Source organism: Rathayibacter sp. AY2B7, assembly GCF_002931635.1.
Taxonomy (GTDB): domain Bacteria; phylum Actinomycetota; class Actinomycetes; order Actinomycetales; family Microbacteriaceae; genus Rathayibacter.
Map to the genome: position 1 here is coordinate 1 of NZ_PSUC01000015.1, position 42,199 is coordinate 42,199.

Sequence of the window (42,199 nt, forward strand, 5' to 3'; positions counted from 1 at the left end):
TGCGGACCTGCTCGCGGGTCAGGCGGGGAGGACGCGCCGACTCCTCCGCATCGAGGGGGTCGTCGCTCATCAGGCCTCCGGCGCCGGAATGCACGGAGGAAGTCTCCGACATCTGCTGTCCAGCCGAGCGTACCCGGAGGGAGCGCGGAACGTGAGAGGAGATCGGAGACGGGCGCGGCCCGCGCATGCGGCTCGGGTGCCGCGCGGGCCGCGCTGCCTGTCCCCCAGGCGGCCTCCCCATGGGCCGGTCCGACCGTATGCTTCCCGACAGACGTCCGTCAACTGACGCGACATGGTGTCTCCTCGGCGGTGTCCGCTGACCGGTCACGAGGACCGCCTCCGGGACTCCTCCGCCGCCGGGAGCGCCCTCGCCGCGGTCTGCGCTCGAGAGGCGTGCGGAGCGGACAGCTCGCCCGCGACGACGTCCGACACGACGCCGGTGGCGTGCTCGACGAGGTCGATGTTCCGGGTCAACCGCGCGTGATGGCACGGGCTCGCGTCGACGTCGACCACGAGCTTCGCGAAGCGCAGAGCATCGCCGAGCCGCGCGAACGGCGAGAGCTCGGCGACGAGGGACGGCACGTCCGCTGCGGCGAGGTAGGTGTAGCGGCAGGTCGAGACCACGTAGTCGTCGACCCCGGCCGTCGCCGATCCGGTCGCGACCATGATGTCGCCGAGGTCGACCGGGGCGCTGGCCAGGCCGAGCGCCACCGCGGCGGTCACCTGGATGTCACCCACCAGCGCCGTCACGTGCACGCCGGCGGGCCAGGGCGGCAGGGAGCCGAGCTCGGTGGATCCCGTCCGCAGGCCCTTGCCGGCCGCCGAGGCGAGGGCGTCGATCATCGGCACTCCCGTGCACTCACCCGCGTGCTCCGCGTCCTCCGAGACGGCGTCCCCGCAGGAGGCGAGCATCGCCGAGACGCTCAGCCGGCTCTGCGGGTCCAGTCCTGCGATCACCGCGGGGCTGACCTGACCGGAGTCGTCGACCATCCGTCCGAGGCGCTCCGCGACGTCGGATCCCGTGTTCGGGGTGCCGAAGGTGAGGACGGACGAGACCATCGAGGCGACGGCGGTCCCGTCGACCGAGCCGCTCAGCGCCTGGCGGGCGGCGAGCCCTCCCATCGAGTGCGCGACGACGACGGCTCGGTGCCCGGTTGCGGAGACGAGGCAGGCGATCGAGGAGGCGAGCGCGTCGCTGATCCCCGGGTCGGTGACCCAGCGCGCGGCGAGCCGGCGGTAGTCGAAGGTGTAGACCGCGGCGCCGTCGATCTGCTGCAGCCGGCCGAGGAGGGACGGCTCGGGAGCGTCGAGCGGAGCGGTCGCCGACTCCGACGACACCATGTCGACGAGATGGGAGAAGGCCCCTGTGCGGTCGGCGTCGTGCGTCGCTGTGCCCAGCCAGCCGTGCAGCATCACGATGGGGACCAGGGCGGCGGCGGAGCGCGGTCGGACGTCGTCGCCCGTGAGCACGGGCGCCAGCTCCGCGACGCCGCAGGACGAGGGTGCAACCGCCTCGGCCGCCTCCGCCCGCCCCGCGGGCACCACGACGACGCCGACCACCACGAGCAGTGCGGCCAGCACGACGATCACGAGTCTCATCCGCGCGTTTCCTCACGTGCCGCGACCAGGACGGGGAACGGGTACGGGCTCGACCCGACGAGCACGCATCGAGTCAATCACCCCGCTCCTGCGGGGAAGGCCGCTCGTCGCGAACGGGCGGCCCCCCGTGCGGGTGACCGCGGGCCGCGGACGACGAAGGCCCCGCCGGTGTCCCGACGGGGCCTTCGATCGTTCAGCTCACCTGGATCAGCTGTAGTTGCCCGGCTCGTAGCCGTCGCTCGAGAACGAGTCGAAGTCGACGAACGAGAGGTCGGCGTCGCTGAACGCGGCGTCGTCGGCGAAGATCCGGTTGGGGTACCGCTCGGCCTTCGCCTCCTCGGTCGCCTCGACCGACACGTTCCGGTACTTGGGCAGACCGGTTCCCGCCGGGATCAGCTTTCCGATGATCACGTTCTCCTTCAGGCCCATCAGCGGGTCGCGCTTGCCCTCCATGGCCGCCTGCGTCAGGACGCGGGTGGTCTCCTGGAAGGACGCGGCCGACAGCCACGACTCGGTCGCGAGCGAGGCCTTGGTGATGCCCATGACCTCCTGGCGGGCGGACGCGGTCCGCTTGCCCTCGGTCAGAGCCGCACGGTTGACCTCGCTGTAGCGCGAGCGGTCGACGAGCTCGCCCGGCAGCAGCTCCGTGTCGCCGTGGTCGACCACGGTGACCTTGCGGAGCATCTGACGCACGATGACCTCGATGTGCTTGTCGTGGATCGGCACACCCTGCGAGCGGTAGACGCCCTGGACGCCGCCCACCAGGTGCTTCTGGACCTCGCGGACGCCCAGCACGCGCAGGACCTCCTTGGGGTCGACCGTTCCGACGTGCAGCTGCTGCCCGAGCTCGACGTGCTGGCCGTCCTCGATGAGGAGCTGCGAGCGCTTGAGCACCGGGTAGATGACCGCCTCGTCGCCGTTGTCCGGCTGGAGGATGACGCGGCGGGCACGGTCGGTGTCCTCGATGGTGATCCGGCCGGCGGCCTCCGCGATCGGCGACGCGCCCTTGGGGGTGCGGGCCTCGAAGAGCTCCTGCACGCGGGGAAGACCCTGCGTGATGTCGTCGGCCGAGGCCGATCCACCGGTGTGGAAGGTGCGCATCGTGAGCTGCGTGCCGGGCTCGCCGATCGACTGGGCCGCGATGATGCCGACGGCCTCTCCGATGTCGACGAGCTTGCCGGTGGCGAGCGAGCGGCCGTAGCAGGCCGCGCAGACGCCGACGGCGGACTCGCAGGTCAGGACGGAGCGCACCTTGATGTGGCGCACGCCCGCTCCGACCAGCTTCTCGATGAGCACGTCGCCCACGTCCTCGCCGGCCTCGGCTACGAGCTCGCCGGCCTCGTTCGACGCCGGGGTGGCGAGCGAACGGGCGTAGACGGAGTTCTCGACGTTGGAGTCCTTGATCCAGGCGCCGGTGGCGTCCTGGAGCATGATCGGCAGGTCGAGGCCCTTCGAGGTGCCGCAGTCCTCCTCGCGGATGATGACGTCCTGCGAGACGTCGACGAGTCGACGCGTCAGGTAGCCCGAGTCCGCGGTGCGGAGCGCGGTGTCGGCCAGGCCCTTGCGGGCACCGTGCGTGGCGATGAAGTACTCGGCGACCGACAGGCCCTCGCGGTACGAGGAGATGATCGGTCGGGCGATGATCTCGCCCTTCGGGTTGTTCACCAGGCCTCGCATGCCGGCGATGTTGCGCACCTGCAGCCAGTTGCCGCGGGCACCGGAGGTGACCATGCGGTTGATGGTGTTGTCCGTCGGGAAGTTCGCGCGCATGGCCTTGGCGACCTCGTCGGTCGCCTCGGTCCAGATCTTCACGAGCTCCTGGCGGCGCTCGGCCTGAGTGGTCAGACCCTTGTCGTACTCGGACTCGACCTTCGCGGCCTTCTTCTCGTAGCCCGCGATGATCTCGGGCTTCGACGGAGGCGTGAGGATGTCGGACAGCGCCACGGTGACACCCGAGCGGGTGGCCCAGTAGAAGCCGGCGTCCTTGATCCGGTCGAGGGAGGCGGCGACCTCCACCTTCGGGTAGCGCTCTGCGAGGTCGTTGACGATCCCGGAGATGGTCGTCTTGTCGGCGACCTGCTCGAAGTAGGGGTAGTCGACCGGCAGCGCCTCGTTGAAGAGGGCGCGGCCGAGCGTGGTCTCGAGGAGGACCGGCGCGGTGACCTTGCCGTCCTCGTCGATCTCGACGCCCTCGGGTGCCTGACCCTGCGCGAAGTACACGTCCGACATGCGGATCCTGACCTTCGAGTTCAGGTGCAGCGAGCCCTGGTCCTTCGCGAGGATCGCCTCCGAGACGGAGGAGAACGCGCGGCCCTCGCCGGCGGCGCCCTCGCGGATCGTCGTCAGGTGATGGAGGCCGATGATCATGTCCTGCGTGGGCAGGGTGACCGGACGGCCGTCCGAGGGCTTGAGGATGTTGTTCGACGCGAGCATCAGGATGCGCGCCTCGGCCTGGGCCTCGACGGACAGCGGCAGGTGGACGGCCATCTGGTCGCCGTCGAAGTCCGCGTTGAACGCGGCGCAGACGAGCGGGTGCAGCTGGATCGCCTTGCCCTCGACCAGCTGGGGCTCGAAGGCCTGGATGCCGAGACGGTGCAGCGTGGGCGCGCGGTTCAGCAGGACGGGGCGCTCGCGGATGATCTCCTCGAGCACGTCCCACACCTGCGGGCGCGAGCGCTCCACCATGCGCTTGGCGGCCTTGATGTTCTGCGCGTGCGACAGGTCGATCAGGCGCTTGATCACGAACGGCTTGAACAGCTCCAGCGCCATCTGCTTGGGCAGACCGCACTGGTGCAGCTTGAGCTGCGGGCCGACGATGATGACCGAGCGGCCCGAGTAGTCGACGCGCTTGCCCAGCAGGTTCTGGCGGAAGCGACCCTGCTTTCCCTTGAGCATGTCGCTCAGGGACTTCAGGGCGCGGTTGCCGGTTCCGGTGACGGGGCGGCCGCGGCGGCCGTTGTCGAAGAGGGCGTCGACCGCCTCCTGGAGCATGCGCTTCTCGTTGTTCACGATGATCTCGGGGGCACCGAGGTCGAGCAGGCGGCGGAGTCGGTTGTTGCGGTTGATCACGCGACGGTAGAGGTCGTTCAGGTCGCTGGTCGCGAACCGGCCTCCGTCGAGCTGCACCATCGGGCGCAGCTCCGGCGGGATGACCGGGACGACGTCGAGGACCATCGCGGCCGGCGAGTTGCCGGTGGCGAGGAACGAGTTGACGACGCGCAGGCGCTTGATGGCGCGGATCTTCTTCTGACCCTTGCCCTCGGCGATCTGCAGGTGCAGCGTCTCGGCCTCGGCCTGGAGGTCGAACTGCTCGAGGCGCTTCTTGATCGCCTCGGCGCCCATGTAGGCCTCGAAGTAGACGCCGTACCGGTCGACGAGCTCGTTGAAGACCGCGTCCTCGGGCTTGAGGTCGCCGACCTTGAGGGTGCGGAACTGCTCCCACACGCTCTCGAGCCGCGCGATGTCCTCGTCGAAGGACTTGCGGATCTGGCCCATCTCCTTCTCGGCGCCGTCCTTGGTGCGGCGCTTCTGGTCGCTCTTGGCGCCCTCCGCCTCCAGGGCGGCGAGGTCGGTCTCCAGGCGCGCCAGGCGGTCCGCGATGCGGGAGTCGCGCTGGTCCGAGAGGGTCTTGATCTCGAGCCGGAGCTCGTTCTCGAGGCCGGGCATGTCGGCGTGACGGCCGTCGTCGTCCACGTCGATGATCATGTACGCCGCGAAGTAGATGACCTTCTCGAGGTCCTTCGGCGCCATGTCCAGCAGGTATCCGAGGCGCGAGGGGACGCCCTTGAAGTACCAGATGTGGGTGACGGGGGCGGCGAGCTCGATGTGGCCCATCCGCTCGCGGCGGACCGAGGACTTGGTGACCTCGACGCCGCAGCGCTCGCAGACGATGCCTTTGAAGCGGACTCGCTTGTACTTGCCGCAGGAGCACTCCCAGTCGCGAGAGGGTCCGAAGATCTGCTCGCCGAACAGGCCGTCCTTCTCGGGCTTCAGGGTGCGGTAGTTGATGGTCTCGGGCTTCTTCACTTCACCGTGCGACCAGCGACGGATGTCATCGGCCGTTGCGAGGCCGATGCGCAGCTCATCGAAAGTGGTTACGTCGAGCAATGTTTTCTCCTTGTCGGAAAACAGGGTGTCTCGTCAGAGACGGGAGGTCGTCAGATGCTGGCGCGGATCAGATGTCGTCGACGGAGGACGACTCGAACCGGGAGGAGATGTTGATGCCGAGCTCTTCCGCGGCGCGGTAGACCTCGTCATCGGTGTCGCGCAGGCTGACCGCGGTGCCGTCGGCCGAGAGGACCTCGACATTCAGGCACAGGGACTGCATCTCCTTGATGAGGACCTTGAAGGACTCCGGGATGCCGGGCTCCTGGATGTTCTCGCCCTTGACGATGGCCTCGTACACCTTCACGCGGCCGAGGATGTCGTCCGACTTGATGGTGAGGAGCTCCTGGAGGGCGTAGGCGGCGCCGTAGGCCTCGAGGGCCCACACCTCCATCTCGCCGAAGCGCTGTCCGCCGAACTGCGCCTTACCACCGAGCGGCTGCTGGGTGATCATCGAGTACGGGCCCGTCGAGCGCGCGTGGATCTTGTCGTCGACGAGGTGGTGCAGCTTCAGGATGTACATGTAGCCGACCGAGACCGGGTCCGGGAAGGGCTCCCCGGAGCGGCCGTCGAACAGCTGCGTCTTGCCGGACGAGCCGATCAGGCGCTCTCCGTCGCGCGTCGGGGTGGTGGAGTCGAGGAGCCCTGCGAGCTCCTCCTCCGCCGCACCGTCGAAGACGGGGGTCGCGACCTTGGTGCCGGGCGCCGCCTCGCGGGCGTGCTCGGGCAGGCGCGCGGCCCACTCCGGCTGGCCCTCGACCTTCCAGCCCTGCTTCGCGATCCACCCGAGGTGGATCTCGAGGACCTGGCCGAAGTTCATGCGGCCGGGGACGCCGAGCGGGTTGAGGACGATGTCGACCGGGGTGCCGTCGGCGAGGAACGGCATGTCCTCGACCGGCAGGATCTTCGAGATGACGCCCTTGTTGCCGTGGCGGCCGGCGAGCTTGTCGCCCTCGGTGATCTTGCGCTTCTGGGCGATGTAGACGACCACGCGCTGGTTGACGCCCGAGCCGAGCTCGTCGTCGCCGTCCTGCGCGTCGAACACCTTGACGCCGATGATCGTGCCCTGCTCGCCGTGGGGCACCTTCAGCGACGTGTCGCGGACCTCGCGGCTCTTCTCGTTGAAGATCGCGCGGAGCAGGCGCTCCTCGGCCGAGAGCTCGGTCTCGCCCTTGGGCGTGACCTTGCCGACGAGGATGTCGCCGGGGCGGACCTCGGCGCCGATGCGGATGATGCCGCGCTCGTCCAGGTCGGCCAGGAGCTCCGGGCTGACGTTGGGGAGGTCGCGGGTGATCTCCTCCTTGCCGAGCTTGGTGTCGCGGGCGTCGACCTCGTACTCCTCGATGTGGATCGAGGAGAGGACGTCGTCCTTCACCAGGTTCTGGCTGAGGATGATCGCGTCCTCGAAGTTGTGGCCCTCCCACGGCATGAACGCGACGAGCAGGTTCTTGCCCAGCGCGAGCTCGCCGTTCTCGGTGGCGGGGCCGTCGGCGACGACCTCGCCGACCTCGATGCGCTCGCCGGCCGAGACGACCACGCGGTTGTTGTACGAGGTGCCCTGGTTGGAGCGGTCGAACTTGCGGAGGAAGTAGGTCTGCGTGCCGCCCTCGTCCAGCTGGACGGTGACGGAGTCGGCGGAGACCTCCTGGACGACACCGGCCTTGTCGGCGGTGATGACGTCGCCGGCGTCGATGGCCGCGAAGCCCTCCATGCCGGTTCCGACGACGGGCGACTCGCTGCGCAGCAGCGGGACGGCCTGACGCTGCATGTTCGCGCCCATGAGCGCGCGGTTCGCGTCGTCGTGCTCGAGGAACGGGATCAGCGAGGTCGCGACCGAGACCATCTGGCGCGGCGAGACGTCCATGTAGTGGACGCGCTCGGCGTCGACGAGCTCGACCTCTCCGCCCTTGGGGCGGACCAGGACCTTGCCCTCCGCGAAGCGGAATTCCTTCGTGAGGGGGGCGTTCGCCTGGGCGACCAGGTACTCGTCCTCCTCGGACGCGGTGAGGTAGTCGATCTGCGAGGTGACGGTGCCGTCGACGACCTTGCGGTACGGGGTCTCGATGAATCCGAAGGAGTTGATGCGCGCGAAGGACGCGAGCGATCCGATCAGGCCGATGTTCGGGCCTTCCGGGGTCTCGATCGGGCACATGCGGCCGTAGTGCGAGGGGTGCACGTCGCGGACCTCGACGCCGGCGCGCTCACGGGAGAGTCCGCCGGGGCCGAGCGCCGACAGGCGGCGCTTGTGGGTCAGACCCGCGAGCGGGTTGTTCTGGTCCATGAACTGCGACAGCTGGCTGGTTCCGAAGAACTCCTTGATCGCGGCGACGACGGGGCGCACGTTGATCAGGGTCTGCGGGGTGATCGCCTCGATGTCCTGCGTGGTCATGCGCTCGCGGACGACGCGCTCCATGCGGGACAGTCCGGTGCGGACCTGGTTCTGGATCAGCTCGCCGACCGCGCGGATGCGGCGGTTGCCGAAGTGGTCGATGTCGTCGACGTCGAGACGCAGCTCGACCGGCTCGCCGTCGCGCACGCCGGGGAGGGCGGTGCGGCCGTCGTGCAGGGCGACCAGGTACTTGATGGTCGCGATGATGTCCTCGACCGTGAGCACCGAGTCGGACAGCGCCTTGTCGATGCCGAGCTTGCGGTTGATCTTGTAGCGGCCGACCTTCGCGAGGTCGTAGCGCTTGGAGTTGAAGTAGAAGTTGTCCAGCAGCGCGCGGGCGGCCTCGGCGGCGACCTGCTCGCCCGGACGGAGCTTGCGGTAGATGTCGCGGAGGGCGTCCTCCTTGGTGAGGATGTTGTCCTTCTCGAGGGTCAGCTCGATCGACTCGTAGCCGGCGAACTGCTCGAGGATCTCCTCGCTCGTCAGGCCGAGGGCCTTGAGGAACACGGTGACCGACTGCTTGCGCTTGCGGTCGATGCGCACGCCGACCTGGTCGCGCTTGTCGATCTCGAACTCGAGCCAGGCGCCGCGGCTCGGGATCACGCGGGCAGAGTAGATGTCCTTGTCGGACGTCTTCTCCTGCTGGCGCTCGAAGTAGACGCCGGGGCTGCGCACGAGCTGGGACACGACGACACGCTCGGTGCCGTTGATGATGAACGTGCCCTTCTCGGTCATCAGCGGGAAGTCGCCCATGAAGACCGTCTGGGTCTTGATCTCACCCGTGAGGTGGTTCATGAACTCGGCCTCGACGTACAGCGGAGCGGCGTAGGTCTTGCCGCGCTCCTTGCACTCCTCGATCGTGTACTTCTCGGGCTCGAGGTACGGGTTCGTGAAGCTCAGCTGCATCGTCTCGCTGAGGTCCTCGATCGGGGAGATCTCCTCGAAGATCTCGTCGAGGCCGGAGTTGGCGGGGAGGTCCTCCCGGCCGGCGGCCTTCGCCTCGGCGACGCGGGTCTTCCACGCCTCCGAGCCGACGAGCCAGTCGAAGCTCTCGGTCTGCAGCGCGAGCAGATCCGGAACGGTCAGGGTGTCGCTGATCTTGGCGAACGAGAGACGCGAAGCTCCGCGTCCGTTCTTGGGTGAGGTGGTGGTCGCGGTGGACGCAGCAGCCAAGGAAGGAACCTCCGTAGACCCTCGCGGGTCTCAATCTGTGGGATGTGTGGAGTGGGCTCCCGCCGGACGGGCCGCCACCCCTGCCCGCACGCCGTGCGGACCGAGGCGACTCGGTCTTGGGGGCGGGGCTAGAGTGTGGCAACGGCATCCACCATCTGATGCCGGGTTCCGGTGACCTGCCGACCGCGATATGAGGGCATGGGTACTCGGGAGCGCAAAGTACGAATATAGCCGCATCGCGCCACGCCGCGCAAGTGCGGATGCTTGCGCCGCCCCGCGGGGTCCGGTATACGAGGCCACGGCCTCCCGGATCGATCCGACCGGGCCGGGCGCGGAGCCCCGCCGTCCCGCCGCCGCGGCAGACTGGTCGGATGCAGGAACGCACCGGCCGCCGACGCGGAGACGACTCCGAGCACCCCCGCGCCGTGCTCGCCAGCGGGTACACCGCGCGGATCGAGCCCGACCGCCACTCGCCCGACGCGGCGACCCTGGTCGTCGACGGCACTCCGCAGTCGCACGTCGACCTCGCGGATCCGACGCACCTCTCGTTCGAGTACGTCCGCCGGATCGGCCACGCGATCGACCTCGTCGCCCCCGAGGGCGACAGCGTCACGGCGCTCCACCTGGGCGCCGGAGCGCTGACCCTCCCCCGCTACGTCGCCGCGACCCGGCCGGGCTCGCGCCAGCAGGTCGTCGAGATCGAGGGCGCTCTGGTCGAGCTGGTGCGCGAGGCGCTCCCGCTCCCCCGCGGGGCGCAGATCCGCATCCGCCAGGGCGACGCCCGCGAGGTGCTCGGCAAGCTGCCGCCCGGGCTGCGGGGCACGGTCGACGTGGTCGTCGTCGACATCTTCTCGGGCGCGCGCACTCCCGCGCACGTGACCAGCGCCGAGTTCTACGGGGCGATCGCGCCGCTGCTCGCCCCCGGCGGCCTGGTCGCGGTGAACGTGGCCGACGGCGGCGCGCTCGCCTTCGCCCGCGCCCAGGCCGCGACGCTCGCCTCCGTCTTCGCGCACACCGCGATCATGACCGACACCCAGATGCTCAAGGCCAAGCGCTTCGGGAACGTGGTGATGCTCGCCTCCGCCGATCCGCTGCCGCTCGACGGCCTGCCGCGGCGCCTCGCCTCCGATCCCGCGCCCTCCAAGCTGGTGCAGGGGCGGGAGCTCGAGAACTTCATCGCCGGCGCCCTCGTCGTCACGGACGAGACCGCCACCCCGTCGCCGCTGCCGGCGCGGAGCGTCTTCCAGGTGCGACGGGGCTGACCCGGGCCGCGCGTCGGGGCGCCGTCCGGGGACCCGCCGGTACACTCGACGCCGGGGTCAGCGACCCCGACCGTCCTCTCGTCCGCCGCGCGCGACGATCCGGATCCGCACTCCACGAGGAAGCATCGCCCTGAGCATCATCATCCGCCACGACCCCGCGACCCTCCACGAGGAGATCGACGTCGACGCCGCCCAGGAGCGCCTGGAGGAGATCGGCGCGCTGCGCAGCCTCGCCGCGCTCACCGAGAAGGCGGAGCTGCTGCGCCTGCTCGGGCGCGTCGACGAGGCGTGGGACCTCGCGAACGAGGCCGTCCGACGCACCCGCTTCTCCGGCGACCGCGCCGAGCTGCTCACCGCCCGCGTCCGCCGCGCCCGCCTCATGCAGCTGCGGGGCCGCACCGACGAGGCCCTCTCGGAGCTCGCGCTCTGCGTCGAGGAGGCGCGCACGCACGAGTGGCACCTCGAGCACTCCTTCGCGCTCAAGCACCGCGGCCTCACCTTCTTCGAGCTGGGCGAGTACGGCCGGGCGATGCGCGACTTCGACGCCGCGACCGCCCTCGGCGAGCGCGTCGGGGTCCCCGAGGAGGAGCTGGAGGTCGCACGCCTGGGCTACGCCGCCGCCTCCGAGTTCCAGGACGGGACCGACCGCGAGGCCCGCACCGACGGCACCGCCCGCGGCCGCCGCCGCGCCGACGGCGACGAGTCCTAGGCAGCGCCACCGGTGGCCGACCTCGAGGACGTGGCCCGCTGGGCCGACGCGCTGATCGAGGAGCACCTCGACCCCTCCTGGTCCTTCGCGCTCGACCACGCGCGCACCCGCGGCGGCGCCTGCCACTGGACGCGCCGCCGGATCACGGTCTCGCGCCACCTCGCCGCACGCTGGAGCGACGAGGAGGTCCGGCAGACCCTCCTGCACGAGGTCGCGCACGCCCTCGCGGGGCCCGACGCCGGGCACGGACCGCCGTGGCGGCGGATCGCGGCGCGGCTCGGCTACACGGGATCGCGCACCCACAGCAACCCGACCGCGGACGAGCTCGCGCCGTGGGTCGGCACCTGCCCGGGCGGACACCTCTTCTACCGCCATCGCCGGCCCACCCGGCCCCTGGCCTGCGGCCGCTGCGCGCGCCGGTTCGAGCCCGCGAACGCGATCCAGTGGCGGCGCCGACCGGTCCCGGCGCCGTGACCCCGGACGAGGCCTCTCACGGCGGCCGGACGCCGGTCACCGGGCAGTGGCTCCCCGAGGCCGACGGCCGGCGCTGGTGGTTCGACTCCGGAAGCTTCGCGCTCGACTTCGCCACGACCGGAGCACTGCCTCCGGGAGCGGCCGAGCACCTCGACTCCGATGCCGCCCTGGCCGCCTGGCTCGCCGAGCGCTTCGAGGCGGTCGGCCCCGAGAGCAGGGACGCGCGCCTGGACGACGCGCTGATGCTCCGGGGCGCGATCGCCCGGCTGGCCGTCGCGGCCGAGGTCGGCACCGCGCTCGACCCGCGCGACGTCGACGTGGTCAACCTGGTCGCGGCGATGCCCGACATCCCGCCGGTGCTGGGCGGAGGGTCGCGGCAGGCAGGACGGCTCCACGCGGCGGGCAGGCAGGCGCTCGCGTCCATCGCCCGCGAGGCCGTGGCGCTGCTGGGCCCGGCCGTGGCCGGACGGCTGCGGCGCTGCGCGGATCCGGAGTGCCGGATGCTCTACCTCGACACGTCCCGAGCCGGGTCGCGCCGCTGGTGCTCGATGCAGCGCTGCGGGAACCGGTCGAAGGTCCGGGCCTACCGCGCGCGCGCCGCCTCCCCGCGCGGCTGACGCACCGCCGCGGCACCGGGAGCGGCACCGCGGCGGAACGGGTCAGTCGGAGACGCGGACGGAGCGGTCGAAGGCGACGTAGCCCGAGAAGTCCTTGCCGACGCGGTCGAACGCCGTCGGGTAGGGGTGCGGGTACGACCAGGCCTTGTCCTTCTGCAGGCCGTCGCCGGTCTGCACCGAGAAGTACTGGCACTCGCCCTTCCAGGGGCAGGTGTAGGGCGTGGGGCTCTCGACGAGCACGCCCTCGGCGATGCTCGACGGCGGGAAGTACCAGTTGCCCTCGATCGAGATCAGGTCGGAGTCGGGGGCGTCGGCGAGGACGACGTCGTTGAGGACGGCTTTCATGCGGGCCAGCTTTCGGTCGGGACGGGGGCGGAGGGACCGCCTCCGCCGAACGCTACGCCGGGGGCGGGCGAGTGGTCGAGGCGGCGGCTCGGATCCGCAGGGGCTTGTGCGCTCCGCGGACGCCCTGCACCGCTCGGAGGTCGCGCCCGCCGGAGCGGCGGGTCAGCGGAGGACCGCCACCTCGTCGACGGTGTCGACCCGGGCGGCGGCCCGGACCTCGTCCGCCCGCCCCTCGGCGGCGAGCAGGCGGCCGGACTCGGACGCGGTGAGCAGGTGCGCGCACGCCCGGCGCAGGCCCTCGTAGGACGCGCAGGCCACCGCGGCCTCGGGCGAGACGTGGTCGATGCCCAGTCCGATGAGTGCGTCGACGACGGCGCCGGCCGCCAGCTGGTCCTCCATCGCGAACCGCGCCCCTCCGCTGTCGTCGACGTCGCCGAGGGCGATCACGTTGACGCTCGTGCGCCCGCCGTTCTCGTGCTGGCGCTCCAGGATCCAGCGGGCGACGGCCGAGCGGTCGGCCAGGCCCGCGCGGACGACGCGGCCCTCCACACCCCCGAGGTCGGGGCCCTCGCCTCCGGGCAGGGCGTCGACGAGCACCGTGACGTGGGCGGGGGCGAGCACGCGGAGGGCGCGGGCCCCCCACTCGAAGCGGATCTGGTAGGTCGACTGGTCGACGGAGGCGGCGGGAGCGGTCACCCTGACACGGTAGCGAGCACCGGAGGCGCATACACGTCCGGGGCTCCGCGCGCACCCGGTTCCCGCGCGGGGGCGGGCGGAGGAGGATGTCCCTCGTGAAGGTGATGCTCAAGCACGTGCTCGACACCGACGCCGACTCCGCCTGGCGCGCCCTGCAGAGTCCGGCCGTGTTCCGGGAGGTGATGTCCCCGCTCCTGACCGCCGCGTCGCTGGACGAGGGCGGCTTCCGCCCGACCTGGGGGCTCGGCTCCCACGAGGTCGCGATGGACGCCCTCGGGATCGTGCCGATGGGCGCGCAGGAGATCGACCTCTCCTACCGCCGCGTCCCCTCGATGCCCGACGTGCGGATCCTGCGCGACAGCGGCGGGCCCCTCACCGGCTCCCTCCGCCTCATCACCGCGTGGGACCACCGCATGGCCGTCGCCCCGCTCCCCGACGGGCGCACGCTCTTCCGCGACCGCCTCGAGTTCTCGGCGGGCCTCGCCTCGGCCGCGCTCTGGCCGTCGATGTGGGCGTTCTGGCAGTGGCGCGGCATCCGCATCCGCTCCCTCGCACCGTCCTGGCGCCACGATGTCGGTGCCGACACCCGCCCGCGCGGGGAGTCCGCCGCATGAGCCCCGACGGCGTCGCCGAGGAGGAGACCGAGCTGTCACGCTCGGAGCTCCTGCGCCTCCAGTGGCCCTCCGCCGACGAGGAGGAGCAGGACGACGACGGCGTCTCGCCCCGCCGCCGCCTCACGAACGCGGTCGAGGTGTCGGACTGGCGCCGCCACGTCCAGGCCCTCTACGCGGAGGTGCGCCGGCTCTCGAACGTGGACCTGCTCGCCGCGCACGCGTCCTGGATCCGCGGGCGCAACGCGCTCTTCGCGCAGCACCCTTCCACCCCCCTCCTCCCGGCCGACCGCGCGCACTTCCGCTCCCTGCCGATCGCGCCCTACGACGCGGCCTGGCGCTTCGAGCTCGAGGTGGCCCCGGCCGAGGAGGCGCGGCGGATGGACGTGGAGACCGGCACCGACGGCACCGTCCCCTTCGAGCTGATCGGCACGGTCGAGGTGCCGGACGCCGGCAGCCTCGACGTCTGGCGCCTCGCGTCCTACGGCGGAGGCCTGTTCGTGCCGGTCAAGGACGCCCTCGCGGGGACACCCGGCGGCACCTACGGCGGCGGCCGCTACCTCCTGGACACCGTGAAGGGCGCCGACCTCGGTCCGGGCTCCGCCCCGGGGACGCTGGTCCTCGACTTCAACTTCGCCTACAACCCCTCCTGCGCCTACGACCCGGCCTGGGCCTGCCCGCTCGCCCAGGCGGGCAACCGGCTGCCGGTCGAGGTGCCGGTCGGCGAGCGCTACCGGGGCTGACGCCGACCCTGGACGTTCTCGGAGGGGCGGCCGATAGCCTCCGGGCGGCGCCGTCGTGCGCCGGAAAGCAGGAAAGCCGCATGCCCCGTCCCGTCCTCCTCGTCACCGGAACCTCCACCGGCATCGGCCGCGCCACCGCGATCGAGGCCGCGCGCGCGGGCTGGCGGGTGGTCGCCACCGTGCGGGATCCGGAGCGGGCGGAGGGCCTGCGCGCCGCCGCCGCCGAGGCCCGCGTCGAGCTCGACCTGCGGGCGCTCGACGTGACCGACGCGGACTCCGTCGCCGGCTGCCTCCGCGCCGTGGAGGAGGAGCTCGGCGGTCTCGACGCCCTCGTGAACAACGCCGGAGCCGGCCACCTCGGCACCCTCGAGCTGGAGGATCCGGAGGAGCTGCGCCGCGTGATGGAGGTCAACTTCTTCGGCACCGTCGCGGTCACCCGCGCCGCGCTGCCGATGCTGCGCTCGTCCCGCGGCCGCATCGTCACCGTCTCGAGCGTCGGCGGCGCGATCGGGCAGCCGTTCAACGAGGACTACTGCGCGGCGAAGTTCGCGGTCGAGGGGTTCTTCGAGGCGCTCGCCCCGGTCGCCGCCTCCGTCGGCGTCCACGTGTCGCTGATCGAGCCGGGAGCGGTCCGCAGCAGCTTCGTCGAGAACGTCGGCATCGACGCGGCGGCGATGCTCGCGCAGGCCGGCCCCTACGCGCCGGCGCTCGGCGCCTACCTCGACCGCGCCGCGTCGTCCTTCTCCTCGACCCACGCGCAGGACCCGTCCGACGTCGCCGCCGTCATCCTGAAGACCCTGCGCGACCCGGAGCCGGCCTTCCGCGTGCAGACCTCGGACTGGGCGGGCGACTTCGTCGGGACCAAGCTGAGCGACCGCGACGGGTCCCGCGTGCAGGCCGCGATGCGCGGATGGATCGGCATCCACTAGAGTGGGATGGTGCGAGCGCAGCGACTGCGCTCCCCCGCGTCGTAGAACGCCCCTTGTCCCCTAGGACTCTGACCGTCGAGGATCCGTCCCGACCATCTGGCGCACGTGCATGAGGCCCCCGGCCGCGCGCACCGAATCGTACGGCGAACGGATGTGACCACCGTCACCTTCGCCCGAACGCCGATCACCCGCGCCCCGGCCACCGCCCGCGCGTCCTCGATCGGCATGATGCCCCCGAAAGGCACCACTCCATGTCGAACACCCCCCTCTCCTTCAGCGCCCTCGGCGTGCCGGCCCCCCTCGTGGCCGCGCTCACCGCGAGCGGCATCACCGAGCCCTTCCCGATCCAGGTCGACACGCTGCCCGACACCCTCGGCGGACGCGACGTCCTCGGCCGCGGCAAGACCGGCTCCGGCAAGACCCTCGCCTTCTCCATCCCGATGATCGCCCGACTCGGCGGCTCGCTCGCCGGCGGACGCCGCCGCCCCGGCCGCCCGCTCGGACTCGTCCTCGCGCCGACCCGCGAGCTCGCCACGCAGATCACCGCCGCGATGCAGCCCCTCGCCGACGCGTACGGCATCGTCACCACCACGATCTTCGGAGGCGTCTCGCAGCAGCGCCAGGTCGCCGCGCTCAAGCAGGGCGTCGACATCGTCGTGGCCTGCCCGGGCCGCCTCGAGGACCTGATGAAGCAGGGCTTCGTGAACCTCGACGCCGTCGAGATCACCGTCCTCGACGAGGCCGACCACATGGCCGACCTCGGCTTCCTGCCGGTCGTCACGCGCATCCTCGACAAGACCCCCCGCGGCGGGCAGCGCCTGCTGTTCTCCGCGACGCTCGACAACGGCGTGGACAAGCTGGTCAAGAAGTACCTCCAGAACGAGGTGCTCCACTCGGTCGACGAGGCCAACTCGCCGGTCGCGCTGATGACCCACCACGTGTTCGAGGTCGACGGCCTCGACGCCAAGAACGCGCTCGTGAAGACCCTCGCGTCCGGCACCGGCCGCCGCATCCTCTTCATGCGCACCAAGCACCACGCGAAGAAGCTCGCCAAGCAGCTCACCGGCCAGGGCATCCCCGCGGTCGACCTGCACGGCAACCTCTCGCAGGTCGCCCGCGACCGGAACCTCGCCGCGTTCGGCGCCGGCACCGTCAAGGTCCTCGTCGCCACCGACGTCGCCGCCCGCGGCGTGCACGTCGACGACGTCGAGCTCGTCATCCACGTCGACCCGCCGATGGAGCACAAGGCGTACCTGCACCGCTCGGGCCGCACCGCCCGCGCCGGCAGCGAGGGAGACGTCGTCACCGTCGTCCTGCCCACGCAGCGCAGCGACGTGAAGACCCTCCTCCGCAAGGCCGCGATCCAGGTCGCGCCCCAGCAGGTGACGGCCGACTCGGCCGCCGTCGCGAAGCTCGTCGGCGACGTCGCTCCGTACGTCACCCCCAGCGCCGTCGTCGAGCCCGTCCGCAGCCAGTCGCAGGGCGGACGCTCGCAGGGCGCCAACGCGCAGCGCAAGCGCGCGGCCCGCACCGAGGGCACCGCCGCACCCCGCGGCGGACGCTCGACGGGTGCCGCGACCGGCGGAGGCGACCGCCCCCGCCGCGACCGCACCGCCGCCGAGGGACCCGCCCGCGGCGGCGCCCGCGGAGGTCGCAGCCGCTCGGCCGCCGGCGCCCCCTCGACCTCGGGCGGATCGCGCTCGTTCTACAGCACCGCGACCGGCGGAGCAGCCTCGGCCGCTCCCGCCCGCGAGTCCGCCGGCGGCGGCGCCCGCCGCGGCGGCCGCCGCGCGCAGGGCTGAACCGTTGTGTGCGCCGCAGAGCGGCGCACCGCGGTCGGCCGGCAGGACGGTCGCGATCCGCAGAGCGGGTCACGACCGGCTAGGCCGATCCGCTGACACGCGGATCGACCGTTCGCCTCGCAGGAGGCGGCTGGTCCGGGGGCTGGGCGCTCGGTGATCGCACTTCAGCGCTCGTCCTGATCAGGACGACAGCACCACGAAGGGCCGGGGCCCGCGATCACAGGTCGCAGGTTCCGGCCCTTCGTCGTTCGCGCTTCAGATCTCCGAGCAGAGCCCCGTGCAGGGAGATCCGGAAGTCCTCACCGCGTCGCGAGCAGTCGATCCTCTGCTCTTCGCCGTCGTCGGGCAGCGCCGCCACCTGTCCTCGCCCGACAACGGGAGGTCCAGTGGACACCGGGTCCACGAGCCGAACGGCGGATTCGCGTGCCAGCGAATCCGTCTAGGCGAACGCCCGACGCTCCACCCGCCCGGCCGTCCCTGAGAGCCGACCGCGGCGCGCCGCCCCGCGGCGCGCAAGAAGTCCGCTCCGCGCCGCTAGGACAGACGCCCGACGGAGGCCAAGGCGGCGCGGATCAGCGCGCCCCGCCCGCCCTCCATCTCGGCGGAGATCGCGTCGGAGCAGGCCTCGTCGGGGGTCATCCAGGTGAGCTCGAGGGCGTCCTGGCGGGGGTCGCAGGTGCCGGTGACGGGGACGACGTAGGCGAGGGAGACCGCGTGCTGGCGGTCGTCGGTGAACGGCCCCATGCCGGGCATCGGGAAGTACTCGGCGACGTGGAAGGGGAGCGGGCTCGCCGGGAGGAGGGGGAAGGCCATCGGGCCGAGGTCCTTCTCGAGGTGGCGGAACAGCGCGTCGCGCAGCGTCTCGCCGTACATCACGCGGCCCGACACGATCGTGCGGGTGATCTGGCCGGAGGAGGTCGCGCGCAGGAGCACGCCGACCTCGGTGACCTGCCCGAGCCCGTCGACCCGGACGGGCACGGCCTCCACGTACAGCAGCGGGAGCCGCCGGCGGATCTCGGCGAGTTCGTCGTCGGACAGCCACCCGGAGTTCGGGTCAGGGGTGCGCACGCTCATGCAGCCATTCTCACCCTTCGCGGCTGGTGTTCCGACCGGCGGCGGCGATCCCGCGCTCAGGGGGATGATGGTGCGATGGGAATCGACGCGAACGCGGTGCTGTGGTCCTCCTCCGAGCGCGACCGCGTCGGCAGGCCCCTCCTGGTGCTGCTGCACGGCTACGGCTCGCACGAGGGGGACCTGTTCTCGCTCGGCGCCTACCTGCCGCTGGAGCCGGTCCTCGCGTCCCTCCGGGCGCCTCTTGCCCTGGGTGGCGGGGCGAACGCGTGGTGGCCCCTCCGTGTCCCGCTGGTGCCGGACGAGCCGCGGGCCGATCCCGAGGCCGTCGAAGCGGCGGCGGCCGGTGTGATCGAGTGGCTCGACGCTCTGGAGCACCCGGGTCCGGTCGGGCTGCTGGGCTTCTCCCAGGGCGCCGCGCTGGCGGTGCAGCTGCTGCGGCGCGCGCCGGGCCGCTTCGCCTTCGCGGTCGCCCTGTCCGGGTTCGTGGTCCCGCTCGCCGAGGGCGACGACGCGGACGAGCGGCTCGCCCGCGAGCGTCCGCCGGTGTTCTGGGGCCGCGGGACGCTCGACACGGTGATCCCGGAGGAGCTCGTGCGGGACGCGGCGGCCTGGTTCCCGGAGCACACGGCGCTCGACGCCCGGGTCTACGAGGGCGTCGCCCACGGAGTCGGGCAGGCCGAGCTCGCCGACATCGGCACGTTCGTCCGTCTCGGCTTCGCCTGACGGGCGGACTCCCCCCCCGTCAAGGGCTCGCCCCCGGGCCGCGGCCCCGGCAATGTCGGAGGTGGCAGGGAGGATAGGTGCATGCCGGACGTCCTCGAGCGCTTCTCCCCCGCCACGCGCGCGTGGTTCGAGGGCGCGTTCCCGGCGCCGACCGCCGCCCAGGAGGGCGCCTGGTCGGCCATCTCGAGTGGAGCGCACGCCCTCGTGGTCGCTCCCACCGGCTCCGGCAAGACGCTCTCGGCCTTCCTCTGGGCGATCGACCGGCTCGTGCAGGGCCCGCCGCCGGAGGATCCGCAGCACCGCACGCGCGTGCTCTACGTCTCGCCGCTGAAGGCTCTCGGCGTCGACGTCGAGCGCAACCTCCGCTCGCCGCTCGTCGGCGTCACCCAGACGGCGCTGCGGCTGAGCGCCGAGGGCATCGGCAGCGCGCCGGCCACGGTCACCGTCGGGGTGCGCTCGGGAGACACGCCCGCCGCCGAGCGGCGCGTGCTGCAGAAGACGCCGCCGGACATCCTGATCACGACCCCCGAGTCGCTCTACCTCATGCTCACCTCGGCGGCGCGCGAGTCGCTCCGCGGCGTCGAGACGGTCATCGTCGACGAGGTCCACGCCGTCGCATCGACCAAGCGCGGGGCGCACCTCGCCGTCTCCCTCGAGCGGCTCGACGCCCTGCTCCCGAAGCCGGTGCAGCGCATCGGCCTCTCGGCGACGGTGCGCCCGCGCGAGGAGGTGGCCCGGTTCCTCGCCGGCCGCTCCCCGGTCGCGATCGTGGCTCCGGCGTCCGAGAAGCAGTGGGACCTCAGCGTCGTCGTCCCGGTGGAGGACATGTCCGAGCTGGGGACGGCGGCTCCGCAGGACGGATCGACGATGGGGGCCACCGGTCCGCAGAGCGGGTCGATCTGGCCGCACGTCGAGGAGTCGATCGTCGACCGGGTCCTCGCGCACACCTCCTCCATCGTCTTCGCGAACTCCCGCCGCCTCGCCGAGCGGCTGACCGCCCGGCTCAACGAGATCTACGCCGAGCGCCGCGAGCTCGCCGCGGAGCGGGCGCGTGAGGCGGGCGAGCCCGTGGCGGTCGGGGCCCTGCTCGCCGAGGCGGCCTCCTCCTCCGTCCGCCGCTCCCCGGCCGAGGCGATGGGAGCGGCCGGCGGCACGAGCGGCAGCGGGCAGTCCGCGCCCGACGAGGAGCCGCTGCTCGCCCGCGCCCACCACGGCTCGGTGAGCAAGGAGCAGCGCGCGATCATCGAGGACGACCTGAAGTCCGGCCGCCTGCGCTGCGTGGTCGCGACCTCGAGCCTCGAGCTGGGGATCGACATGGGCGCGGTCGACCTCGTCGTCCAGGTCGAGACGCCGCCCTCGGTCGCGAGCGCCCTGCAGCGCGTGGGTCGAGCCGGCCACCAGGTCGGCGAGGTCTCGCGCGGGTCCTTCTACCCCAAGCACCGGGCCGACCTGCTCCACTCCGCCGTGACGACGGAGCGGATGCGCTCGGGCCTGATCGAGGCGATCGCCGTCCCCGCGAACCCGCTCGACATCCTCGCCCAGCAGACCGTCGCCGCGACTGCCCTCGAGAGCCTCGACGTGGACGACTGGTTCGACACCGTCCGCCGCAGCGCGCCCTTCGTGTCCCTGCCCCGCTCCGCCTACGAGGCGACCCTCGACCTGCTCTCGGGCCGCTATCCCTCCGATCAGTTCGCGGAGCTGCGGCCGCGCCTCGTCTGGGACCGCGACGCGAACACGCTCACCGGCCGGCCCGGCGCCCAGCGCCTCGCCGTCACCAGCGGCGGCACCATCCCCGACCGCGGGCTCTTCGGCGTGTTCATGGTCGGCGAGCCGGGCTCGACCGGCAACCGCGTCGGCGAGCTCGACGAGGAGATGGTCTACGAGTCACGCGTCGGCGACGTCTTCGCGCTCGGAGCCACCAGCTGGCGCATCCAGGAGATCACCTACGACCGCGTGATCGTGACGCCGGCGTTCGGCGAGCCCGGGCGCCTCCCGTTCTGGAAGGGCGACTCGCAGGGGCGCCCCGCCGAGCTCGGCGAGGCGATCGGGGCGTTCACCCGCGAGGTGGGCGCCGCCGCCCCCGAGACGGCCCGCGAGCGCTGCACGGCGGCCGGCCTCGACGAGTACGCGACCAACAACCTCCTCTCCTTCCTCGACGAGCAGCGCCTGGCCACAGGGCAGATCCCGGACGACCGCACCCTCGTGCTCGAGCGCTTCCGCGACGAGCTGGGCGACTGGCGGCTGGTGCTGCACTCCCCGTACGGGATGCAGGTGCACTCGCCGTGGGCGCTCGCCATCGGCGCCCGCGTCCGCGAGCGGCACGGCGTCGACGGAGCGGCCATGGCCGGGGACGACGGCATCGTCGTGCGGATCCCCGACACGGAGTCGGAGCCGCCGGGCTCCGAGCTGTTCCTGTTCGAGCGCGAGGAGCTGGAGCAGCTGGTCACGAGCGAGGTCGGCGGCTCCGCCCTCTTCGCCGCCCGGTTCCGCGAGTGCGCGGCGCGGGCGCTCCTGCTCCCGAGGTACAACCCGGGCAAGCGCTCCCCGCTCTGGCAGCAACGGCAGCGGGCGGCGCAGCTGCTCGACGTCGCCCGCACCTACCCGACCTTCCCGATCATCCTCGAGACCGTCCGCGAGTGCCTCCAGGACGTCTACGACCTGCCCGCGCTGCTCCGGCTCGCCGCGCGGCTGGACGGGCGCGAGCTGCGGATCCTCGAGGTCGAGACGCCGACCGCCAGTCCGTTCGCGCGGTCCATGCTCTTCGGCTACGTCGCGGCCTTCATGTACGAGGGCGACAGCCCGCTCGCCGAGCGCCGTGCCGCGGCGCTCTCGGTCGACGCGACGCTCCTCGGCGAGCTGCTCGGCCGGGCGGAGCTGCGCGAGCTGCTCGACCCGGCCGTCCTCGCGCAGATCGAGCGCGAGCTGCAGCGCGTCGAGCCCGAGCGCCGCCTCCGCGGGCTCGAGGGCGCCGCCGACCTGCTCCGGCTGCTCGGCCCGCTGACGCTCGACGAGCTCGGGGAGCGCCTGGTCGACGAATCGGTCGCCTCGGCGGACGTCGCGAAGGCGCCCGCGATCGAGCGCGCGGTGCTCGAGGCCGACGTCGCCGCGCTCGTGAAAGCGAAGCGTGTCCTGCCCGTCGGGCTCGGCGGCGAGCAGCGGTACGCCGCGATGGAGGACGCCTCCCGGCTCCGCGACGCTCTCGGCGTGCCCCTGCCGATCGGCGTCCCCGTCGCCTTCATCGACCCGGTCCGCGATCCGCTCGGCGACCTCGTCGCCCGCTACGCGCGCACCCACGGCCCCTTCACCGCCGCCGTCGTCGCCACCCGCCTGGGCCTCGGCGTCGCGGTCGTCACCGACACCCTGCGCCGCCTCGCGGGCGAGCGCCGCGTCTCGGAGGGCGAGTTCCGCCCCACCGGCACCGGGACCGAGTGGTGCGACGCCGAGGTGCTGCGCCGCCTGCGCAGCCGCTCTCTCGCCGCGCTCCGCAAAGAGGTGGAGCCGGTCGACGCGGCCGCCTACGCCCGCTTCCTCCCCGCCTGGCAGCATGTCGGCGGCTCGCTCCGCGGCATCGACGGCGTGGCCTCCGTGATCGACCAGCTGGCCGGCGCGCCCATCCCCGCGTCCGCCTGGGAGTCGCTGATCCTGCCCGCCCGGGTGCGCGACTACTCCCCCGCGATGCTCGACGAGCTCACCGCGACCGGCGAGGTCCTCTGGGCCGGCGCGGGCACCCTCCCCGGCAACGACGGCTGGGTGAGCCTCCACCTCGCCGACACGGCCGGTCTGACCCTCCCTGTCCCCGCCGCCGAGTCCGTGACCCTGACCGAGCTCCAGCAGGAGATCGTCGGCGTACTCGGCTCGGGCGGCGGCTACTTCTTCCGCCAGCTCTCCGACGCGGTCGGCTCCACAGACGACGCCGGCCTCGTCGAGGCCCTGTGGGAGCTGGTCTGGGCCGGGCTCGTCACGAACGATACCCTGGCGCCGCTGCGCACCCTCGTCGGCTCCACCGGCGGCGCGCACCGCCAGCCGCGCGCCCCCGCCCGCGCCCGCGCGCCCCGGGGTCGGATGACCGCCCGCCCCACGATGGCCACCCGCGTGGGGCCGCCGACCGCCGGCGGCCGCTGGTCGATCGTGCCGCTCGCGGAGTCGGACGCGACGATCCGCGGGCACGCGCTCGGCGAGACGCTGCTCGAGCGGTACGGGATCGTCACCCGCGGCTCCGTGCAGGCCGAGGGCGTCCTGGGCGGCTTCGCCCTCGCCTACAAGGTGCTGAGCGGCTTCGAGCAGCAGGGCCGCGCCCGGAGGGGCTACTTCATCGAGAAGCTGGGAGCAGCGCAGTTCGGCACCGCCGGCAGCGTCGACCGGCTCCGCACGTTCGCCCCGCAGGACGAGGCGCAGGAGCGCTCACGACCGGTGCTCGCGCTCGCGGCGACCGACCCCGCCAATCCGTTCGGCGCCGCTCTGCCGTGGCCGCAGGGCGAGGGGCACCGCCCCGGTCGGAAGGCCGGCGCGCTGGTCGCCGTCGTCGACGGAGCGCTCGCGGTCTACCTCGAGCGCGGCGGCAAGACCGCCCTCACCTTCACCGCCGACGAGGCGACCCTCGCCGACGCGGCCGGCGCCCTCTCGCAGCTGGTCCGCTCCCGCGGGGTCGAGAAGCTGACCGTCGAGAAGATCGACGGCGTCTTCGCGCTCGGCACGCCCTTCGGCGACGCCCTCGTCGCCGCCGGCTTCGTCGCGAATCCGCGCGGCCTGAGGATGCGCTCGTGAGCGCCGGAGGGAGCCCGCGTGCCCGAGGGTGACACCGTCTACCGATCCGCCCACAACCTCGCCGAGGCGCTGGACGGCGAGGTCCTGACCCGGTGCGACGTCCGCGTGCCGAAGTACGCGACGGTCGACCTCACCGGCGAGACGATCGACGAGGTCGTCCCCCGCGGCAAGCACCTGCTGATGCGTGTCGGCGACGCGCTGATCCACTCCCATCTCAAGATGGAGGGGAGCTGGCACCTCTACGCCCGCGGCGAGGGCGAGCGGCCGAAGTGGCACCGGCCGGCGTTCCAGGCCCGGATCGTCCTCGAGACCGAGGACTGGCAGGCGGTCGGCTTCGAGCTCGGGCTCCTCGAGATCGTCCCGCGCTCGGCCGAGGAGGACGTGGTCGGCTACCTCGGCCCCGATCTGCTCGGCGCCGACTGGGACGCGGACGAGGCGCTGCGACGCCTGTCCGCCGATCCGGAGCGGCCGATCGGGCTCGCGCTGCTCGACCAGCGGATCATGGCCGGACTCGGCAACGTCTACCGCGCCGAGCTGTGCTTCCTGCGCGGCGTTCTGCCCACGCGCCCGGTCGGCGGGAGCGGCGACCTCGTGCGCACCATCGCGCTCGCGAAGCGGCTCATCACCGTGAACCGCGAGCGGATCGAGCGCACGACGACCGGCAACCTGCGCCCGGGCCAGCAGCTCTGGGTCTACGGCCGCGACCGCAAGCCGTGCCGGCGCTGCGGCACTCCGATCGAGCGCGGTGAGCTCGGCGACGACGAGCTGCAGCTGCGGGTCACCTACTGGTGCCCGCACTGCCAGAGCTGAGGGGCTACTCCTCGACCGCGGAGCGGCGCCCGGGGACGTGCTTCTCGTGGACGCCGACGTCCGTCAGGCGCTCGATGCGGTCGACGTGGCGGCCGGGCTCGCCGCCGTCCGCGACGATCCAGCTGCCGACGAGGAGGAACCCGTCGCGGCCGCCGGCCGTCAGCGGGCCCGTGATCGTGAACGACCCGAGCGCCGGAGTCGAGAACGCCACGCGCACCGGGTCCCCGTGCTCGAGCCCCTCGGCCGAGCGCTCCCCGCCGACCTCCTCGGCGTCCGGAGCCAGGGCGACGCTCTGGATCTCGGTCCCCGTGCCGAGGAAGACGTCCGCGACGACGAGCTCGCCGCCGACGGCCTGGCGGACGACCCCCTCGATCCCGTAGAGGCCGTAGCGCGGTGAGCGGACGAGGACGCGCACTGAGTCGCCGATCGCGACCTCGGCGAGAGCACCCCGGATCGAGGCGACGTCCCTCCGCGCGGGAGGGGCGGACAGGGCGTCGAGGATCGGGCTGGGCATCCGATCAGGGTAGCCGCTCCGGGAGCGCACCCGCCCGGCGGATCGGCGGCGGATCCCGGGCGGCCGTGGCGCCAGGTTGCATCGGCCGCCGACGCCAGGCGCGAGCGGCGGAGCGCCGGCCGGAAGGCTCCGGGACCGCGAGACCCCGGCACTGCGGAGTCACCGGCACCGCCGGGAGACGCCGGTACTGCGGCAGACCCAGGCACCGCCGGGAACGACGAAGGCCCCGCCTGAGCGGGGCCTTCGGACGATGCGGAGTCGGTGGGATTTGAACCCACGGAACCCAATAAAGGGTTCTCCACCTTAGCAGGGTGGTGCACTCGACCGGACTATGCGACGACTCCTGAGCGCCCGCTGGCGGACGCACGACGACCATCATAACCGCACGCGCGAGGGCCTCGCGACACGGGCGCCCGCCCCTCCGCGGGAGGGCGAGAAGCCGCCTACTGGTCCGACAGGGGCCGGCCGATCGTGCAGGTCTCCTGCTGCGCGGTCTGCCCGGAGACATCGCTCGGGAGGGTGACCGGCCCGTCGGGTGCGCTCGTCGCGGGGGCGTCGGTCGCGGGGGCGTCGGTGGCCGGCGACTCCGTGGCCGCCGGAGCGCCGGTCGCCCCGGGCTCCTCCCCCGTCGACTGCGAGCCGCCGCCGGTGGTGCCGCTCAACGCGATCGGCTGGTCGGCGAGGAGAGCCGCGTTCAGCGCGGACGCCGCGTCCTCGCTCGGGTACACACCGTTGCCGTCGATGAAGGTCGGGTACTGCACGAAGACCACGTTCGCGAGGTCGACGTCCTTCACCGCGAGGCCGATCGACACGAGGGTGTTCACGTTCTCGAGCGAGGTGGAGAGCTGCATGTTCGAGACGGCCGCCTTCGCGAGGCCGTAGAGGTTCACCGGGTTCGAGAGCGTCGACGCGCTCTTCACCTTGCGCACCAGCGACGACAGGTACACCTGCTGGCTCGAGATGCGGGTGAGGTCGCTGCCGTCGCCGACGCCGTGCCGAGTGCGGAGGAACGCCAGCGCCTCGGCGCCGACGAGCGTGTGCGTGCCCGCGTCGAGGTTCAGCCCCGTGTACTCGTCCTGGATCGGGGTGGCGACGCAGACGTCCACTCCGCCGACCGCGTTCGACATCTCGATGACGCCCTCGAACTGGATGAGCGCCGCGTAGGGGATCTCGAGCCCGGTCAGCTGCTCGACCGTCTGCACGGTGCACGCCAGCCCGCCGGCCTCGAGCGAGGTGTTGATCTTCGCCGAGTCCACCGCGTCCGAGACGGCGCCGGTGGCCGGGTCGGTGCAGGAGGGGATCGGGACGTAGAGGTCGCGGGGGAAGCTGACGACCTCCACGGTCGAGTGGTCGGCCGAGATGTGCATGAGCATCGTGACGTCGTTGAGGTTCTCGGCACGCTCGCCGTAGGCCCCGGCGGCCGATCCGTCGGCGCTGTCGCTGCCGGCGAGCAGGATGTTGACGCCGCCCTCGATCGCCCCGATCTCGGGCACGTCGCCTCCGCCCGAATCGATCCCGAGGTCGACGGAGGGACGCGCGCTCCCGGCGATCAGCGAGGCGGCGATCGCCACGATGCAGACCGCGCTGAGCACGCCTACGCCCACGCAGGCCGCGAGGATCCGCGCGGCGAAGCGCACTCCGCTCGGGCGGCGCAGGCGGCCGTGCCGTGCTGCTGTGGTCCGGGTGGACGCGCGTTCGCTCATCGGGTCGTACTCTCTCTCGGCTGCGGGACGCGTGTCGTCCCGGAGTCAGCGCGCGAGGTGGAGAGCACCCGTGGTGCCGCCCGCCCTCGGCTCAGCCGAAGAAGCCGACCGAGCAGGTCTGCTGGTCGGCGCTCTGGCCGGTGACCGATTCTGGCAGGGCAACCTTGGATCCGTCCTCGGGAGTCGCTGCAGGAGTGCCGGGTGCCGCCTCGGCCGTCGCCAGCGGATCCGCGGTCGCCGGGCCCGACGGAGCGGCGGTGTCGGCCGGAGCCGCCGCCTCGCCCTCCACGGTCGCGCCGGCGCCCGTGCCGCCGGTGATGGCGATCGGCTGATCGGTCTGCAGGGCGCTCGCCAGGACGTCGCCCGCGGCGCGGTCCGGCTCCACCCCGCTCGGAGTCGCCCCGGTCGGGTACTGCGCGAAGACGACGTCCGCGAGGTCGACGTCCTTCAGCGCGAGTCCCATCTGGACCATCGTGTTCACGTTGTCGAGACCGGTCGAGAGCGTCATGTTGCCGAGCGCCGCCTTCGCGAGACCGTAGAGCGCGACCGGGTTGAGGAGGGTGTCCGCGCTCTTGATCTGGCGCACGAGCGCCGAGAGGAAGACCTGCTGGTTGCTGATGCGGGTCAGGTCGCTGCCGTCGCCGATGCCGTGGCGGCTGCGGAGGAACTGCAGCGCCGCCATTCCCTCGAGCGAGTGCACGCCCGGCTCGAGGTAGGTGTTCGTGTAGGGGTCCGCGATCTCGGTCGCGACGCAGACGTCGACTCCGCCGACCGCGTTCGACATCTCGATCACGCCGTTGAACTGCACGACCGCGCCGTAGTCGACCCGGACGCCCATGAGGTCCTCGACGACCCCCGCCACGCAGCCGAGGCTGACGTCGCTGCCCATCGCCTCGTTGATCTTGGTGTCGTACCGGGCGGGGATCGTCTCACCCGTGGCGGCGTTCACGCACTCCGGGATGTCGACGTACATGTCGCGGGGGAAGCTCACGACCGTCGCGTTGCTGTGGTCGGCCGAGACGTGCATCAGCATGTTGACGTCGTTGAGGACGCTCGTCTCCTCGTCGGGGTCGCCGTAGGCGTCGCCCTGGCCCTTCCGCGAGTCGCTGCCGACGACGAGGACGTTGAAGCCGCCCTCCAGTGCGCCGATCTCCGGGGCGCCTCCGGCCTCGACGCTGGAGCCGGCCGCGCCCGGGTGCAGGTCGACCGAGGGCTGCACGGACTGGACGATCAGCGTCGCCGCGATCGCGACCACCGACACCGAGGCGACCACACCGACACCGCCCACGAGGGCGGCTCCCTTCACCAGGGTCCGCGCGAGGGTGTGCCGCTTCTGGCGGCCGTGCCGCACGAAGGGGCGCGGCGTGCGCGGAGTGTCGCGAGTCTGTGTCGAAGGGCCCGTGCGGCGCATCCGTCTCCCGGTGTCGAGGCGTCAATGGTGCGGAGGTGAGGGCCGGGCGTCGGTCCCGGGCGTCGCGCAATCCTATACAGAGGGGTGGCGCGTTCCGAAGGAGAGCGGGCGGCCCTCCGTCGTCGCGCGCCAGGACTGGCGTCGGAAGGCGCCGACGCGAAGAACGGGACTCCGCGGCGGACGGCGTGGCGGAGGGCGTGGGATTCGAACCCACGAGACGTTTCCGCCCACCAGTTTTCAAGACTGGCTCCATCGGCCGCTCGGACAGCCCTCCCGGCCGCTCCCGCAGGAGCGACACCCGATAGTAACCGCCGAGCGCGCGGGACCGTGGTCAGCGCAGCGCCGAGAGCGCGACCGCCACGCCGTCCTGGTGGACCGAGGGGATCACGGCGGAGGCCACGGCCCGCACCTCGTCGGGCGCCTGCCCCATCGCGAGCCCTGCGCCCTCGGCGGCGGCCCAGGTGAGCATCTCGATGTCGTTGCGGCCGTCGCCCAGCGCGACCACGTCGCTCCGCTCGATGCCCAGCTCCTCGCGGACGACCTCGAGCGCGGTGGACTTGTTGACGCCGTGCGGGGCGATGTCGAGCCAGGCGGTCCAGCCGATCGCGTAGCTGACCTGGTGCAGGCCCATCTCCTCGACCAGCGAGGTGAACTCCTCGATCCCGGTCTCTGGCGAGATCACGACGACCCGGGTGCACAGCCGGCCGAGCAGCTCCTCGAAGGGGACGTGGGTCGTCTCGGCACCCATCACGGCACCGCCCGGGAACGCCTCGGTGTAGAAGAAGGCGCCGTCCGCGTCCTCGACGGCGTAGTGCGCGTCGGGGAGGGAGCGGCGGATGGTCTCGAGGACCTCCGTCGGGTCGAAGGTCTCGACCGTCTCGGGGACGTAGGCACCGGACGCGTCCCGGCGGAGCGTGACCGCTCCGTTGCAGCAGATCACGTACTCGGGCGAGATCCCGAGGCGCTCGACAACGGGCAGGGTGGAGGAGGGCGAGCGCCCGGTGGCGAGCATCACCTCGTCGCCCTGGGCGGCCACGCGGGTGATCGCGTCCGTCACCGCGCGGGTGATGGTGCCGTCCTCGTGCATGACGGTGCCGTCGATGTCGAGGGCGACGAGGCGGCGGCCGGAGGCGCGGGCCGCGCTCATGCGACGGGCTCGAGCACCTCGAGGCCGCCGAGGTGGGGCCGCAGCGCCTCGGGGACGAGCACCGAGCCGTCAGACCGCTGGTGGGTCTCGAGGAGGGCGACGATCCAGCGGGTGGTCGCGAGCGTGCCGTTGAGGGTGGCGACCGGAGCCGTCCTCCCCGACTCGGTGCGGTAGCGGGTGTCGAGGCGGCGGGCCTGGAACGTGGTGCAGTTCGAGGTCGAGGTCAGCTCGCGGTAGGTCTCCTGCGTGGGGACCCACGCCTCCACGTCGAACTTGCGCGCCGCGCTCTGGCCGAGGTCGCCGGCCGCCGTGTCGATGACGCGGTAGTGCAGGCCGAGGCTCTGCAGGACGTCCTCCTGGTACGAGAGGAGGCGCGCGTGCTCCGCCTCGGCGTCCTCGGGGAGGGTGTAGACGAACATCTCGAGCTTGCTGAACTGGTGCACGCGGATGATGCCGCGGGTGTCCCGTCCGCCCGAGCCCGCCTCGCGGCGGTAGCAGGTGCTCCAGCCCGCGTAGCGCTTCGCTCCGCCGGAGAGGTCGAGGATCTCGTCGGCGTGGTAGCCGGCGAGGGCGACCTCGCTGGTGCCGGTGAGGTAGAGGTCGTCGTCGCGGAGGCGGTACACCTCGTCGTCGTGCTCGCCGAGGAAGCCGGTGCCGTCCATGATCTCGGGGCGCACGAGGGTCGGCGTGATCAGCGGGGTGAAGCCGGCGGCGAGCGCCTTCTCGAGGCCCAGGTTCATCAGCGCGATCTCGAGGCGGGCGACCAGGCCCTTGAGGAAGTAGAAGCGCGCGCCGCTGACCTTCGCGCCGCGCTGCATGTCGATGCCGTCCAGCAGCTCGCCGAGCTCGAGGTGGTCGCGCGGAGCGAAGTCGAAGACGGGGCGCTCGCCGACCGTCCTGACGAGCTCGAACGACTCCTCGCCGCCCGCGGGGACGCCCTCGATGATCGGGTTGGCGATGCGCTTCACCAGCACGGTGAAGGCGTCCCCGGCCTCGGACGCCTCCTGCTGGGCCTGCTTGGCGGCGGCGGCGAGGCGCTGGGCCTCAACGACGAGCGCCGCCTTCTCGTCCTTCGGAGCCTTGGCGACGGTCTTGCCGAAGGCGTTCTGCTCGGCCCGGAGCCGCTCCGCCTCGGTGATCGCCGCACGGCGCACGCGGTCGGCCTCGAGCGCCTCGTCGACCAGCTCGACGGAGTCGCCGCGCGCCTCCTGCGAGCGCTTCAGGACGTCCGGGTTCTCGCGCAGAAGTACGGGATCAATCACCCCAGCAGTGTAGAGGAGGGCCGGGACGGGCCGCCGCCCGCGCGTACCCCCGGGACCGGCTGAGCATCGGCCGCGAGGAGGCATCCGATCGCGCGGACGGCTGCGAATGTGAGTCATCCCCCGAGAACGTCCCCCCCGCGTTCGACACCCCTGCTCCCCTGAAGGCTCTTCCATGCACGCCACCCCCCTCATCGACGCGACCCCCGGCGTCGTCCTCGAGCGCGACGGCTCCGTCGCCCGGATCACCCTCAACCGCCCCGACGCCCTCAACGCGATCGACCTCGGCACCGCGCGACTGCTGCTGAGCACCGTCGCCGACCTCGACGCCGACGCCGGCTGCTCCGTCATCGTGATCGCCGCGGCCGGCCGCGCGTTCTGCACGGGCGGCGACATCTCGGCGATCATGGGGTCCGAGCACCCGGACCACTACCTGCGCGACGTCGCGACCACGACCGCCCAGGTCATCCGCCTGCTCGAGGACAGCCGCGCCGTCGTCGTCTGCGCGATCGACGGCATGGTCGCGGGCGCCGGCATCGCCTTCGCTCTGGCCGCCGACATCGTGATCGCGACTCCCGCCGCCCTCTTCCTCAGCGCGTACGGCGACGTCGGGCTCGTCCCGGACGTGGGGGTCACCGCCGCACTCCCCCGCGTCGTCGGCCGCCGCCGCGCGCTGGACTTCGTGCTGTCCGGCCGCCCGGTCCGCGCGGCCGAGGCGCTGGAGTGGCAGCTCGTGACCGAGGTCGTGCCGCGCGCCGACCTCGCCGGCCGCGTCGACGAGCGGGTGCGCGCCCTGGCGGCGAAGCCGGCGCACGTCGCGTCCGCCGCCCGCCGCCTCCTGCGCACCGACCCGCTCGACCGCGCCGAGCGCATCGTCGAGGAGACGGACACCCTGGTCGAGTTCCTGGCGGTCCCCGCCACGCGCACGCTCCTGGACGCCGAGCACGAGCGCCAGGCCCGCCGCGCCGCCCGGGCGACCGCTTCGCTCTGACCCGGCGCGAGCGTCCTCGACGATGCTCCGGCCCCGGGCCGGGCGGACGTCCGCCCGGCGGCCCACGGATCGGCCGGGCATTCTCCTCCGATCTCGGCTACGGTGGTCCCCGCGAAGGGGAGTAGTTCCCACCGTCCGCCGAGCGGACGACGAGGCGCGTCGACATGCTGGTCCGGGACGATCCGGGCCCGGCGCTCCACCCCGGCTCCGGCCGGGGCGAACGAGACCTTCGGTCAGTCGACGCACGTCCTGACCGGTCCTCTCGCGCGGGTCGGCGGACCTGAGCCAGGAGATCGCATGGCGACCACCGCCCCCACCCCCAGTCCCGCCCAGGTGCGCCGCTGGCGCCGCTACCTCGCCGACGAGCTCGCCGAGGCCTCCGTGTACCGCGACCTCGCCGGCCGCCGCTCCGGCGAGGAGCGGGAGATCCTGCTCGCGCTCGCCGTGGCCGAGGGCCGCCACGAGGAGCACTGGCGCGAGCTCCTCGGCTCCGCGGCGGAGCCCGCGCCCCGCCCGGACCTCCGCACGCGCTTCCTGGGCTTCCTCACCCGCCGCTTCGGCTCCGTGTTCGTCCTCGCCCTGATCCAGCGCGCCGAGGCCCGCTCCCCCTACGCCGACGACGACGACGCCACCGAGGCGATGGCCGCCGACGAGCGGATCCACGGCGAGGTCGTCCGCGGGCTCGCCGAGCGCGGTCGCAACCGCCTCTCCGGGACGTTCCGCGCGGCGGTCTTCGGAGCGAACGACGGCCTGGTCTCGAACCTCGCCCTCGTGCTCGGAGTGGGGGCGAGCGGAGTCGGGACTGGCGTCGTCCTGTTCACGGGCATCGCGGGCCTGCTCGCCGGCGCCCTCTCGATGGGCGCGGGCGAGTTCGTCTCGGTGCGCTCGCAGCGCGAGCTGCTCTCGGCCTCCAGCCCGGACCTCGACGCGAACCGCATCGTCCCCGATCTGGACGTCGACGCGAACGAGCTCGCCCTGGTCTACCGCGCTCGCGGGATGACCCAGGAGCAGGCCGACGCGCGTGCCTCCTCCGTCTTCACGGGCCTGCGCGGCGGCGCCGTCACCTCCCCCATCACGCTGGGCGGTCCCGCAGGAGACCCCGACGTCGACGAGCACGAGTCGATCGGCACGGGCATGGGCGCGGCGCTGTCGAGCTTCTGCTTCTTCGCCTCGGGCGCGATCATCCCGGTGCTCCCCTACCTGCTCGGCCTGACGGGGCTCACCGCGGTGGTCGTCGCCTGCGTGCTCGTGGGCATCGCCCTGCTCGCCACCGGCGCGGTCGTCGGGCTGCTCTCGGGCGCCCCGCCGCTGGCCCGGGCGCTGCGCCAGCTCGGGATCGGCTACGGCGCGGCCCTGGTGACCTACCTCCTCGGCCTGCTCTTCGGCGCGTCCGGAGTCTGAGCCTCGGCCTCGAGGAGCTGCGCGGACTCGCGCGGCTCCTCGGCGCGGGGCCGCACGACGACGCCGCGCCACCGCAGCGCCGCCACTCCGACCGCCAGCAGCAGCGACGCCGGCAGGCAGCCCAGCAGGGGGATGCAGGAGTAGTAGAGGAGCTGCCGCTGGATCCACGCGGGCGAGGGCACGTCGGAGTCGCCGTAGTAGGGCGGAGGCGGCGAGGAGTAGCCGGTGTAGAGGAGCGCGAGGCCGATCAGGGTCCCCGCGAGGCCGGCGAGCAGGAGCACGAGGAGCCACGGGTTCCGCAGCAGGGGCGCCTCGCGCACGGGCTCGGCGGGAGCAGCGGGAGCGGGGTCGGCGGCCGGCTCCGGCAGGGGTGCGGGCGCGGTCTCGGCGCCGAGGCGGTGCGACCGCCGGCCCTCGGCGGCTCCGGCGATGTCGGGCAGTGCCATGATGCGGCGCGGTCCGGGCACGGACGAGGAGCCGGGGCGGACCTCGCGCGACTCCGGGAGCGCGGAACGAGCGGCGGCTCCGGACGTGGCGGCGGGAGCGCCGGGGGCGGCACCCGTGCCGGGCCTCGCGAACGCCCGCTCGTCGCCTCTCAGACGCTCCACCGGTCCCGAGAACCCGCGCTGGAAGGCCGGGTCGTAGCGCGGGTCGACCCGTTCGTCGTCGTCAGTCATTTTCGTGACCCGTCATCGTCGTCCCCGGTCATCGTCGACCTCCGGCTCGTGGGAGAGGATCCCGCGCAGCCAGTCGCGGGCCTCGAGGAACACCTCGTCGTCGTAGCGTCGCACGGAGGTGACCGGGCGGCGGTCAGCGCGCGGATACGAGCCGAGGAAGATCACCTTCGGGCTGAAGCGCCGCAGCCCCATCAGCGCGTCGGCGACCCGCTCGTCCTGGACGTGCCCGTCGAGGTCGATGACGAACCGGTACCGGCCGAGGGCGTCGCCGATCGGCCGCGACTGGATCATGCTCAGGTTCACCCCGCGGGTCGCGAACTGCTCGAGCATGTCGAGCAGGGCGCCCGGCTGGTCGGCCGGGAGCTCGGCGATCACGCTGGTCTTGTCGGCGCCGGTCGGCTCGGGCAGCGCGTGCGAGCGCGAGACGTGCACGAAGCGCGTGACGGCGTTCGGGTTGTCGCCGATCCGCTCCGCCAGCACCGCGACGTCGTGGTGGGCGACGATCCCGGGAGGGGCGATGGCCGCGTCCGCGGGAGATCCGCCCAGCAGGTCGACGGTGGCCTGGACGTTGCTGGAGGCGGGCAGGTGCTCGTGGCTGGGGATCTCGCGGTCGAGCCACACCCGGCACTGTCCGTAGGCCACGGGGTGCGCGGCGACGGTGCGCACCTCCTCGAGGCTCGTCCCCGGGCGGCCGACCAGGATGAACGACACCGGCACCAGGTACTCGCCGACGATGCGCAGCCCCGGGATCCGCGCCAGCGCGTCCTGCGCGGCCGTCACTCCGCCCTCGACCGAGTTCTCGATCGCGATCACCGCGCCGTCGCTGCGGCCGGTGACCAGATCGCTCAGCGCCTCCCCCACGTTCGCGACGCTGCGCCACAGCTGTCCGCGCGCCTCCGGGACCTGCGCGAGGGCCGCCTCCGTGAACGTGCCGCTGGGCCCGAGATAGCTGTAGGCACGGGTCTCGGGGGCGCTGTCGGGCATGGCGCAAGCCTAGCCAGCCGCGGTACCCCTGGAGGGGGCCGGACTGCCACTATGGACCGCATGACCGATCGCGCAGGGAAGCCGGCACAGGCCTCCGATCTCATCGACGTCGAGGCCCTCGTGAGGGCGTACTACGAGAAGAAGCCGGACGTCTCCGACCCGGCTCAGAAGGTGGTGTTCGGCACCTCGGGCCACCGCGGATCCTCGTTCGACACGGCCTTCAACGAGGACCACATCGCCGCCGTCACCCAGGCGATCGTCGAGTACCGGACCGAGCAGGGCATCACCGGCCCGCTGTTCATCGGCGCCGACACGCACGGGCTCTCCCGCCCGGCCCTCACCACCGCGCTCGAGGTCCTGGTGGGCAACCAGGTCCGCGTGCTCGTGGACGAGTTCGACGACTTCGTGCCGACCCCGGCGCTCAGCCACGCGATCCTCCGCTACAACAACGACCCCGCGCACACCGACCGGGCCGACGGCATCGTGGTGACCCCCTCGCACAACCCGCCCCGCGACGGCGGCTTCAAGTACAACCCGCCGCACGGCGGCCCCGCCGACTCCGACGCGACGACCTGGATCGCCGACCGGGCCAACGAGCTCATCGCCGACGGCAACCGCGGCGTGACCTCGGCCGAGCCCTCCGCGGTCGAGACCTACGACTACCGCACGCACTACGTCGCGGACCTGGCGAACATCATCGACCTCGACGCGATCCGGAAGGCCGGCGTGCGGATCGGGGCCGACCCCCTCGGCGGCGCCTCCGTGCACTACTGGCAGCTGATCGCCGAGATGCACGGCCTCGACCTGACCGTGGTGAACGGGGAGGTCGACCCGGCCTGGGGCTTCATGACCCTCGACTGGGACGGCAAGATCCGGATGGACCCGTCCTCCCCCAGCGCGATGGCCTCGGTGGTCGCGCGCGCCGGCGACTTCGACATCCTCACCGGCAACGACGCCGACGCGGACCGGCACGGCATCGTCACCCCCGACGGCGGGCTGATGAACCCCAACCACTACCTGGCCGTCGCGATCGACTACCTCTACCGCCACCGCACCGGCTGGCGCGAGGACGCGGCGATCGGCAAGACGCTGGTCTCCTCCTCGATCATCGACCGGGTCGCGGAGTCGCTGGGCCGGCGCCTCTGGGAGGTCCCGGTGGGCTTCAAGTGGTTCGTCCCCGGGCTGGTCGACGGCTCGGTCGGCTTCGGGGGCGAGGAGTCCGCGGGCGCCTCGTTCCTCCGCTTCGACGGCACCGTCTGGACCACCGACAAGGACGGCATCCTCCTCGCGCTGCTCGCCTCCGAGATCGTGGCGGTCACCGGGAAGAGCCCGTCGGCGCTCTACCGCGAGCTGACCGAGCGCTTCGGCGACCCGGTCTACGAGCGCGTGGACGCGGTGGCGACGAAGGCGCAGAAGGCGGCCCTCGGCAAGCTGGATGGCGACGCGATCGCGGCGACGGCCCTCGCCGGGTCCGAGATCACCGCGAAGCTCTCGAAGGCGCCCGGCAACGGCGCGGCCGTCGGAGGCGTCAAGGTCGTCACCGAGGACGCCTGGTTCGCTGCGCGTCCCTCCGGCACCGAGGACGTCTACAAGATCTACGCCGAGAGCTTCCGCGGCCTCGACCACCTGCACGAGGTCCAGGCCGAGGCGCGCACGATCGTGGACGCGGCGCTGAACTCCTAGCCGCTGCGCTCAGTCGCCCGAGAAGGCTCGTTCCCGACCAGGAGAACGAGCCTTCTCGGGCGACTCAGCGGCGGTGAGGAGGGGGCCGGCTACCAGCGCGGGTGGACGGTGGGGCGGAAGTGGGTGTCGTAGAGGGCGTTCACGGCCTCCATGAAGGCGGGGCCGAGGGGCGCGGCGGAGGCGGCGGCCGCGTTGGCGCGGGCCTGCTCGGGCGAGCGGGCGCCGGGGATCACCGAGGTGACGCCCTCCTGCTGGATGATCCAGGCGAGCGCTGCCGCCGCGGGGGCGAGGCCGTGGTCGTCGGCGAGGCGGGAGAACTCCTGCGCGGCCTCCACGCCAGTCGCGAAGTCGACGCCCGAGAAGGTCTCGCCGACGTCGAAGGCGGAGCCGTCGCGGTTGTAGCTGCGGTGGTCCTCCGGCGCGAACACGGTCTCGGTCGTGTAGCGGCCGCTGAGCAGGCCCGAGGCGAGCGGGACCCGCGCGAGGACGCCGACGCCGGCCTCGCGGGCGGCGGGCAGCACCTCGTCGAGCGGCTTGAGGCGGAACGCGTTCAGGATGATCTGGACGCTCGCGACGTTCGGGCGGGCGATGGCGGTCAGCGCCTCCTCCGTGCGCTCGACCGAGACGCCATAGGCGGCGATCGCGCCCTCGGCGACGAGGGTGTCGAGGGCGTCGTAGACGGCGTCGTCGGAGTAGACGGAGGTGGGCGGGCAGTGCAGCTGCACCAGATCGAGGGTGTCGACGCCGAGGTTGGCGCGCGAGCGGTCGGTCCAGGCGCGGAAGTTGTCGAGCACGTAGTTGGCGGGCATCTGCTCCGCGCGACGGCCCATCTTGGTGGCGACGAAGACCTGCGCGTCGGGGTGCGCCGCGCGGTAGGCGCCGATCGTCCGCTCGCTGCGGCCGTCGCCGTAGACGTCGGCGGTGTCGAAGAGGGTCACCCCCGACTCCACTGCGGCGTCGAGCACGGCGAGGGCGTCGGTCTCGGCGACATCCCCCCAGTCGGCACCGAGCTGCCAGGTTCCGAGGCCGACGACGGAGACGGGGGCGCCGGTGCGTCCGAGGATTCGAGTTTCCATGCCTCCACCGTAGGTGCGGCCGAGCCCGCGGCGGACCCCCTTGCGCGTGCTCTAACGTCGAGGGCATGCCCCTCCTCGTGCTCGGAAGCGCCAACCTCGACCACGTCCACCGGGTCGCCCGCATCCCCGCTCCCGGAGAGACGGTGCTCGCCCTCGACGCGAGCACCTTCCCGGGCGGCAAGGGCCTCAACCAGGCCGTCGCGGCCGCACGGACCGAGCCCGGCACCGTCTTCGTCACGAGCCTCGGACGCGACTCGGCGGGAGACCGGCTCGCCGCGGTCCTCGGCGAGGAGCCGCTGGAGCTGCGCGCCCGCCGCGGCGACGTCCGCACCGGCACCGCGCAGATCACCGTGGACGAGCGCGGGGAGAACGCGATCGTCGTCGACTCCGGAGCGAACGCCGCCCTGGTCGGGCTGACCGGAGAGGAGTCGGCCCTGGTGGCGGCGGCCGACGCCCTGCTCCTCCAGCTCGAGATCCCGACAGCGACGGTGACGGAGGCGGCCCGCGCCGCGCGCGCCGGCGGCACGGTGTCGATCCTGAACGCCGCCCCGATCGGACCGCTGCCGGAGGAGCTCCTGGCGGTGCTCGACGTGCTGATCGTCAACGAGCACGAGGCCCGCGAGCTCGCCGCCGATCGCGGCATCACCGCCGCCGACGACGACGCGCTCGCCGCTGCCCTCACCGCGCTGGTGCCGCTCGTGCTGGTCACCCTCGGCTCCGACGGCGTCGTCGTGGCGGTCCGCGACCGCGAGCCGGTGCGCACCCCGGCCTTCCGGGTGGAGGCCGTGGACACCACCGGCGCCGGCGACACCTTCTGCGGCGCCTTCTCGGCCCGGCTCGCCGCCACGGGAGCACGGCTCGACGATCCGGAGCAGCTGGTCGCCCTCACCCGCTGGGCGAGCGCGGCCGCGGCGATCTCGGTCACCCGCGCCGGAGCGGCGGTGTCCGCGCCGACGGCGGCCGAGACGATCGCGTTCCTCGCCGAGCGCGCCTGAGCGGGAAGCTCTTCGGGAGGCTCGCCTGAGCGGGAAGCTCCTCAGGGAGGACGGAGCGGACACCGACCGCGGGCGGCCCGCAGCACCGTCGCTCCGGTCGGCAGCGTGCACTCCGCAGGAGGGACGCACGGGACCGCCCGGCCCGGCTCCGCTCCTCGCGGCGAGGCGTCGCGGCCTGCGGACAGCCGCGCCCGCTCCCCGATCCGGCTAGTCGATCGCGGCGACCCGGACGGTCACCCGCGGCCGCAGCTCCGGGTGCACCCGGACGCACCACTCGCGCACCGCGGCTCCGATCGCGCGCGCCACGTCCGGCGCGGACGCCTCCGCGGTCACGCAGAGGTCGACGGCCACGGACACCTCGTCCCCCGCGACGCGGACCAGGACCGGATCGGCGAACGTGCCGCCGCTCGCGGTGCCCAGCGGCTCGACCACGATCCCGGTCGCGCTCAGCGTCGTCGCCGCATGCGCGAGCACGTCGCGCACCTCGGGCCTGGCCGGCATCAGGGTCGCGACGCCGTCCAGGGCACGCAGCTCCGCGGCGAGCGCGGACACCGGATCGACCGGGGCCGCCGCCTCGAGGCCGCTCACGACTCCTCCGTCCCGGGGACGTAGACGTCCTCCACGCGGACGTCGATCCTCGACACCCTCAGCTCGGTCTGGGTCAGCAGCCGCGAGTGCACGCGCTCGCGCACCTGCTGGGCCGCCTCGGCGATCGGCACCCCCCAGAAGACCGAGATCGTCAGCTCCACCACGACCTCCGCGCCCGGCTCGGCGATGTCGCCGACAAGGCGGCAGCGGCCGACCAGCACGCCGGCGACACTGTCGCCCGCCTCGCGCACGAGTCCGCGGACCGCTCCCTCGGTGATCGTGAGCGCCACGTCGGGCTGGACGCTCGCCAGCGGGATGTCGCGTCCGGCCCGCGACTCGCGGCGCACCTGGGTGAGGATCGAGCCGAACCAGCTCTCCTCCGGCGCGGGCAGGCGTGCGGCGTCGTCGTCGATGAGCGCGCCGGAGAGGGCGCGCACGCGCTCGAGGGCGCGCAGAGTGCGCCGGTGCTCCGGCGACTCCTCGATGGCGGGGTCGTACGGAGTGCGCCCGCGGTCGAGGTAGTCGCTCAGCTCGTCGATGCCGATGCCGTCGACCTCCTGCTCCGTCGCGTCCGCCTCCTGCTCGAGCGCGGGCGGCAGCACGACATCGTGCTCCCCCGCGCGCTCCGGCCCGCCGCCGGGACCCTGGTCCGCGTTCATCGCGTCTGCTCCCTCATCGCCAGTCCTCCATCGCCACGACCAGCGACTCGCGCGCGCGGGCGAGCTTGCCCCGCACGGCGGTCACCGTGAGACCGAGGTGATCGGCGATCTCGTTGTACGACTCCCCGCCGACCTCGCGCAGCACCCAGCACTGCCGCTGCGACTCCGGCAGCTCGGACAGGGCGTGCGCGAGAGCCCGCATGGCGTCGCTCTGCTCAGCGGCCTCGAACGGGCCGGGCTCTCGGGCCGGGGGATGCTCCACGGCGTCGACGTCGTCGGTCGGGCGGCGCTGGCGCAGCAGGTCGACGCTGGAGCGGCTGACGATCCGCATCATCCAGCTGCGCACGCTCGCCGGCTCCTTGAGCTGCGGGAGCTGCGCCCAGACCGTGATCAGCGCGTTCTGCACGGCGTCGGAGGCATCGGCCTGCGAGCCCGTGAGCCGCCAGGCGTAGGCGCGGAGGATCGACTGGTGCCGCTTGACGAGCACCTCGAAGGCGCGCACGTCGCCCTCGGCGGAGCGCTCGGCGAGCAGCGCGTCGCTCGCCGCTTCCAGTCCGGGCACGGCGCCTCCTCCCTCTCCGCTCACGCGGCCTCGGGCCGCCTCTCAGGTGACGCTCAGGAAAAAGTCCGCCGAGCACCGTGACGAACGCCGTCCGGGCTCCGTCTCACTCATGAAAGCACAGCCCGACCGGAATTCCGCCGGGCCTTCGACCCCGGTCTGCTCAGCAACGGCAGCCGATGAGACGTCCAGGAGACCTCATGAGCGACACCACGCGCACCCCCTCCACCACCCGCGTCGACAAGACCTCCGTCGACACGGTCACGAGCCTCGGCGGCTCGCGGACCTCCGGCACCGCCCAGGGCACCACGGTCATCGACGACAGCGTCGTGGCCAAGGTCGCCGGCATCGCGGCCCGTCAGGTGCCCGGCGTCTTCGCCCTCGGCAACAACGCCGCCCGTGCCTTCGGCGCGATCCGCCAGGCCGTCGGCGGCGCCGACCACGCCCAGGGCGTGAGTGTCGAGGTCGGCGAGACCCAGGTCGCGGCCGACGTGACCATCGTCGTCGAGTACCCCGTGCCGATGCAGAAGGTCGCCGACTCCGTCCGCGCCGCCGTCTCCGAGGCCATCACCGAGCTCGTCGGCATGGCCGTCTCCGAGATCAACGTCGCCGTCGTCGACGTGCACATCCCCGGCGACGACAAGGACGACGAGGCCACCGAGAGCCGCGTCCGATGAGCGACTTCCAGCGCCCCGCGCCCACCGCCCCCGGCGGCCGCAGCACCGTCCTCGGTGTCGTGGTCGGCGCGATCCTCGCCTTCGCGGCCCTGATGTTCGGCTTCTGGGGCTTCGTCCTCACCGCCCTCTTCATGGCCCTCGGCGTCGTGATCGCCCGCATCGCCGACGGCACCCTCGACGTGCGCAGCCTCGTGGACGTGTTCCGCGGCCGCACCACCTCCCGCTAGGAGCCCTCTGTGACCGCTCTCGACACGCGTCCCGCATCGCCGGTGGCGGGCACCGTCACCATCACCGTCCGCTCCATCGAGCGCGCCGCCGTGGCGATCGTCCACGAGGAGCTGGGCGTGGAGGTCTCCGCGATCCGCGTCCGCCTCTCCGACGACCGGGGCGGCCTCGCCCTGGCGGTGACCGCGCCGGTCGTCGTCGAGCCGGGCACCGCCCCGGCCGGCGGCTCCCTGCTCGAGCGCCTGCACGGCGACCGCACCCGCATCGCCTCCCGCATGGAGGCGCTGACCGGGCGCACCGTCAGCCGGATCGACATCCGGGTCACGGGCACCCGCACCCGAAGCACGAGGAGAGTCGCATGAGCCCCGCACCGTCGGCGCCCGACACCCGCTACAGCCGCTACCTCCGTCGCGAGACCCACAAGTCCCGCTCCGCCGCGCAGATCGTCGTCCTGGTGCTCATCGCCCTGGTCGCGGCCTACATCGGCACGGAGGCGGTGCTCGCGGTCCTCGGCGCCGCGCCCCTGCTCGCCGCACCGTCCGCCCTGCTGGGCGCGATCGTCGGAGTCGCGTCGCTGGCCAACCCCGCCCTCATCGGCGTGGCTGTCGGCGCGGGCATTCTCGCCCTGGTCCTGCTGGTGCTCGCACTGGCGCCCGGGGCCCGGGCCCGCCACACCGTGGACGACGACCGCCTCGCCGTGGTCGTGGACGACGGCGTGATCGCCTCCTCCTTGGCCCGCGCAGCCCGCACGGCCGCCCACTCCCGCCGCGAGGACACCCGCGCCTCGCTCGGGCGGCGCACCGCACTGGTCGAGGTGACCCCCGCC

The 42,199-nt window shown here is 72.9% G+C and carries 36 protein-coding genes and 2 tRNA genes; 19 read left to right on the forward strand and 19 right to left on the reverse strand.

Features of this window, described 5'->3' with window-relative positions; genetic code table 11:
- Nucleotides 1-324 precede the first annotated feature (324 nt).
- From C5C27_RS04705 to rpoB, 3 genes are all read right to left on the reverse strand, one after another.
- Complete coding sequence (locus C5C27_RS04705; RefSeq protein ID WP_104313755.1) at nt 325-1,599, reverse strand: triacylglycerol lipase; 1,275 nt, start codon at nt 1,597-1,599, stop codon at nt 325-327.
- Between the two features lie 207 nt (nt 1,600-1,806).
- A complete protein-coding gene (locus tag C5C27_RS04710; RefSeq protein WP_104313756.1) occupies nt 1,807-5,706 on the reverse strand; it encodes a DNA-directed RNA polymerase subunit beta' in 3,900 nt (1,299 codons plus the stop codon).
- Between the two features lie 67 nt (nt 5,707-5,773).
- Entirely contained in the window at nt 5,774-9,265 is a 3,492-nt protein-coding gene (gene rpoB, locus C5C27_RS04715) for a DNA-directed RNA polymerase subunit beta (RefSeq protein WP_104313757.1), read from the reverse strand.
- A gap of 371 nt (nt 9,266-9,636) precedes the next feature.
- Here rpoB and C5C27_RS04720 point away from each other — a divergent pair, with 371 nt between their 5' ends.
- The 4 genes from C5C27_RS04720 (at nt 9,637) to C5C27_RS04735 (ending at nt 12,327) form a co-directional block, all read left to right on the forward strand.
- The gene (locus C5C27_RS04720; protein ID WP_104313758.1) at nt 9,637-10,527 is read left to right on the forward strand and encodes a spermidine synthase; all 891 of its coding nucleotides are present in this window, start codon (nt 9,637-9,639) and stop codon (nt 10,525-10,527) included.
- A gap of 379 nt (nt 10,528-10,906) precedes the next feature.
- Nucleotides 10,907-11,236, forward strand: a complete 330-nt coding sequence (locus tag C5C27_RS17935; protein ID WP_181027192.1) for a hypothetical protein — start codon at nt 10,907-10,909, stop codon at nt 11,234-11,236.
- A gap of 12 nt (nt 11,237-11,248) precedes the next feature.
- Entirely contained in the window at nt 11,249-11,710 is a 462-nt protein-coding gene (locus C5C27_RS04730) for a SprT-like domain-containing protein (protein ID WP_104233929.1), read from the forward strand.
- Entirely contained in the window at nt 11,680-12,327 is a 648-nt protein-coding gene (locus tag C5C27_RS04735) for a CGNR zinc finger domain-containing protein (RefSeq protein ID WP_258066502.1), read from the forward strand. Before C5C27_RS04730 ends, C5C27_RS04735 begins: the two co-directional genes overlap by 31 nt.
- Before the next feature lie 42 nt (nt 12,328-12,369).
- Here C5C27_RS04735 and C5C27_RS04740 read toward each other — a convergent pair whose 3' ends face one another.
- Together C5C27_RS04740 and C5C27_RS04745 are read right to left on the reverse strand one after the other, a co-directional pair.
- The gene (locus C5C27_RS04740) at nt 12,370-12,672 is read right to left on the reverse strand and encodes a DUF427 domain-containing protein (protein ID WP_104224584.1); all 303 of its coding nucleotides are present in this window, start codon (nt 12,670-12,672) and stop codon (nt 12,370-12,372) included.
- Between the two features lie 162 nt (nt 12,673-12,834).
- Nucleotides 12,835-13,368 (reverse strand): 2-phosphosulfolactate phosphatase, encoded by a 534-nt coding sequence (locus C5C27_RS04745; protein ID WP_104313759.1) that lies wholly within the window; start codon nt 13,366-13,368, stop codon nt 12,835-12,837.
- Nucleotides 13,369-13,454: 86 nt separating this feature from the next.
- Here C5C27_RS04745 and C5C27_RS04750 point away from each other — a divergent pair, with 86 nt between their 5' ends.
- The 4 genes from C5C27_RS04750 (at nt 13,455) to C5C27_RS04765 (ending at nt 17,453) form a co-directional block, all read left to right on the forward strand.
- Nucleotides 13,455-13,982: a hypothetical protein gene (locus C5C27_RS04750; RefSeq protein ID WP_104238079.1), complete on the forward strand. Its 528-nt coding sequence runs from the start codon at nt 13,455-13,457 to the stop codon at nt 13,980-13,982.
- A complete protein-coding gene (locus C5C27_RS04755) occupies nt 13,979-14,722 on the forward strand; it encodes a DUF1684 domain-containing protein (RefSeq protein ID WP_104238080.1) in 744 nt (247 codons plus the stop codon). The genes C5C27_RS04750 and C5C27_RS04755 overlap by 4 nt, the downstream gene beginning before the upstream one ends.
- 80 nt (nt 14,723-14,802) lie before the next feature.
- Nucleotides 14,803-15,651 carry an SDR family oxidoreductase gene (locus C5C27_RS04760; RefSeq protein WP_104308445.1) on the forward strand — a complete coding sequence of 283 codons (849 nt, stop codon included), beginning with the start codon at nt 14,803-14,805 and terminating at the stop codon, nt 15,649-15,651.
- Between the two features lie 251 nt (nt 15,652-15,902).
- The gene (locus C5C27_RS04765; RefSeq protein ID WP_104238083.1) at nt 15,903-17,453 is read left to right on the forward strand and encodes a DEAD/DEAH box helicase; all 1,551 of its coding nucleotides are present in this window, start codon (nt 15,903-15,905) and stop codon (nt 17,451-17,453) included.
- 534 nt (nt 17,454-17,987) lie between these two features.
- Here C5C27_RS04765 and C5C27_RS04770 read toward each other — a convergent pair.
- Nucleotides 17,988-18,527, reverse strand: a complete 540-nt coding sequence (locus tag C5C27_RS04770) for an NUDIX hydrolase family protein (RefSeq protein WP_104313760.1) — start codon at nt 18,525-18,527, stop codon at nt 17,988-17,990.
- Between the two features lie 75 nt (nt 18,528-18,602).
- Between C5C27_RS04770 and C5C27_RS04775 the strand changes: the two genes are divergently transcribed.
- The 3 genes from C5C27_RS04775 (at nt 18,603) to C5C27_RS04785 (ending at nt 24,824) form a co-directional block, all read left to right on the forward strand.
- Nucleotides 18,603-19,250 (forward strand): alpha/beta hydrolase, encoded by a 648-nt coding sequence (locus C5C27_RS04775; RefSeq protein WP_104250889.1) that lies wholly within the window; start codon nt 18,603-18,605, stop codon nt 19,248-19,250.
- An 81-nt stretch (nt 19,251-19,331) separates the two neighbouring features.
- Entirely contained in the window at nt 19,332-24,014 is a 4,683-nt protein-coding gene (locus C5C27_RS04780; RefSeq protein ID WP_104313761.1) for an ATP-dependent helicase, read from the forward strand.
- An 18-nt stretch (nt 24,015-24,032) separates the two neighbouring features.
- Complete coding sequence (locus C5C27_RS04785) at nt 24,033-24,824, forward strand: DNA-formamidopyrimidine glycosylase family protein (RefSeq protein WP_104226773.1); 792 nt, start codon at nt 24,033-24,035, stop codon at nt 24,822-24,824.
- Nucleotides 24,825-24,828: 4 nt separating this feature from the next.
- Here the strand turns inward: C5C27_RS04785 and C5C27_RS04790 are convergent, their stop codons facing one another.
- From C5C27_RS04790 to serS, 7 genes are all read right to left on the reverse strand, one after another.
- Nucleotides 24,829-25,338 carry a hypothetical protein gene (locus C5C27_RS04790; RefSeq protein ID WP_258066503.1) on the reverse strand — a complete coding sequence of 170 codons (510 nt, stop codon included), beginning with the start codon at nt 25,336-25,338 and terminating at the stop codon, nt 24,829-24,831.
- Nucleotides 25,339-25,591: 253 nt separating this feature from the next.
- A tRNA-Ser gene (locus C5C27_RS04795) sits at nt 25,592-25,682 on the reverse strand.
- A 99-nt stretch (nt 25,683-25,781) separates the two neighbouring features.
- Nucleotides 25,782-27,041 carry an LCP family protein gene (locus C5C27_RS04800; protein ID WP_104313762.1) on the reverse strand — a complete coding sequence of 420 codons (1,260 nt, stop codon included), beginning with the start codon at nt 27,039-27,041 and terminating at the stop codon, nt 25,782-25,784.
- Between the two features lie 91 nt (nt 27,042-27,132).
- Complete coding sequence (locus C5C27_RS04805; RefSeq protein ID WP_258066504.1) at nt 27,133-28,347, reverse strand: LCP family protein; 1,215 nt, start codon at nt 28,345-28,347, stop codon at nt 27,133-27,135.
- A 291-nt stretch (nt 28,348-28,638) separates the two neighbouring features.
- Nucleotides 28,639-28,726 (reverse strand) — tRNA-Ser (locus tag C5C27_RS04810).
- A gap of 57 nt (nt 28,727-28,783) precedes the next feature.
- A complete protein-coding gene (locus tag C5C27_RS04815) occupies nt 28,784-29,599 on the reverse strand; it encodes an HAD family hydrolase (RefSeq protein ID WP_104247582.1) in 816 nt (271 codons plus the stop codon).
- Nucleotides 29,596-30,861, reverse strand: a complete 1,266-nt coding sequence (gene serS, locus C5C27_RS04820; RefSeq protein WP_104313764.1) for a serine--tRNA ligase — start codon at nt 30,859-30,861, stop codon at nt 29,596-29,598. The genes C5C27_RS04815 and serS overlap by 4 nt, the downstream gene beginning before the upstream one ends.
- Nucleotides 30,862-31,033: 172 nt before the next feature.
- On the opposite strand from serS, the gene C5C27_RS04825 reads away from it, so the two are divergent.
- Nucleotides 31,034-31,849 (forward strand): enoyl-CoA hydratase/isomerase family protein, encoded by an 816-nt coding sequence (locus C5C27_RS04825; protein WP_104238091.1) that lies wholly within the window; start codon nt 31,034-31,036, stop codon nt 31,847-31,849.
- 297 nt (nt 31,850-32,146) lie between these two features.
- Nucleotides 32,147-33,250, forward strand: coding sequence for a VIT1/CCC1 transporter family protein (locus tag C5C27_RS04830; RefSeq protein ID WP_104313765.1), 1,104 nt, complete (start codon nt 32,147-32,149; stop codon nt 33,248-33,250).
- Here the strand turns inward: C5C27_RS04830 and C5C27_RS04835 are convergent.
- Nucleotides 33,211-33,927, reverse strand: a complete 717-nt coding sequence (locus C5C27_RS04835; protein ID WP_104313766.1) for a hypothetical protein — start codon at nt 33,925-33,927, stop codon at nt 33,211-33,213. The genes C5C27_RS04830 and C5C27_RS04835 overlap by 40 nt on opposite strands.
- 12 nt (nt 33,928-33,939) lie before the next feature.
- On the reverse strand, nt 33,940-34,911 hold the full coding sequence (gene pheA, locus C5C27_RS04840; RefSeq protein ID WP_104247578.1) for a prephenate dehydratase: 972 nt from the start codon (nt 34,909-34,911) through the stop codon (nt 33,940-33,942).
- A 60-nt stretch (nt 34,912-34,971) separates the two neighbouring features.
- Between pheA and pgm the strand changes: the two genes are divergently transcribed.
- Entirely contained in the window at nt 34,972-36,594 is a 1,623-nt protein-coding gene (gene pgm, locus C5C27_RS04845) for a phosphoglucomutase (alpha-D-glucose-1,6-bisphosphate-dependent) (protein ID WP_104313772.1), read from the forward strand.
- A gap of 89 nt (nt 36,595-36,683) precedes the next feature.
- Here pgm and C5C27_RS04850 read toward each other — a convergent pair whose 3' ends face one another.
- Nucleotides 36,684-37,670, reverse strand: coding sequence for an aldo/keto reductase (locus tag C5C27_RS04850; protein ID WP_104238094.1), 987 nt, complete (start codon nt 37,668-37,670; stop codon nt 36,684-36,686).
- Nucleotides 37,671-37,735: 65 nt separating this feature from the next.
- Between C5C27_RS04850 and C5C27_RS04855 the strand changes: the two genes are divergently transcribed.
- Nucleotides 37,736-38,665: a ribokinase gene (locus C5C27_RS04855; protein WP_104313767.1), complete on the forward strand. Its 930-nt coding sequence runs from the start codon at nt 37,736-37,738 to the stop codon at nt 38,663-38,665.
- A gap of 207 nt (nt 38,666-38,872) precedes the next feature.
- Here the strand turns inward: C5C27_RS04855 and C5C27_RS04860 are convergent, their stop codons facing one another.
- The 3 genes from C5C27_RS04860 to C5C27_RS04870 are packed head-to-tail and all read right to left on the reverse strand — an operon-like array spanning nt 38,873 to nt 40,474.
- Complete coding sequence (locus tag C5C27_RS04860; protein WP_104238096.1) at nt 38,873-39,253, reverse strand: hypothetical protein; 381 nt, start codon at nt 39,251-39,253, stop codon at nt 38,873-38,875.
- On the reverse strand, nt 39,250-39,912 hold the full coding sequence (locus C5C27_RS04865) for an Asp23/Gls24 family envelope stress response protein (RefSeq protein ID WP_104313768.1): 663 nt from the start codon (nt 39,910-39,912) through the stop codon (nt 39,250-39,252). The genes C5C27_RS04860 and C5C27_RS04865 overlap by 4 nt, the downstream gene beginning before the upstream one ends.
- Before the next feature lie 13 nt (nt 39,913-39,925).
- Nucleotides 39,926-40,474, reverse strand: a complete 549-nt coding sequence (locus C5C27_RS04870) for an RNA polymerase sigma factor (RefSeq protein WP_104224956.1) — start codon at nt 40,472-40,474, stop codon at nt 39,926-39,928.
- 197 nt (nt 40,475-40,671) lie between these two features.
- On the opposite strand from C5C27_RS04870, the gene C5C27_RS04875 reads away from it, so the two are divergent.
- The 4 genes from C5C27_RS04875 to C5C27_RS04890 all read left to right on the forward strand — a co-directional run.
- On the forward strand, nt 40,672-41,148 hold the full coding sequence (locus tag C5C27_RS04875) for an Asp23/Gls24 family envelope stress response protein (protein WP_104226785.1): 477 nt from the start codon (nt 40,672-40,674) through the stop codon (nt 41,146-41,148).
- Nucleotides 41,145-41,375, forward strand: a complete 231-nt coding sequence (locus C5C27_RS04880) for a DUF2273 domain-containing protein (RefSeq protein ID WP_104224954.1) — start codon at nt 41,145-41,147, stop codon at nt 41,373-41,375. The genes C5C27_RS04875 and C5C27_RS04880 overlap by 4 nt, the downstream gene beginning before the upstream one ends.
- Nucleotides 41,376-41,384: 9 nt before the next feature.
- Nucleotides 41,385-41,735 carry a hypothetical protein gene (locus tag C5C27_RS04885; protein ID WP_104224953.1) on the forward strand — a complete coding sequence of 117 codons (351 nt, stop codon included), beginning with the start codon at nt 41,385-41,387 and terminating at the stop codon, nt 41,733-41,735.
- The coding region (locus tag C5C27_RS04890) for a hypothetical protein (RefSeq protein WP_104313769.1) at nt 41,732-42,199 on the forward strand (468 nt) is incomplete at its 3' end. The genes C5C27_RS04885 and C5C27_RS04890, both read left to right, overlap by 4 nt.

Excerpts from the sequence above, each read along its gene's own strand:
- C5C27_RS04705 (WP_104313755.1), bottom strand. The coding sequence starts at position 1,599 with ATGAGACTCGTGATCGTCGTGCTGGCCGCACTGCTCGTGGTGGTCGGC.
- C5C27_RS04720 (WP_104313758.1), top strand. The coding sequence starts at position 9,637 with ATGCAGGAACGCACCGGCCGCCGACGCGGAGACGACTCCGAGCACCCC.
- C5C27_RS17935 (WP_181027192.1), top strand. The coding sequence starts at position 10,907 with ATGCAGCTGCGGGGCCGCACCGACGAGGCCCTCTCGGAGCTCGCGCTC.
- C5C27_RS04740 (WP_104224584.1), bottom strand. The coding sequence starts at position 12,672 with ATGAAAGCCGTCCTCAACGACGTCGTCCTCGCCGACGCCCCCGACTCC.
- C5C27_RS04750 (WP_104238079.1), top strand. The coding sequence starts at position 13,455 with ATGTCCCTCGTGAAGGTGATGCTCAAGCACGTGCTCGACACCGACGCC.
- C5C27_RS04755 (WP_104238080.1), top strand. The coding sequence starts at position 13,979 with ATGAGCCCCGACGGCGTCGCCGAGGAGGAGACCGAGCTGTCACGCTCG.
- C5C27_RS04760 (WP_104308445.1), top strand. The coding sequence starts at position 14,803 with ATGCCCCGTCCCGTCCTCCTCGTCACCGGAACCTCCACCGGCATCGGC.
- C5C27_RS04765 (WP_104238083.1), top strand. The coding sequence starts at position 15,903 with ATGTCGAACACCCCCCTCTCCTTCAGCGCCCTCGGCGTGCCGGCCCCC.
- C5C27_RS04770 (WP_104313760.1), bottom strand. The coding sequence starts at position 18,527 with ATGAGCGTGCGCACCCCTGACCCGAACTCCGGGTGGCTGTCCGACGAC.
- C5C27_RS04775 (WP_104250889.1), top strand. The coding sequence starts at position 18,603 with ATGGGAATCGACGCGAACGCGGTGCTGTGGTCCTCCTCCGAGCGCGAC.
- C5C27_RS04780 (WP_104313761.1), top strand. The coding sequence starts at position 19,332 with ATGCCGGACGTCCTCGAGCGCTTCTCCCCCGCCACGCGCGCGTGGTTC.
- C5C27_RS04790 (WP_258066503.1), bottom strand. The coding sequence starts at position 25,338 with ATGCCCAGCCCGATCCTCGACGCCCTGTCCGCCCCTCCCGCGCGGAGG.
- C5C27_RS04800 (WP_104313762.1), bottom strand. The coding sequence starts at position 27,041 with ATGAGCGAACGCGCGTCCACCCGGACCACAGCAGCACGGCACGGCCGC.
- C5C27_RS04815 (WP_104247582.1), bottom strand. The coding sequence starts at position 29,599 with ATGAGCGCGGCCCGCGCCTCCGGCCGCCGCCTCGTCGCCCTCGACATC.
- C5C27_RS04825 (WP_104238091.1), top strand. The coding sequence starts at position 31,034 with ATGCACGCCACCCCCCTCATCGACGCGACCCCCGGCGTCGTCCTCGAG.
- C5C27_RS04830 (WP_104313765.1), top strand. The coding sequence starts at position 32,147 with ATGGCGACCACCGCCCCCACCCCCAGTCCCGCCCAGGTGCGCCGCTGG.
- C5C27_RS04835 (WP_104313766.1), bottom strand. The coding sequence starts at position 33,927 with ATGACTGACGACGACGAACGGGTCGACCCGCGCTACGACCCGGCCTTC.
- pheA (WP_104247578.1), bottom strand. The coding sequence starts at position 34,911 with ATGCCCGACAGCGCCCCCGAGACCCGTGCCTACAGCTATCTCGGGCCC.
- pgm (WP_104313772.1), top strand. The coding sequence starts at position 34,972 with ATGACCGATCGCGCAGGGAAGCCGGCACAGGCCTCCGATCTCATCGAC.
- C5C27_RS04850 (WP_104238094.1), bottom strand. The coding sequence starts at position 37,670 with ATGGAAACTCGAATCCTCGGACGCACCGGCGCCCCCGTCTCCGTCGTC.
- C5C27_RS04855 (WP_104313767.1), top strand. The coding sequence starts at position 37,736 with ATGCCCCTCCTCGTGCTCGGAAGCGCCAACCTCGACCACGTCCACCGG.
- C5C27_RS04865 (WP_104313768.1), bottom strand. The coding sequence starts at position 39,912 with ATGAACGCGGACCAGGGTCCCGGCGGCGGGCCGGAGCGCGCGGGGGAG.
- C5C27_RS04875 (WP_104226785.1), top strand. The coding sequence starts at position 40,672 with ATGAGCGACACCACGCGCACCCCCTCCACCACCCGCGTCGACAAGACC.
- C5C27_RS04880 (WP_104224954.1), top strand. The coding sequence starts at position 41,145 with ATGAGCGACTTCCAGCGCCCCGCGCCCACCGCCCCCGGCGGCCGCAGC.